At 44.7% G+C, this 53,333-nt stretch carries 42 protein-coding genes, 1 other RNA gene and 1 riboswitch (1 of these 44 only partly in view); of the genes, 27 read left to right on the forward strand and 16 right to left on the reverse strand.

What is annotated here, in order from left to right:
- Both OW495_RS17100 and OW495_RS17105 read left to right on the forward strand, forming a co-directional pair.
- Window positions 1-402, forward strand: the end of a protein-coding gene (locus OW495_RS17100) for a M15 family metallopeptidase (RefSeq protein WP_102514123.1). The gene continues 408 nt to the left of window position 1, outside the view; only the last 402 of its 810 coding nucleotides appear in the window; its start codon lies beyond the left edge, outside the window; the stop codon is at window positions 400-402.
- 305 nt (window positions 403-707) lie between these two features.
- Complete coding sequence (locus OW495_RS17105) at window positions 708-2,588, forward strand: RimK/LysX family protein (protein ID WP_289887557.1); 1,881 nt, start codon at window positions 708-710, stop codon at window positions 2,586-2,588.
- Between the two features lie 209 nt (window positions 2,589-2,797).
- On the opposite strand, the gene ssrA is transcribed toward OW495_RS17105, so the two are convergent.
- Window positions 2,798-3,164, reverse strand: a transfer-messenger RNA (tmRNA) gene (gene ssrA, locus OW495_RS17110).
- Window positions 3,165-3,230: 66 nt separating this feature from the next.
- A complete protein-coding gene (smpB, locus tag OW495_RS17115; RefSeq protein ID WP_004735156.1) occupies window positions 3,231-3,716 on the reverse strand; it encodes an SsrA-binding protein SmpB in 486 nt (161 codons plus the stop codon).
- A 119-nt stretch (window positions 3,717-3,835) separates the two neighbouring features.
- Between smpB and OW495_RS17120 the strand changes: the two genes are divergently transcribed.
- Together OW495_RS17120 and OW495_RS17125 are read left to right on the forward strand one after the other, a co-directional pair.
- The gene (locus tag OW495_RS17120) at window positions 3,836-4,264 is read left to right on the forward strand and encodes an SRPBCC family protein (protein WP_004735157.1); all 429 of its coding nucleotides are present in this window, start codon (window positions 3,836-3,838) and stop codon (window positions 4,262-4,264) included.
- A gap of 3 nt (window positions 4,265-4,267) precedes the next feature.
- Window positions 4,268-4,579, forward strand: a complete 312-nt coding sequence (locus OW495_RS17125; protein ID WP_004735158.1) for an RnfH family protein — start codon at window positions 4,268-4,270, stop codon at window positions 4,577-4,579.
- Window positions 4,580-4,759: 180 nt separating this feature from the next.
- Here OW495_RS17125 and bamE read toward each other — a convergent pair whose 3' ends face one another.
- The 3 genes from bamE to nadK form a co-directional block, all read right to left on the reverse strand.
- Entirely contained in the window at window positions 4,760-5,119 is a 360-nt protein-coding gene (bamE, locus tag OW495_RS17130) for an outer membrane protein assembly factor BamE (protein WP_009848326.1), read from the reverse strand.
- A 167-nt stretch (window positions 5,120-5,286) separates the two neighbouring features.
- On the reverse strand, window positions 5,287-6,951 hold the full coding sequence (gene recN / locus OW495_RS17135; protein ID WP_289887560.1) for a DNA repair protein RecN: 1,665 nt from the start codon (window positions 6,949-6,951) through the stop codon (window positions 5,287-5,289).
- 294 nt (window positions 6,952-7,245) lie between these two features.
- On the reverse strand, window positions 7,246-8,130 hold the full coding sequence (gene nadK, locus OW495_RS17140) for an NAD(+) kinase (protein WP_017106601.1): 885 nt from the start codon (window positions 8,128-8,130) through the stop codon (window positions 7,246-7,248).
- Between the two features lie 143 nt (window positions 8,131-8,273).
- Between nadK and grpE the strand changes: the two genes are divergently transcribed.
- The 4 genes from grpE (at window position 8,274) to dnaJ (ending at window position 14,207) form a co-directional block, all read left to right on the forward strand.
- On the forward strand, window positions 8,274-8,855 hold the full coding sequence (grpE, locus tag OW495_RS17145) for a nucleotide exchange factor GrpE (RefSeq protein WP_065104990.1): 582 nt from the start codon (window positions 8,274-8,276) through the stop codon (window positions 8,853-8,855).
- Between the two features lie 392 nt (window positions 8,856-9,247).
- A complete protein-coding gene (locus OW495_RS17150; protein ID WP_017106603.1) occupies window positions 9,248-10,522 on the forward strand; it encodes a dicarboxylate/amino acid:cation symporter in 1,275 nt (424 codons plus the stop codon).
- Between the two features lie 339 nt (window positions 10,523-10,861).
- Entirely contained in the window at window positions 10,862-12,775 is a 1,914-nt protein-coding gene (dnaK, locus tag OW495_RS17155) for a molecular chaperone DnaK (protein ID WP_017110244.1), read from the forward strand.
- A 286-nt stretch (window positions 12,776-13,061) separates the two neighbouring features.
- Window positions 13,062-14,207: a molecular chaperone DnaJ gene (gene dnaJ, locus OW495_RS17160; protein WP_102514120.1), complete on the forward strand. Its 1,146-nt coding sequence runs from the start codon at window positions 13,062-13,064 to the stop codon at window positions 14,205-14,207.
- A gap of 157 nt (window positions 14,208-14,364) precedes the next feature.
- Here dnaJ and OW495_RS17165 read toward each other — a convergent pair whose 3' ends face one another.
- A complete protein-coding gene (locus tag OW495_RS17165; RefSeq protein ID WP_102514119.1) occupies window positions 14,365-14,796 on the reverse strand; it encodes a type IV pilin protein in 432 nt (143 codons plus the stop codon).
- Between the two features lie 102 nt (window positions 14,797-14,898).
- Between OW495_RS17165 and OW495_RS17170 the strand changes: the two genes are divergently transcribed.
- From OW495_RS17170 to tadA, 7 genes are all read left to right on the forward strand, one after another.
- On the forward strand, window positions 14,899-15,405 hold the full coding sequence (locus OW495_RS17170) for a GspH/FimT family pseudopilin (RefSeq protein WP_102277133.1): 507 nt from the start codon (window positions 14,899-14,901) through the stop codon (window positions 15,403-15,405).
- Window positions 15,386-16,018: a pilus assembly protein PilW gene (locus tag OW495_RS17175; RefSeq protein WP_289887564.1), complete on the forward strand. Its 633-nt coding sequence runs from the start codon at window positions 15,386-15,388 to the stop codon at window positions 16,016-16,018. The genes OW495_RS17170 and OW495_RS17175 overlap by 20 nt, the downstream gene beginning before the upstream one ends.
- Window positions 16,015-17,355: a hypothetical protein gene (locus OW495_RS17180; protein ID WP_289887565.1), complete on the forward strand. Its 1,341-nt coding sequence runs from the start codon at window positions 16,015-16,017 to the stop codon at window positions 17,353-17,355. The genes OW495_RS17175 and OW495_RS17180 overlap by 4 nt, the downstream gene beginning before the upstream one ends.
- On the forward strand, window positions 17,345-17,794 hold the full coding sequence (locus OW495_RS17185; RefSeq protein WP_289887567.1) for a prepilin-type N-terminal cleavage/methylation domain-containing protein: 450 nt from the start codon (window positions 17,345-17,347) through the stop codon (window positions 17,792-17,794). Before OW495_RS17180 ends, OW495_RS17185 begins: the two co-directional genes overlap by 11 nt.
- A gap of 297 nt (window positions 17,795-18,091) precedes the next feature.
- Complete coding sequence (locus OW495_RS17190) at window positions 18,092-19,654, forward strand: AbgT family transporter (protein WP_050052903.1); 1,563 nt, start codon at window positions 18,092-18,094, stop codon at window positions 19,652-19,654.
- 231 nt (window positions 19,655-19,885) lie between these two features.
- Window positions 19,886-21,175 carry a hemolysin family protein gene (locus OW495_RS17195; protein WP_289887568.1) on the forward strand — a complete coding sequence of 430 codons (1,290 nt, stop codon included), beginning with the start codon at window positions 19,886-19,888 and terminating at the stop codon, window positions 21,173-21,175.
- Between the two features lie 81 nt (window positions 21,176-21,256).
- Complete coding sequence (gene tadA, locus OW495_RS17200; RefSeq protein WP_289887569.1) at window positions 21,257-21,877, forward strand: tRNA adenosine(34) deaminase TadA; 621 nt, start codon at window positions 21,257-21,259, stop codon at window positions 21,875-21,877.
- Between the two features lie 58 nt (window positions 21,878-21,935).
- Here the strand turns inward: tadA and OW495_RS17205 are convergent, their stop codons facing one another.
- Together OW495_RS17205 and mltF are read right to left on the reverse strand one after the other, a co-directional pair.
- Entirely contained in the window at window positions 21,936-22,070 is a 135-nt protein-coding gene (locus OW495_RS17205; protein WP_017106613.1) for a hypothetical protein, read from the reverse strand.
- Window positions 22,071-22,373: 303 nt separating this feature from the next.
- Window positions 22,374-23,942: a membrane-bound lytic murein transglycosylase MltF gene (gene mltF / locus OW495_RS17210; RefSeq protein WP_289887571.1), complete on the reverse strand. Its 1,569-nt coding sequence runs from the start codon at window positions 23,940-23,942 to the stop codon at window positions 22,374-22,376.
- A 329-nt stretch (window positions 23,943-24,271) separates the two neighbouring features.
- Between mltF and purL the strand changes: the two genes are divergently transcribed.
- On the forward strand, window positions 24,272-28,186 hold the full coding sequence (purL, locus tag OW495_RS17215) for a phosphoribosylformylglycinamidine synthase (protein ID WP_289887572.1): 3,915 nt from the start codon (window positions 24,272-24,274) through the stop codon (window positions 28,184-28,186).
- Between the two features lie 272 nt (window positions 28,187-28,458).
- Window positions 28,459-28,992 (forward strand): DUF3332 domain-containing protein, encoded by a 534-nt coding sequence (locus tag OW495_RS17220; protein WP_289887573.1) that lies wholly within the window; start codon window positions 28,459-28,461, stop codon window positions 28,990-28,992.
- Between the two features lie 98 nt (window positions 28,993-29,090).
- On the opposite strand, the gene dapD is transcribed toward OW495_RS17220, so the two are convergent.
- Entirely contained in the window at window positions 29,091-30,122 is a 1,032-nt protein-coding gene (dapD, locus tag OW495_RS17225) for a 2,3,4,5-tetrahydropyridine-2,6-dicarboxylate N-succinyltransferase (RefSeq protein WP_017106617.1), read from the reverse strand.
- A gap of 505 nt (window positions 30,123-30,627) precedes the next feature.
- Here dapD and OW495_RS17230 point away from each other — a divergent pair.
- Window positions 30,628-32,622 carry a bifunctional metallophosphatase/5'-nucleotidase gene (locus tag OW495_RS17230; protein WP_289887574.1) on the forward strand — a complete coding sequence of 665 codons (1,995 nt, stop codon included), beginning with the start codon at window positions 30,628-30,630 and terminating at the stop codon, window positions 32,620-32,622.
- A 135-nt stretch (window positions 32,623-32,757) separates the two neighbouring features.
- Here the strand turns inward: OW495_RS17230 and OW495_RS17235 are convergent, their stop codons facing one another.
- The 5 genes from OW495_RS17235 to OW495_RS17255 all read right to left on the reverse strand — a co-directional run bounded on the left by OW495_RS17235 (window position 32,758) and on the right by OW495_RS17255 (window position 37,018).
- A complete protein-coding gene (locus tag OW495_RS17235; RefSeq protein WP_017110229.1) occupies window positions 32,758-33,399 on the reverse strand; it encodes a MarC family protein in 642 nt (213 codons plus the stop codon).
- Window positions 33,400-33,598: 199 nt separating this feature from the next.
- Window positions 33,599-34,588 carry a GGGtGRT protein gene (locus OW495_RS17240; RefSeq protein WP_017110228.1) on the reverse strand — a complete coding sequence of 330 codons (990 nt, stop codon included), beginning with the start codon at window positions 34,586-34,588 and terminating at the stop codon, window positions 33,599-33,601.
- A 24-nt stretch (window positions 34,589-34,612) separates the two neighbouring features.
- The gene (locus tag OW495_RS17245; protein ID WP_065206889.1) at window positions 34,613-35,305 is read right to left on the reverse strand and encodes an iron-sulfur cluster assembly scaffold protein; all 693 of its coding nucleotides are present in this window, start codon (window positions 35,303-35,305) and stop codon (window positions 34,613-34,615) included.
- 194 nt (window positions 35,306-35,499) lie between these two features.
- A riboswitch (Fluoride riboswitch) is annotated at window positions 35,500-35,584 on the reverse strand.
- 155 nt (window positions 35,585-35,739) lie between these two features.
- On the reverse strand, window positions 35,740-36,033 hold the full coding sequence (locus OW495_RS17250) for a YebG family protein (protein WP_004735185.1): 294 nt from the start codon (window positions 36,031-36,033) through the stop codon (window positions 35,740-35,742).
- A gap of 88 nt (window positions 36,034-36,121) precedes the next feature.
- Complete coding sequence (locus OW495_RS17255; RefSeq protein ID WP_017110226.1) at window positions 36,122-37,018, reverse strand: LysR family transcriptional regulator; 897 nt, start codon at window positions 37,016-37,018, stop codon at window positions 36,122-36,124.
- Between the two features lie 161 nt (window positions 37,019-37,179).
- Here OW495_RS17255 and OW495_RS17260 point away from each other — a divergent pair, with 161 nt between their 5' ends.
- From OW495_RS17260 to recD, 5 genes are all read left to right on the forward strand, one after another.
- Window positions 37,180-38,175 carry a TDT family transporter gene (locus OW495_RS17260; protein WP_065104980.1) on the forward strand — a complete coding sequence of 332 codons (996 nt, stop codon included), beginning with the start codon at window positions 37,180-37,182 and terminating at the stop codon, window positions 38,173-38,175.
- A gap of 127 nt (window positions 38,176-38,302) precedes the next feature.
- Complete coding sequence (gene recC / locus OW495_RS17265; RefSeq protein WP_289887575.1) at window positions 38,303-41,776, forward strand: exodeoxyribonuclease V subunit gamma; 3,474 nt, start codon at window positions 38,303-38,305, stop codon at window positions 41,774-41,776.
- Window positions 41,777-41,782: 6 nt separating this feature from the next.
- The gene (locus OW495_RS17270; protein ID WP_289887576.1) at window positions 41,783-41,944 is read left to right on the forward strand and encodes a hypothetical protein; all 162 of its coding nucleotides are present in this window, start codon (window positions 41,783-41,785) and stop codon (window positions 41,942-41,944) included.
- A gap of 241 nt (window positions 41,945-42,185) precedes the next feature.
- Window positions 42,186-45,860 (forward strand): exodeoxyribonuclease V subunit beta, encoded by a 3,675-nt coding sequence (gene recB / locus OW495_RS17275; protein WP_289887577.1) that lies wholly within the window; start codon window positions 42,186-42,188, stop codon window positions 45,858-45,860.
- Complete coding sequence (gene recD / locus OW495_RS17280; RefSeq protein WP_289887578.1) at window positions 45,860-48,085, forward strand: exodeoxyribonuclease V subunit alpha; 2,226 nt, start codon at window positions 45,860-45,862, stop codon at window positions 48,083-48,085. The genes recB and recD overlap by 1 nt, the downstream gene beginning before the upstream one ends.
- A 101-nt stretch (window positions 48,086-48,186) precedes the next feature.
- Here recD and OW495_RS17285 read toward each other — a convergent pair whose 3' ends face one another.
- Window positions 48,187-48,378 carry a hypothetical protein gene (locus OW495_RS17285; RefSeq protein ID WP_008223046.1) on the reverse strand — a complete coding sequence of 64 codons (192 nt, stop codon included), beginning with the start codon at window positions 48,376-48,378 and terminating at the stop codon, window positions 48,187-48,189.
- Between the two features lie 283 nt (window positions 48,379-48,661).
- Window positions 48,662-49,999, reverse strand: a complete 1,338-nt coding sequence (gene argA / locus OW495_RS17290; RefSeq protein ID WP_017110219.1) for an amino-acid N-acetyltransferase — start codon at window positions 49,997-49,999, stop codon at window positions 48,662-48,664.
- Between the two features lie 163 nt (window positions 50,000-50,162).
- On the opposite strand from argA, the gene OW495_RS17295 reads away from it, so the two are divergent.
- From OW495_RS17295 to csdE, 4 genes are all read left to right on the forward strand, one after another.
- The gene (locus tag OW495_RS17295; RefSeq protein ID WP_102517859.1) at window positions 50,163-50,636 is read left to right on the forward strand and encodes a DUF2850 domain-containing protein; all 474 of its coding nucleotides are present in this window, start codon (window positions 50,163-50,165) and stop codon (window positions 50,634-50,636) included.
- 81 nt (window positions 50,637-50,717) lie between these two features.
- Window positions 50,718-51,830 carry a murein transglycosylase A gene (gene mltA, locus OW495_RS17300; RefSeq protein WP_017110217.1) on the forward strand — a complete coding sequence of 371 codons (1,113 nt, stop codon included), beginning with the start codon at window positions 50,718-50,720 and terminating at the stop codon, window positions 51,828-51,830.
- Window positions 51,831-51,943: 113 nt separating this feature from the next.
- Window positions 51,944-52,753 (forward strand): tRNA cyclic N6-threonylcarbamoyladenosine(37) synthase TcdA, encoded by an 810-nt coding sequence (gene tcdA / locus OW495_RS17305; protein ID WP_289887579.1) that lies wholly within the window; start codon window positions 51,944-51,946, stop codon window positions 52,751-52,753.
- Between the two features lie 37 nt (window positions 52,754-52,790).
- Entirely contained in the window at window positions 52,791-53,219 is a 429-nt protein-coding gene (gene csdE, locus OW495_RS17310) for a cysteine desulfurase sulfur acceptor subunit CsdE (RefSeq protein ID WP_289887580.1), read from the forward strand.
- The last annotated feature ends 114 nt before the right edge of the window (window positions 53,220-53,333 follow it).

Below are 53,333 nucleotides of genomic sequence, written 5' to 3' on the forward strand. Positions count from 1 at the left end.
ATAGACATCAACCCAGTTCAAAACCCTTTCTTAGAGTTCGATAGCTCCGGAAAAATCACGGTAAAGCCTTCACAATCTGCGACAAGCTATGTGAACCGTACTCGCTTTCGTGCGCGTGATGAAATAGAACGCCGTGGAATGGCAGAGGATGTGGTGGAGCTGTTTGCTCAGCATGGATTTATGATCTGGGGAGGGGATTGGAATAGCCCAATCGATACCCAGCATTTTGAGGTCGGCTCAAGAAAATTCGTTAACCAACTGCTCTCTAAACCACAACCTGCAGCCAAAGTGTTATTTGAGCGCTACGTCGAATCTTATCGACAGTGCTATCTCAAAAACAAAGGTGAGAACGCAGAAAAAGCTCGAGCTATCTGTGCAAAGAAAACAGTCGGGACTTTTTAGTGCTATGTTTATCTAGAACCGTTTGTGTTTTAGCAAGTTAAACTCGCTTCAGGTGTGTTTTGAATCGCTAAGGTCAGCGCTTGTCGTTGGCCTTTTTTGTATTCATTTTTTCAATAGAACACCACGTATTGAACAGGTTATTGGGTATCCATTAGTCAATAATCGATAAGCGAATGCAGCGCAAAGTCATCGGTTTGTCATTGAAAAACTCATAGCGTTAACGTTTTGTGAGAACCATTGCTGGTGGGGGAACTCTTTGCCGAATCGCCAGTATTATTAGTGAACTGATCACAACGGACCAACTAATGAAAAAGATACCTTTGGCTCTAACTCTTTTAAGCACTCTACTTTTTTCACAATATTCTTTGGCTACAGACACTTCACATACCACTCAAAACCCGACCTACGAACTCGATGGTAAGGCGGTATTAGGCCGTACAGAGAATGTGTACCTATCTAGCGTTCAAGGGCTTAAGGACGTTCCTTTCATTGGTAAAATTGATACCGGTGCAGAAACCACTTCTATGCATGCGGAAGACATTCATGTGAAGAGCACGAATGCCGACTACAAATACCTCAAAGACAAAGAGTTGATGGCGGCAATAACCGAAGGCCTGTTGAACAATTCCGATGTTGATTACGATGATTGGGATGGCAGTACCTTTGCAAAATATGAAGCGGTGGTCTCTTTCAAGGTTCAAAACCCACGTACGGGTGACATGGTATTAATTAAAGCACCTTTAGAGCGTGTCAGCATGATACGAAGCCGTACCAGCAGCACGCCTTTACTTCGTCCTACGGTTAAGATGTCGCTGACCATTGCTGACCAAGAATTAAAAACAGACGTTAACCTGACGGACAGAAGTCACTTCTCTGCGCCAGTGTTGATCGGCAAAACCTTTCTTGCTGACAACGCCTTAGTGTTTGCGGGCTATGACTATTTGCAAGAGCAGGAAAACGCGACGGTTGTTGGCCGTAAAGAGGTGGTGTCTATCTCCGGAATGGCGATGAACGCGACCTTCTCATTAAAGAATCGATACAGCATTCTTCATGCAAAAGACATCGATGTAGATAAGAATAACAGTGAAGTGACGTTTGATATGTTTGATAACGATGGTAAGCAGAAAGAGATGACACTGCCATTAGTTCGTATGTTAAGCGTGAGTGGTAAAAAGAGACCTCTGGTATATGTACCAGTCCAACTCGACGAAAACACTACTAAAGACGTTCTGGTGTACCTACGTGACCGCTCGAGTAGCGAGTCACAGTTGAGATTTGGTACAAGCACCGCTAGCGAACTTTTCATGATTGATACCAACGCTGAAAATATTCTTTCTGAGGGACCTGAGAACTTCAGCGAGGTCGCGAAGAAGACTGAGCCACTGATTATCTCACCGGAAGAAGATATCACATTAGATGGTTTCCCTATGAAGGCTGTTGCTTCATTTACTGTCAACACGCCTTTGTTGAAGGTCGACAGTTTTGAAATGACAGGTAAAGGCAAAGAGGCTTCTGTTGAATTTTATCTTACAGATGTAAATGGTGAGAAGCAGAAGATAACAAAGCCAATTATTAAGAAGCTTAAGGTCGGTGATGATACTCGTCCGGTGGTAAGTGGTGAGTTTTTGGGCGCTGGTAAAGTTCGGCAACAAGAGTTTGCTATCGATGTGCTTAACAGTAATGAGAAAGAGGCCTACTTCATTTTAGGTAAGAAGATGGCGAAAGATGGGGTTTATGTGAATACTCGATCTGATTATCTTTTGAAATCGGAGCCTTTGTTTAAAGTAGGGCATATAGAAGTTGTTGAAGTCAACGGCATGAAGTTCCCGGCTAAGTTGGATACTGGCGCAGATGTCAGCTCAATGAACGCAGTCAACATTAAACGATTTAAGAAAGACGGCCAAGACATGGTGAGCTTTACCTACCAAAACAACCAAGGCGATAAGCAAGAGTTCACTAAGCCAGTGATTGATGTGATGCGTATTAAAGCCAAGAAAGGCGAGAAGGTGAACATTCGCCCTGTGGTAGAAATGAAGGTTAAGCTTGGAGACTTAGAGAAAGAGGTGAGGGTAAACCTTCAAGATCGTTCTCGCTTTGAATACAGCATGATCCTAGGTAAGAACTTCCTGAAGCACGGCGCAGTAGTGAGTAGCGATGAAGATTACTTACTGGGCGATATGGAGTAACACCTAAACTTATCTAAGTTCGTAAGAGAACAGCTCTAAACGGCCACACATTTCAACAACGGGATGTGTGGTTTTTTATTGAGTGTCTGGTTTTATTGTTGGTGTGCTAATGGTAACTCATTGTTAGCAATGTGATTTGTCATATTGTGGCAAGTGAAATGAAGATAAAAAAAGGGCCAACTCTTTCGAGTTGGCCCTTTCCAAACGTTTGGTGGAGCTGGCGGGAGTTGAACCCGCGTCCAAAAATCATTCATCATTGGTACTACATGCTTAGTCGATCTTTAATTTCACCAGCAACCTGCGAACCGACACGCTAGTTAAAGGCTAACCTGAATTGTTATTCGCGCTTTTCCTCTCAGGTGGGAGAATCCGCGCTAGCTAGTTTGGGTTTGATCTCTTATTGGTCCCCGTCTTACGAGCGGAAGCTAGGGTAAGAGAGCTCTGAGCAGGTTATTAAGCTGCTAGTGCGTAGTTTTCGTCGTTTGCGACTATTTTTTTGCGGCTTTTAACGTGGCCAACCGCCCCACGGCATGCACCTCAGACTTCAAAATTCCTGTCGAATCCTAAATCAGCCCCAAGTGTTATTTGCATAGTACCAGAAAAGCTTTGCCTGTCTAGCACTGTGCGTTTAAGTGCTTAAAATTAACGCAAATTACTCTTCATAATTCGTGCTTTATCTCTCGCCCAATCTTTTTCTTTCATATCAGTACGTTTATCGTGCAGCTTTTTACCTTTCGCTACGCCAACTTTAATCTTCGCCCAAGAGCGAGACCAGTAAAGTGCGGTTGCGACAAGTGTCATGCCTTCACGGTTAATACGACCGATAAGGTTGTCGAGTTCTTTTCTCGACATTAGTAGTTTACGGATGCGTGTTGGGTTCGCCACGATATGAGTACTCGCTTGAGTTAGCGGAGTAATCGTCATACCACTGATGAATGCTTCGCCGTCTCTGATGTAGACGTAGCTTTCTGCGATATTGGTTTTGCCTTCACGTAGGGATTTTACTTCCCAGCCTTGTAGCTCAAGCCCCGCTTCTATCTCATCATCGATGAAATATTCGTGGCGAGCTTTCTTATTAAGCGCAATGGTATTGCTACCGGCTTTTGATTTTGATTTATTCTTTGCCATAATGGCCTCATTATACGGATTGCACCCTAGTTGGGGAATCCTTTTTATTTGCGCTCTGGCCCAATACAATTAAAATTGCAGTTTGTGTTAATGTAACGCTGTCTTTAACAGGAGTCTATATGCCAAAGGTTACTCGTTCAGCATTAGTGTCGTTTAGTGCCGACCAGATGTTCAGCTTGGTCAATGATGTTGCTCGTTATCACGAGTTTTTGCCAGGGTGTTCTGGTTCACGTGTGATCGAATCTTCAGATTCAACTATGGTGGCTTCGGTTGATGTCTCTAAAGCGGGTATCAGCAAAACATTTACTACCTCTAACCGCTTAGCGGATGGTGCTGAGATCTTGATGGAACTGGTGGATGGCCCGTTCAAAAAGCTGCAGGGTGGTTGGTACTTTACTCCGCTCGATGAGCAAGCGTGCAAGGTTGAGCTTAAGTTAGAGTTTGAATTTTCTAGCCGTATGATTGAAATGGCATTTGGTAAGGTTTTCAATGAGCTGACGAGCAATATGGTCAGTGCTTTTACTCAACGCGCGAAACAGGTTTACTAAGCCATGACTATTGAATCAGATATGATCCACGTAGAGGTTGTGTTTGCACTTCCACACGAACAGCGTGTGTTTACCTTGGTAGTGAACAAGAACGCGACCGTTGAAGAGATCATCGCACAGTCTGGTGTTTTGGAACTGTATCCAGAGATCGACTTAGCGAAAAACAAGGTTGGTGTGTTCAGCCGTAACGTTAAGCTCGATGCGACGGTTCGCGATAAAGATCGTATCGAAATCTACCGAGCACTGTTAGCTGATCCAAAAGAGATTCGCCGTAAGCGTGCTGAACAAGCAAAAGCGGCCGCTGCTAAATCGTAATGCCAAACAAGTTTGACTAAAAAGAGCTCGCTATCTTGGCGAGCTTTTTTGTGCTTGTTGATTAGACAACACACTTAATTTGTTAGCGGATATTAAAAAGCCTGCTCGTGAGCAGGCTTTTGCAATTCTTGCTTTGTCGACTGATAGCTTTATCGGCTGAGAGCTTTGTTGACTGGAAAGCTAGCGAAGGCTTTCGAAGAACTCATCACTGGCTTCAAAGTCACCATTGATCGTTACTAGAGTGCCAGTGGCATCAAAGTTCACAACAAGGTTTTTCTGAATAGGGTCGTTATGGCCTTTTTGGTGGTGGTAAATGTAGTACCACGTATCTGGGTAGCCATTTTCGATAAGCATAGGTGAGCCCATAACGTAACGAACTTGTGTTTTTGTCATGCCAAACTTTAGCTGATCGACAGCTTCTTGTTCAACATAGTTACCCTGATTGATGTCAATTCGATAAACCAACTTCTCTAGTAGAGAGCAACCGGTCAACATTGTTAGTGCAAGTGGAACTGCAACTAACCACTTTTTAATTCGCATAGTTTGAGATCTTTCTTCGCTAAAATACTGCCTGATAATAAACAAGCTCCAGCAAGAAGTAAAAAGCTCCTTGCGCTTTGAGCTTGTTATGACTGGCAATTTTGAATTAAGTTGCAAAATTGCCAAGAATTTTCGGTAAATTATCAGAAAGTTGCTGAATATGTAACCTATGCTGCGATTAATAACTCTTTTGCATTGGCAAGCGTCGATTCGGTAATTTGGCTGCCACCAAGCAGTCGAGCAAGCTCTGAGACGCGTTGTTGCTCATCAAGTGTGTGCATTTGAGTCTCAGTTTTACCTGATTTCGTGTTCTTCGCTACAAACAGCTGTTGATGTCCACAACCTGCCACTTGAGGTAAGTGCGTCACACACATAACCTGTGTCGATTCGCCCAGCTTACGCAGCATTTTTCCGACAACCGCAGCGGTTGGACCACTGATACCCACATCCACTTCATCGAAAATCAGGCTTGGTGTATCCACTTTTTGCGCGGTGATCACCTGAATCGCCAGTGAGATTCGTGATAACTCACCACCAGAGGCCACTTTAGCAATTGGCTGCATTGGTTGGCCTGGGTTGGTCGAAACAATGAAGGTCACGTTATCCATACCCAATGGAGAAGGGTGTGTGTTGGTGTTGTTCACTTCAATGGCAAATTGCGCTTTTTCCATGCTCAGTTCATGCATGCTTTGCGTGATCAGCTTGTTGAGTTCTTTTGCGTAACGAGTTCGAGATTTATGAAGTTTCTCAGATTTAGCCACGAACGACTGGTATTGGTTTTCGACCTCGTTGGCTAATTCTTCCAACTTTTCATCAGAGCAATCCAGCGCTTCAACTTGTTGTAATAAGTCTTGATGGTGCTTATACAGCTCTTCAGGTAATACGTGGTGTTTACGTGACATCGACATCACTTTAGAGAAGCGCTCTTCAACATAAGCCATACGGCCAGGATCAACATCAATGCTATCTAGGTATGTTCTTAACTCGTTGTTGGTTTCTTCAATCTGAATAATGGCTTCAGAAAGTAAATTAGGTAATTCAGCCAATCTTTCATCTAGCTCTGCTAACTGAATTAAGGAGTTATTGGCCGATTGCAGAATACCAAGCGCATTAACTTCTTCGCCTTCATAAATAAGCTCGATAGCTTGTTGGCAGGTTGTGGCCAATTCTCCGCTATTGGAGAGGCGCTTATGCTCTTGTTCGAGGTTTTCATATTCTTCCTCCCCAATAGACAGCTCATTTAACTCTTTGATTTGGTATTCAAGAAGTTGTTTTTGAGCTTGGTTTTGCTGGCTATTTTCACGTAACTCTTTTAAATGGTTATCCGCTTGTCGCCATGATTGGTAGGCATTACGTGTCGATTTCAATAGGTTCAAGTGACCTGCGTATTGATCAAGCATCGCCATTTGATAGTCACTCTTCATCAATTGATGGTGCGCGTGTTGACCATGAATGTTGATCAGCAGTTGGCCTAGAGACTTTAATTGTGAAAGAGGGACTGGGCTGCCGTTGATGAATGCACGAGAACGACCTTCTTTTGAGATGGTTCTGCGCAAGATGCATTCACTGCCATCAAGCAGTTCGTTATCTTCTAACCAGCGGGTAGCGTGCAGATTGTTCTCAAGTAAAAAAGCGGCACTGACTTCGGTTTTTTCTTCACCTTGTCGAACCATTCCTGCATCGGATCTTCCCCCAAGACATAAGCCTAAAGCATCGATAGCGATAGATTTACCCGCCCCCGTTTCACCGGTGATTGTTGTCATGCCTTTAGTGAGTTCTAGCTGTAAAGACTTAACAATAGCGAAATTATTAACACTTAGATGAGCCAGCATTTTTATTTACCTGTATAACTGAACAATACTGTATATAAGCTCAGTATATACTGTTTCTTTATACAGTAAAGTCGACAGGTGAAAATTTTTTGTGACCGATCTCAGAATTGAGGTTGTCTGTAGATCACTGAAACCGCTATAGATTCCCAACTCAGTCGTTCCTCCCTCTTGGGAATGACGGTATAAGGAATTGAAGACAAGCTAGAGTCGACGGGCTTTTTACTGGCAATAAAAAAGGCTGACGAATGTCGTCAGCCTTTCAAATTTTTGATTGCCACTGGAGCGTTTATTCTTTTAGAACAGCTTACTCGACCAACCTAGTTTGTTACGTAGAACATGGTAGTAATTGTAATCTTTAGGGTGGATCAGCTTGAGCACATTCGGGCTTTGGTAAATGTGGATTTCATCGCCAGGGGAAACTGGTAACGAGATTTGACCATCGCAGCTGACTTCCTGAGTCCCGCGGTTATCAGGCGATACGATCAACTTGATACGACGCTTTCCATCCACCACAAGTGGGCGGCTTGAAAGTGTGTGCGGGAACATTGGTACTAATGAAATTGCATTTAAGCTTGATGACAGAATAGGACCACCGCCTGAAAGCGAGTAGGCCGTTGAACCCGTTGGGGTCGATACGATCAAGCCATCAGAACGCTGTGAGAAGGCGAAGCTGTCATCGATATAGACTTCAAACTCGATCATGTGCGCAACTTGACCTGGGTGAAGCACGGCTTCATTGAGTGCAGCATTGTGACTTTTTATTTGGCCGTGACGGTGTATCTCTGTTTCGAGTAGGAATCGCTCTTCTTCCATAAACTCACCTTTAAGTACGTCGGTGAGTGAGGTTTGGAAGTTTTCAGGGTTTAGGTCTGTCAGAAAACCTAAATTACCTCGGTTAACACCGATGACTGAAATATCGAAACGCGACAAAATACGAGCGGCACCCAGCATATTTCCGTCGCCACCGACAACAATCGCGAGATCGGCACGTTTTCCTAGTTCAATTAGGCTAGAAAAATGTTCTTTGGGTATATCGTCTAAAATAGTAGCGAGTCTGTCATCAACAAACACTTGATAACCCTCAGCACTTAACCACTGATAGAGCTCTCTATGAGTCTGAATTGCTTGCTGATCTCGAGGTTTACCAATAATGGCGATGACTTCAAATGGCTTTTTCATAACGTTTCCAAACGAATTAGGCTTGAATCAAAATTCTTCATCCCCATAATAAAGGCAAGTTGAACGTCTATGCGAGTGTTTTATATCAATTTGGGGTGCAAACACACCTGTCACTTGCATTGAAAACGAATTCTGGAGAGATCATGAGCAACGAAGAAAACAAAGTAACGGAAGAAGAGCTAGATCAAATCATTGCTGAAGCTGAGAAAGTTGAAGAAGCTGAGCTAAATGAAGAGTCTGTTGATGAGCAAGAAGCAAAAATCGCTCAACTAGAAGCTGCACTACTTTCTAGCGAATCTAAAGTGAAAGAGCAGCAAGATTCTGTACTACGCGCTAAAGCTGAAGTTGAGAATATGCGTCGTCGTACTGAGCAAGAAGTGGATAAAGCACGTAAATACGCGCTAAACAAATTCGCTGAAGGCCTACTACCTGTTATCGATAACCTAGAGCGTGCAGTACAAGCTGCAGATGCTGAGAACGAAGCGGTTAAGCCGATTCTTGAAGGTGTTGAACTAACTCACAAAACGTTCGTAGACACAGTGGCTAAATTTGGTCTTACAGAGATCAACCCTGAAGGTGAAGCATTCAACCCTGAATACCACCAAGCAATGTCTATTCAAGAAAGCCCAGACCACGAATCAAACACTGTAATGTTTGTTATGCAAAAAGGCTACGAGCTTAACGGCCGTGTTATTCGCCCTGCAATGGTAATGGTTGCTAAGTAATTGAGTGGCCGTTTGCCAAGCAGTTGATTATGGCAATTGTGAAGTAACAAAATAGCGGCGACAAAATAATTCACTGGTTAACGTGAAATGAAAAGAGAGGCATAGGCCTCTCTTTTTTTATGCCTGTAACTTGAGAGTCCACGTAAATAGTCACCAATATGGCATTAAGAATGTCGTTCTTTTTATTTTATCCAGAACAATGATTTAGAGTTTTATATTATGAAACTGGTTGTAATTGAAGAAATGTTTCGATGTCACACTTGTAATGTTTTTGTAAATAAATGCTTTTAATTGTTATCTTTGTATGTAAAATCCACTGCAATATAGCGATTCTGGTCGCATATATAACTATAAAAGTACAAATTTTAAACACAACAAACTGGAGAAGAACGATGGATAAATCGCTCTCAAGTAAGATTTTTGTAGGCTTGTTTGCTGGCCTAATTATTGGTACTGCTATTCAGTACCTATTCAGCGGCATTGCTATTTTTGATACGTACCTACTCGGCGCTGCTGAAGGTGCTGGTGGTATGTTCGTATCACTTATCAAATTGCTTGTAGTACCTCTTGTATACGTATCTATTGTTTGCGGTATCGTTGAGCTAAAAGATATTCGTTCATTTGGTCGCCTTGGTGGTAAAACCTTTGGTCTTTACATTATTAACACCATCATCGCGATTTCAGCTGCTCTAACGATTGGTCTTATTTTCCAACCGGGTGCTGGTGCGAATCTAGCGGGTACAGTTTCTGAGACAATTGCGCTTACAACAACTGAAACGCCAGATATCTTCTCTCTTGTTGTTAATATTGTTCCTAGCAACCCTGTAGAAGCCTTTGCAAGTGGCGACATGCTGCAAATCATCTTCATGGCTATTCTGACTGGTCTTGCTATCCAAGCGCTTGATTCTCGTGGTGGCCCAGCTATCAAGACATTCAAGATGGCTAACGAAATCATGATGAAGCTTATCGGCCTAGTAATGAGCCTTGCACCATACGGTGTATTTGCTCTGATGATTCAACTAGGTGCAACACTTGATGCAAACACGCTAATGTCAGTTGCTGGCTATGTAGCGCTTGTTGTAGCGATGCTTGTGTTCTGGATTTTCTTCTTCTACCCAATGATGGTTGGTTCATTCACTGGTATTTCTCCAAAGCAGTTCCTACGTGCAACTCGTGAGCAAGTTCTATTCTCACTATCGACGGCAAGTTCGAACGCGACGATTCCAGTAACAATGCGCACTCTAACGGACAAACTGAACGTATCTAAGTCAGTAGCAGGTTTCGGCGTACCACTGGGTGCAACAATGAACATGTCTGGTGTATCTATCTACATCGCACTAGCAACTATGTTCGTAGCAAACGCATTTGGTCAGCCAATCAACACTGCTGACATCTTCACTCTAGGTCTAACTATCTTGCTACTGTCTATCGGTGCTGGTGGTGTTCCGGGCGGTGGTGTGGTTATGGTCGGTGTTCTATTACACCAACTAGGTTTGCCACCAGAAGGTCTAGCGATTGTTGCTGCTGTTGACCGTATCTGTGACATGTTCTGTACTTCTTCTAACGTTGTTGGTGATACTGCGGTTAACACTATCGTAGCGAAATCTGAAAACGAAATCGGCGTTGAAGCTAACGAAGAAGCTGAACTAAAGAAAGCAGAAGCATAATCAGAGACTTTTCCTCTATAGATGAAATCTAAGTGGAAAGCCTGAATAGATAAACGGAGCCTAAGTGGCTCCGTTTTTTATTGGGTGATCAACCCAGTTATGGGGCTTATGTTAAGGTAATGAGATGTATTCGTGTCTAATCATTCTTTTTATTAAAATAAATGTGAAAAAATCCAGTATCCCCCTTGAAAAGGCTTCGTGAGCCCTTATCTATGGTGCATACGAAAGCAAAATACATTTGCATTTAAATTTTGTGTATTAGGGTTGAATCCCTGATTACTACCCCCCACATAGTGGGTATAGCAAAAAACTAAATAGAATTTATTCGGAGAAAGCCTGATGGGTCGAATCATTGGTATTGATTTAGGTACTACTAACTCTTGTGTTGCTGTTCTTGACGGTGACAAACCACGCGTATTAGAAAATGCTGAAGGCGAACGCACAACAGCATCGGTAATCGCATACACTGAAGGCGAGACGCTAGTTGGTCAACCTGCGAAACGTCAAGCTGTTACTAACCCTCAAAACACGCTATACGCGATTAAGCGTCTAATCGGTCGTCGTTTTGAAGATGAAGAAGTTCAACGCGATATCGAAATCATGCCTTTTAACATTGTTAAAGCTGATAACGGTGATGCATGGGTTGAAGCGCAAGGCCAAAAAATGGCTGCTCCTCAAGTATCTGCTGAAGTTCTTAAGAAAATGAAGAAAACAGCTGAAGACTTCCTAGGCGAAGAAGTAACTGGCGCAGTAGTAACTGTTCCTGCTTACTTCAACGATGCTCAACGTCAAGCAACTAAAGATGCTGGCCGTATCGCTGGTCTAGATGTTAAACGTATTATCAACGAACCTACTGCTGCTGCTCTGGCTTACGGCCTAGACAAGCAAGGTGGTGATCGCACTATCGCTGTATACGACCTTGGTGGTGGTACATTCGATATCTCTATCATCGAAATCGATGAAGTAGAAGGCGAGAAGACTTTCGAAGTTCTTTCAACTAACGGTGATACTCACCTTGGTGGTGAAGATTTCGATAACCGCATGATCAACTACCTAGTAGATGAGTTCAAGAAAGAGCAAGGTATCGACCTTAAAGCTGATCCACTAGCAATGCAGCGTGTTAAAGAAGCAGCAGAAAAAGCGAAAATCGAGCTTTCTTCTACTACTCAAACTGACGTAAACCTACCTTACGTTACTGCTGATGCGACTGGTCCTAAACACATGAACATCAAAGTGACTCGTGCGAAGCTTGAGTCTCTAGTTGAAGATCTAGTTCAACGTTCTCTTGAGCCACTAAAAGTTGCTCTAGCTGATGCTGACCTATCTGTAGGCGAAATCACTGACGTTATCCTAGTGGGTGGTCAGACTCGTATGCCTATGGTTCAAGCTAAAGTAACTGAATTCTTCGGTAAAGAGCCACGTAAAGACGTGAACCCTGACGAAGCTGTTGCAATGGGTGCTGCTGTTCAAGGTGGTGTACTAGCTGGTGAAGTTAAAGACGTTCTTCTTCTAGACGTTACTCCTCTATCTTTCGGTATCGAAACGATGGGCGGTGTAATGACTAAGCTTATCGAGAAAAACACAACTATCCCTACTAAAGCGGATCAAGTGTTCTCTACAGCTGAAGACAACCAAAGCGCAGTAACTATCCACGTTCTTCAAGGTGAGCGTAAGCAAGCGACTTACAACAAGTCTCTTGGTCAGTTCAACCTAGAAGGTATCCAACCAGCACCACGTGGCATGCCACAAGTTGAAGTAACATTCGACCTAGATGCTGATGGTATCCTGAACGTATCTGCTAAAGATAAAGCGACAGGTAAAGAGCAGAAGATCACTATCCAAGCATCAGGCGGTTTGTCTGAGGAAGAGATCGAAGCAATGGTTCAAGAAGCAGAAGCTAACAAAGAAGCTGACAAGAAGTTCGAAGAGCTAGTAACTGCACGTAACCAAGCTGACCAAATGATTCACGGCACTAAGAAGCAAGTAGAAGAAGCTGGTGAAGCTCTACCTGCAGACGAGAAAGCTAAAATCGAAGCAGCAATCGAAGCTCTAGAATCAGTTAAGTCTGGTGACGACAAAGAAGCTATCGACGCTAAAGTTCAAGAACTTATGCAAGCAGCTCAAAAGCTAATGGAAATTGCTCAACAGAAAGCTCAAGCTGAACAAGCTGGTGCTGACGCTGGTGAACAACCTAAGCAAGATGACGATGTGGTAGACGCAGAGTTTGAAGAAGTTAAAGACGATAAAAAATAATTTCGTCGCAGAGTAGCCTGATTTCGTTGTCGGAAGTGCTCACCTACTAGCGTAGGCTCCGCGCTTCCTCCTAGAACTCAAGCTACTTGCTTAGAAATTCATTGTCTCAAAGACTTATTATTGCGGGCGTCAGAGGTAACTCTCACGCCCGTAAATTTGTATTTAGACTTGTCGATCTAGATAATAGCTTTATTCGGTGCTTCAGCCGGCAGAACTTTTATCTAGATTGATACACAGACTACTGAAGTGATCATTCGGTAGTAGCAATTATTTGGTGACCTAGAACATGTCAAAACGTGATTTTTACGAAGTATTAGGCGTAAGCCGCGATGCATCAGAGCGCGATATTAAAAAAGCGTACAAACGCTTAGCGATGAAATTCCACCCGGACCGTAATCAGGGTGATGACAGCGCAGCAGACAAATTTAAAGAAGTAAAAGTAGCGTACGAGATCCTAACCGATGCTCAAAAGAAAGCAGCTTACGACCAATACGGCCATGCAGCTTTTGAACAAGGTGGCATGGGCGGCGGCGGTTACGGCGGCGGTGGCCAAGGTGACTTCGGCGATATCTTCGGTGATGTGTTTGGCGATATTTTTGGCGGCGGTCGTCGTGGCGGCGGTCAAGCGCGTGCACAACGTGGTTCTGATTTACGTTACAACATGGAGCTTTCTCTAGAAGAAGCCGTTCGTGGTGTATCTAAAGAAATTGAAGTACCAACACTTGTTGAATGTGATATTTGTGATGGTAGCGGCGCTAAAGCGGGTTCTTCTGCACAAACGTGTGGTACTTGTCATGGCCACGGCCAGGTACAAATGCGCCAAGGCTTCTTTGCGGTTCAACAGACTTGTCCTACTTGTAACGGTAAAGGCAAGATCATCAAAGACCCATGTAACTCATGTCATGGTCAAGGTCGCAAACAGAAGACGAAAACGCTTAACGTTAAGATCCCAGCAGGTGTTGATACTGGTGATCGCATTCGTCTATCTGGCGAAGGCGAAGCAGGAGAGCACGGCGCTCCAGCTGGCGACTTGTATGTACAAGTACACGTAAAAGAGCACAACATCTTTGAGCGTGACGGCAACAACCTTTACTGTGAAGTGCCAGTTAGCTTCACAATGGCAGCGCTAGGCGGTGAAGTTGAAGTTCCTACATTAGATGGTCGTGTAAACCTTAAAGTACCTGAAGAGACACAAACGGGCCGTATGTTCCGTATGCGTGGCAAAGGCGTGAAAGGTGTTCGTGGCGGCGGTGTGGGTGACCTAATCGTTAAGCTAGTGGTTGAAACTCCAGTTAAGCTAAGCTCTCGTCAAAAACAACTTCTTCGCGATTTCGAAGAGACATGTTGTGGCGAAGCGGCGAGCAAGCATAAGCCGAAGTCTGAAGGTTTCTTCAGCGGCGTTAAAAACTTCTTCGATGACCTAACTAAGTAATTAGATAGTAATTTGAAAATTTTAAAGCCTGCCAGTGTGCAGGCTTTTTTGTGTCTATAGATCAGAGAAAAAGAAGACTTAACAAGGAAGAAGATTAAAGAAGAAAGAGCTGAGATTTCGGGAGATAAGATTTAGCGTCCTTTGGTATTTTATTTTGTCACTTCCAACACGCTTCTGGTTCCGAAACACCCGAGTGGTGCAATTCCAACTTATCGGTATTCGAGTCTAAACATTCATCATTTACCTGTTGCGAAAGCGGTTCCGCTTGAATTGAATAAGTGGTGCTACTGGCTGAAATCGCTAATGTGTATCGGCTGGTGTCGGTATCGCAAAATAAACATGTCCCTCCGGAAATAATACTATCAGCGGCCGACGCGTAGTTTCCTGTATAGAGGGTCTCCATCTCCAGTTGAATCTTGGTCATGTCGGCCACTGCAGTGACTCGATGCGCTTTAATTACATGGCTCGTATAACTTGGGTACGCAATGGCGCCGAGTATCCCCACGATGGCGACAGCGATCAATAATTCGATCAATGTCATCCCTCTAATGCTTAAGTTGTTGTTGTTGCATATATTTCTTCGAATCATCGCGAGTAGTTTCCTTTCATATCTCTGTCTATTTTTCTCCGGTGGTAGCATCGGCGCAAGATTAAATACGGTTACGCATCAGATTACATAGGAAATTGGGAAATGACTCGCGGGTTTACTTTATTAGAGCTGTTAATAACGGTATCGGTTTTGTCGATACTGATAGCCACGGCTGCCCCGAGTTTTAGTTCAGTAACGCAAACCGTGAAGATGCAGCGATTGGCTGGCGAGTTGAATGGTTTTCTTATTCAGGCTAAGTCAGAGTCAGTAAAAAGGAATCAAGATCTTTGGGTTCATTTCTCGATGGAAAAGAATGAAGTGCAATCAACCGGAGATTGGACTATTTGGTTAAAACCGACCGAAGACTTGTCGGGAGAAACCTTACTGCAGTTGTCGGGCGAACCCTTTCGTGATCTCTCTTTTTCTCATAACTACACCGGAGACAGAATCACCTTTGAGAGTGTTCGTGGAAGACCCTCTCGAGGGACTCTGTATCTGGCGCCTAATACAGTTTCAACCGATCGACTTTTGATCAAATTATCTAGCCCTCCAGGGCGTATTAAGGTATGCGGCGAGTTGAGCGCGCAGTATGGCTATGATGCGTGTTAAGCCGATAGTAGCAGCGCCTAACAAGCAACGAGGAACATCACTGATTGAATTGATGGTGGCCTCTGTGATTGGCGTGTTCGCGATTTCTATTATTGGCAGTGTGTTTATTACGGGGCAGAGAATCGCCAAAGATAAAGGCATCGAGCTATTACTGCTACAGAATTTAACCAGCACCATGCAGGTGATGAAAGAGGATATCCAACGAGCAGGTTACGATGGTTCAAACGGTTACTCAATTAAGTTATCTGGCGCGAGTCACACCATCCAAGTGAGTGGCGGTGTTGCGGTTGGTTTTGTTTATTTCAGACAAGGCTCAAGTGACGATAAAGATCATCGACATATCGTTTACCGCAAGGATGGGACTAGGCTGCAAATATGTGAAAAGGGCACACTTGTATCTGACGACCTCCTTTCATTTAGTGAAGTCACAGGTTGTTATTCTCTGTTTGATGACAGTCTCATTGAAGTGAATGCGTTAAATATTACTTCCCAAGTATTGGAGCAGAATTCTATCGAGAGCACGCTCACTGATATCAGTATTACAGCGTCAATCCCAACCGCAGGTGTTTCCAAATCTGTTTCGGTTTCCGTTAAGCAGAGGAACTGGCAATGATGGTGTTTAGAAAGCAGCGTGGTGTGGTGACGTTATTGATTACGTCAGTGCTTTTAATTGGTGCTTTAGTGGTGACATTAGGCTCGTATCGCAGTGTATTCCATCAAATTAAAGTTGCTCAAAACGAGGTGCAAGGAAGGCAAAGTCACTGGCGCTCAGAAGGTGGTTTAGAGTGTACTTATTCCTATCTACGTGAGCTCGATAAAACCGTTTTAGATATCAAAGATGCCAGTGCACGTCCTGCCGACTTTTCTGATTGGTGTTCTCCTTATGATAATGAACCGCAAATTGAGGTTTCGGATAGTGCGAGTTCCATTGCTTATATTATTGCATCGACAACCGATACACAGTTGCTGTCTAAAACCATTCGTGAGAGCTCTCAGTTAGGAAGTGGGGCGATTCAATCAACAGGGCCGATTGAGATCATTGGTACATTGAGCCTGAAGCCTACAGTAAAAGAAGAACCGATCAGCGGTAATGAATATGAGTGTGTTAGTGTTACTTTTGCTGACCTTTTTACTTACCAATACGATTCAACACATGGTGATTCAGGACAAACATTAGGCTTAGAAGTGCTCGACCCAAGTACGGATGGTCCGTTTTCTGGTTTTGATGGTGTGTGTGATAGCGAATATAAAACGGAGATCCTCAAAGGCAATTCAGGAAGTCGCTACTCAATCTATGCGCCTGATTCCTCTCAAGGAGCGAATCCTCCGCCCTTCCAAAAAGACTTTAATCCCGATCCAAATATGAACCCGTTTTATACTTTCTTTGGTATCGCGAAAACGGATCAAAACATTGTCGACTTATCGCAAGACACTGATCTTTTTAAGCGCGTGCAGATACTGAATGCGACAGAGTGCGGCACCGAAATTATGGACCATTTTACTTTAGGGCAAACCAAAGGATTGTGGGTTGAGGGAAATTGCCATATCAATTCAGCGGTTGCTGCCGCCAACAATCAATCTCAACTTCTGGTGATTCAAGATGGTGTGCTCGCGTTAAATGGTGCCATGACTTACAACGGTGTGATCTATCATTTGGTCGATTATCAAAAGAGTCATGTTAAAACTCGTATAGATGATTTCTGGAAAGCGCTTGTCACTCCCAATGTATTTGCACCTTTTATCAAAGACATCGATGACGCTACCGTCCTGAAAAAAAGTGTTGGGATTCAATTTGCCTCTGGTTTACCTTCAGGTGGCCTTATCTTTGATTCGCCACTTGGTGTGACAACGATTGTGGGTGATATGGATTTGGATTTTCGTTCAGAATCTAATCCAAGTGATCCGCCTTCAATTTACCAATGGAAGCGAGGATCATGGAATGACTTCTAAACACCAAGGTTTCAGTTTGATAGAGGTGCTTATCTCTTTTCTGCTAATCGGTGTTGCTTCATTAGGGTTGGTTAAGCTGCAGGTCTACGCGGAACAAAAATCGGACTTTGCGCTTCACAGTGTTGAAGCTCTGCATTTTGCTGAAAGGCAGATGGAATACTATCGGACTCGTGTCTCGGATGTGAGTGGGGCGGTAGGTTTAATTCCTTTTGAGGAACTCAATCAAGCGAATTACTGTCTGAACACGGCAAGTTCAGTTCCCTTGTCCGGCTTGTCAGGATCTGCCTATGCGATGACATGTGAAGTGACAAATGCCAACGGTGCTTTGTCTGGCGCTTTGAAAAACATTACGGTGACTGTTGCATGGCAAGATCGTATGAACAAATCACAAAGTATTTACCTTGAAACTATGCTCTCCAAATACAGTGAGTTTGACTGATCCCTAAGCAAACGTTTACTGCATGCCAAGGCACACGACACTCCTTTTACCGACACTTTTCATTTCTCGGACATTGTTTGCGTACTAGTTAAATGGCTGTATATGGAATGGTGTTTTTTGTGTTTTTATATTGTTGCAGTTGCATGGCATTTTTGCAAAATATGTCTCCATTTATGGAAAACAAGGTGGAATCTTGTGCTTTTTTATGGCGACTTTAATAGAATATGTGCTGCACCAATAGGCCGTGGTCAAAACTTATATTAGGCCTAAACAAACAACATCACATATGGAGTTACCATGAGTAACCAAGCCGTAAAAAAAGCACCATCGACTGAGAAGATCAGTGGGATGGACCGCTTTCTAAACTTCATTGAACGCGCCGGCAACAAAATTCCAGACCCAGCAATTCTGTTCTTCTGGGCTCTAGTTATCGTATGGGTAGCATCTGCACTTTTGTCGAATCTTTCATTCGACCTAATCAACCCTCAAACGGGTGCTGCTCTAGAAGTTAACAACCTACTAACTGGTGAAGCGCTTGCTAGCTTCCTAGCGAATATGGTTACCACATTCACAGGTTTTGCACCGCTAGGCATCGTACTTGTTGCTATGCTAGGTGTTGGCGTTGCTGACTCTTCAGGCTTCATTACGACTGGCCTTAAGAAGATGCTTAACTTCACGCCAGCTAAGCTATTAACGCCAATGCTAATCTTGGTTGCTATCGTGTCTCACACAGCAGCTGATGCAGGTTACGTTCTAGTAATCCCTCTTGGCGGTATCATCTTCCACGCAGCGGGTCGTCACCCTCTAGCAGGTATTGCAGCTGCGTTTGCTGGTGTATCAGGTGGTTTCTCTGCGAACTTCATTCCTTCAGGTATTGACCCGCTACTAGCAGGTTTCACTCAAACAGCGGCAAACGTTCTTGACCCTGCATATGTGGTTAACCCTCTAGCGAACATCTTCTTTACGGGCCTGTCTTCAGTTCTAATCGTTGCTATCGGTTGGTACGTAACAGAGAAGATCATCGAGCCTCGCCTTGCTAACACTCCTGTTGATGAAGATGCAGAACAAGCACCTGATCTAGGTACCTTTACAGCGATTGAATCTAAAGCATTCAAATTTGCTGGTTGGGCAATGGTTGCAGGTATTGGTCTACTTATCGCAGCTTTGGTGCCTGAAAACTCAGCACTTCGTTCGCCTGAAGGTGAGCTAACAGCGTTCTCTGCACCAGTAATGAAGTCTATCGTTCCTCTGATCTTCATCCTGTTTATTATTCCGGGTATCGTCTACGGCCGTGTAGCGGGTACTTTCAAGAATAGTAATGATGTTATCAAAGCAATGTCTGAGACGATGGCAACGATGGGCGCATACATTGTAATGTCGTTCTTCTGTGCTCAGTTCCTATCTGCATTCGCTCAATCAAACATCGGTACTATGCTGGCACTTTACGGTGCTGAAGGCTTGAAGGCGATGGACCTTCCAGGTGAAGCAACCGTTGTTGGTATGATTCTATTAACGGCTGCAGTTAACCTTCTTGTAGGTTCTGCTTCAGCTAAGTGGGCACTGATTGGCCCTATCCTAGTTCCTATGTTAATGGTTGTGGGTATCTCTCCTGAGCTATCTCAAGCGGCTTACCGTGTAGGCGATTCAGTGTCTAACATCATCTCTCCACTAATGGTGTTCTTCCCACTGGTTGTTGTTTACTGTCAACGTTACGTTAAGTCGACAGGTATCGGTACACTAGCTTCTCTAATGATGCCATTCTCGATTGCTATGCTAATCGGTTGGTCAATCTTCTTGCTAGCTTACTGGGCTCTTGGTATCCCACTAGGTATCCAAGCTCCTTACACTTACACAATGTAAGATAAGTAAAGCTAAGTACTAAAAGCAAAATTCAGTAAGATAAAATCATCGAAGCCCGCACCGAAATGTGCGGGTTTTTTTTCGTTATTTTTTTCGCTATTTTTTTTCTACTTCTGTTTGTGTCTAAGATTTCTTATATCTAAAACTTTTTATATCCCAAATAAAGGCACTCAGCTTATACTCCGGATTACGGCTAATTGTTGGCCGGTAAAATTAGGAAATCCAATCCACATGAAGATTCTGCTTTTAGTAGGGTTAATTGTTTTAAATGGTCTGTTTGCCATGTCAGAGATTGCACTGGTAGCAGCAAAGAATAGTCGGCTGAAACGTTTAGCCGAAAAACACCGCTCCGCTCAGGTTGCGCTTGAGCTCAAAGAAAATCCAACCCGCTTCCTTTCAACCATTCAAATCGGTATTACGGTAATCGGACTGCTCAGCGGTATTGTGGGCGAGGCGACGCTATCTGCGCCATTAGCCGTTCAACTTGAGCTGTGGGGGTTAGACCCAACCCAAGCGAATATATTGTCTACAGCGGTAGTCGTTGTCGGTATTACTTACTTCGCGATTGTTGTGGGTGAGTTGGTGCCAAAGCGTTTTGCTCAATCCCAAGCTGAAAACATCGCCGTGTTAGTGGCGCTGCCAATCTTCTGGTTATCTAAAATCGCGACGCCGTTTGTGTTTGCGTTGTCTGCATCAACCGAAGGTATTCTTAAGTTAATGGGACGTGGTGGCGAAGAAGACAGTGTGACTGAAGACGATATTCATGCACTGGTGAAAGAGGGCTCTGAATCAGGTGTGATAGAGCGTGGCGAGCAAGAGATGATTCGCAATATCTTACAGCTTGATGATCGCCTTGTGAGCTCGTTGATGACGCCACGTCGAGACGTCGACTTTCTGGATATTGACCAACCCGTTGAGCACATATTCAAAAAATTACGTTCGTCAAAGCACAGTGTGTTTCCATTATGCCAAGATCACCTCAATAAAGTGGTCGGTACGGTGTCGGCCAAAGCTTTGTTGAATCAGGCGGGTAATTTAAGTATTCAAGTGATCATGGGGCTGTCTAAGTCTCCGATATATGTTCCGGAGTCTATGAAGGCGTTGCGTTTACTTAGCTACTTTAAAGAGTCGGGTACCGAGATGGCGTTCATCGTTGATGAATATGGCGATGTGCAAGGCCTTGTGACTCATTACGATATTCTTGAAGCGATTGCAGGTGAGCTATCCAATAACCCCAATGACCTATGGACTGAGCAAGTTGAAGACGGGTTGCTGGTGGATGGATTAATCCCTCTCAGTGAGCTCAAGAACCGCTTAGAGCTGTCAGAGTTAGAAGGGGAAAGCGAAGGCTTCCAAACATTGAATGGCCTTATCACTTGGCTGATTGGGCGTTTACCCGATACTGGAGAAGTCGTTGATTGTCAGCAATGGCAGTTTGAAATCATCTCGGTTGAGAACAACCGCATCGTGAGTGTTAAAGCGACAAAAATAGCCAATGAGTTGGGCGATGCTGTTAGTTAGATAAGCCGCTAGATATTTAACGAAAAAGCCCTCGCTTGTTGTTCGTTATCTCTTTATTGTTCATAATCACTAAGATTAGGTATGCTTCTCCGCATACCTTTTTTTGTTCCTATCCTTTGTTTTCTGGAGTTCCCTTTGTCAGACCATCAATTCACCCCTCAAGATGAAATCTTCATGCGACGTGCCATTGAGGTGGCCAAGCAAGCTGAGAATGAGGGAGAGGTTCCCGTGGGTGCTGTGTTGGTAAAAGAGGGTGAGATTATTTCTGAAGGTTGGAACCGTTCGATTGGCAGCCACGATGCCACAGCACACGCTGAAATCGAAACCTTGCGCAAAGCGGGGCAAGCTTTGGAAAACTATCGCTTACTCGATACTACCTTATACGTCACGCTTGAACCGTGTCCTATGTGCGCGGGTGCCTTGTTACACAGCCGAGTAAAACGGATTGTGTTTGGTGCGCCTGACTTGAAAGCGGGTGCGGCGGGTACGGTATTGAACCTCTTTGAAAGCCAAGCCTCATACCACTATGCCGATGTTGAGCATGGTCTGTTAGAAGAAGAGTGCCGTGAACAGCTACAGGCGTTTTTTAAACGTCGTAGAAAAGAGATAAAAGAGAAGCGAAAGCTTGAGCGTTTGCAGGAAGAGCAGCGTTTAGAAGCTGAGAAGGCAAGTAACAAGAAGAAGCCAGCTAACAAGAGATAGAAGTAAGTTCTAGGCACCCTCTATCGCAAGAGTGCCGCAGAAAACTTACTCGGTGTATTTACTCAGAAAGTATCTGCATGAAAGCACGGTTGCGCCAAATGATCTTTTTCTTATTATTTGAAAGCATACGCTTACGACGGTTTGCAGCAACGGTCTTATCAAGGCGCTTCGATTTCAGTTTGTTCTTCATCATTTCAACGATTTCCTATTTGTCGTCTGGCTTTGTAATTATGACTTCAGTTTTAATTATAGTGGTTATTTGTTTATGAGCTCTGTCGCGAACTTAGCGATACTTTTTGAGTAACCATTCGCAATGGCCAATGTCTGAATACAACAGAACATCATGGCGCTTATGGTGTGTCGTTATAAAGTTCGATTGTTACTGCAATATGACACCTCAAGTTTAACGGTCACTTTGTTTGTTTAGCCTCTCAATACGAACCAGTGATTCATGTATAAAAAAAGAGCAACGCTATATAGCATTGCTCTTTTTTATTTAGTTGGAAGACTCAGCTTCGTCGACAGCGGATTCAGCCGCACTGATTGTCGATTCAGCGCCCGAGATCTCTAAAGGTGGGATAACCACCAACCCTTCAAGGCTCGCTTCTTCTTCTTTATTTCGCTTGTTCACATGGCCAATAATACTTTGGTAATAACGGCGAATGTTCTCAACGTAATTCCTTGCTTCATCACCACGAGCATAACCGTAACGAGTTTTACTGTAGTACTTCTTCTGCTTTAGAAGAGGTAGCCTATCTTTCACATCACCCCAAGCGTCAGGATCACCGCCTTGTGCTTTGGTTAGGCGACGTGCATCCATCATGTGACCGTAACCTACGTTATATGATGCGAGGGCAAACCAGATCTTTTCATGTTGAGTGATAGAGTCGGGAACTCGATTCACGATACGACGTAAGTATTCAACCCCACCTTGTACCGACTGTTTCGGGTCAAGACGATTAGTAACACCGACGCTTTTCGCGGTTGGCAGCGTCAACATCATCATGCCTCGAACACCAGTAGGAGAACGTGCTACTGGGTTCCAGTGTGACTCTTGGTATGCCAAAGCAGCAATCAAGCGCCAATCAAATTCTTGTGAGTATTTCTGAAACAGTGGCGACCATTTTGGTAGCTTGCTATCCAAGGCGCGGATAAAGGCACGAGTATCAACGTAGTCAAAGGTGCCAATGTGACCGATGTATTTCTCTTCCAGTGAAGCCAGTTCACCAGATTGTTTTAGGTTACCGAAGAACTCAATCAGCAATGCATATAGGCTTTCATCTTCTGAACGCTCTAAGTACCAAGAAATAGGTTGGTCTTCTGTAAGCTCAAATGCCAAAGCGACGTCTGGGTATAAACGCTGTGCGAGTGACAGCTCAATCGAGTCTGCTACCGTAAACAAGCGTTCACCAGTCGACACTTCTTTTAGCAGGTCATTGATGTCTGCATTACCGACTGCATCGTAGATAAAGTCATCGTGTGTGTTTTGTAGCTGTTTTAGTGTTGGTTCAAAGTGTGAGTCTTTCACCACAACCAAAGACGGCGTTAGTGTTTCATTTGATGCCGTTTCTTCTGATTCAGATTGTGCTTTTACAAATTCGGCCTGACGCTCGTTTTCAAACTTGATCAGTTGACCGAGGTTTCTTGGTCGCCACTGGCCTTTTTTGTACACGACTTGTTGGCTTACATAGTAATAAGCGGGCGCGGCGCGATACGCACGTGTCAGGTTATTGTTTTGCGTTAACCCAGTCGCGATAAGATCGATTTCGCCTTTCTTTAGGGCTGGAAAGAGACCGGATAAACGGTATGCAGGTTTAACCTCAAGCTTTACACCAAGCTCCTGCGCAAACTCACGAGCTAACTCGTAATCTAAGCCAGCAGGGCCATCGGGACCAATGTAATAAGAGAGTTGGTTATTCAGGGTGCCGACACGAAGAACGCCGCGATCTCGTATCTGCTCAAGGACACTTTTAGGTTCAGATTCAATCTGGCATCCCGTTAGCCCTAACAGAGCGATAACGAGCAGAAGGAATTTAGACGAAAAGATGAGCGTAAATTTAGGCATCAAAATGAAATCTCGAAAAGTGGAAGCCCCTTTATACCAAACCCCGCAAGGCTGGCAAAGCAGGTTTATTTAAACAGTTGTAAAAGTGCTGATAAATGCAGCAAAACTGTCATTTATATCGTTAGATGAAAAAAATAACGCAAACGGTTGCTTTTGGTGTTACGTCACAAAAAGAAATGCTTTATAATGCGCTCGCATTGAAGAGGTGGAATCGGCATAGGTTTGTTAACCTTCGGGAATAGCTTCGAAGAAAACAGTTAGGTTGTTCCTATAACCCACTGAATTTATTCCAATATCACCTTAATCAACTGCATAAGAGACCTAAGCACATGAGAATTTTGCGTGGCTCCCCAGCTCTATCTGAGTTTCGTGTTAACAAGCTTTTAGAGCTTTGTCGTGAATTAAGCTTACCTGTAACAGGTATTTACGCTGAGTTTGCCCACTTTGCTGATTTAACGGCAGACCTAGATGCGTCTGAAGTTGAGAAGCTAGAAAAGCTACTGACTTACGGTCCAACGATTGAAGAGCATGAACCTGAAGGTTTACTGCTGCTTGCAACGCCACGTCCAGGCACTATCTCGCCTTGGTCTTCAAAATCAACTGATATCGCACACAACTGTGGACTGGCTAAAGTGTCACGTCTAGAGCGCGGTACCGCTTTCTACATTGAAACTTCTTCTGAACTTTCTGAGCTTCAACTTGTTGAGCTGAAAGCAATCCTGCACGACCGTATGATGGAAGTGGTTTTTACTGACTTCGAATCGGCAGCTGCACTCTTCACAGTTGCTGAGCCTGCTCCTTATGCGGAAGTTGACCTATTAACTGGCGGACGTAAAGCGCTTGAAAAAGCAAACGTTACCTTAGGTCTTGCGCTAGCAGAAGATGAAATTGATTACCTTCTTGAAAGCTTCACTGAAAAGCTAGGTCGTAACCCGACTGACATCGAGCTAATGATGTTTGCACAAGCGAACTCAGAGCACTGTCGTCATAAGATCTTTAACGCTGATTGGACTATCGATGGCGTTAAGCAAGAAAAATCATTGTTCAAGATGATTAAGAACACCTTTGAAACGACACCAGAACATGTTCTGTCTGCTTATAAAGACAACGCAGCGGTAATGACAGGTTCTGAAGTCGGTCGTTTCTTCCCAGATCCAGAAACTCGTCAGTACAACTACCACCAAGAGAAAACACACATCTTGATGAAAGTTGAAACGCACAACCACCCAACGGCAATCTCTCCATGGCCGGGCGCATCAACAGGTTCAGGCGGTGAAATCCGTGATGAAGGCGCGACAGGTATTGGTGGTAAGCCAAAAGCGGGTTTGGTTGCTTTCTCTGTATCTAACCTTAAGATCCCGAACTTTGTTCAACCTTGGGAAACTGACTTTGGTAAGCCAAGCCGTATCGTTACTGCTTTGGATATCATGCTTGAAGGACCTCTTGGTGGCGCAGCATTCAACAACGAATTTGGTCGTCCAAACCTATTAGGTTACTTCCGTACTTACGAAGAGAAAGTAAACTCTCACGCAGGTGAAGAAGTTCGTGGTTACCACAAGCCAATCATGCTGGCTGGTGGTCTAGGTAACATTCGTGATGATCATGTTCAGAAGAAAGAGATCCCAGTAGGTGCAAGCCTAATCGTTCTTGGTGGTCCTGCGATGAACATCGGCCTTGGTGGCGGTGCAGCATCTTCAATGGATTCTGGTTCTTCTTCTGAAGACTTAGATTTTGCTTCTGTACAACGTGAAAACCCAGAAATGGAACGTCGTTGTCAGGAAGTTATCGACCGTTGTTGGCAGCTTGGTGACGCGAACCCAATCGCATTTATCCACGATGTGGGCGCAGGCGGCATCTCGAATGCTCTTCCTGAGCTAGTCGACGATGGCGAGCGTGGCGGTATCTTTAATCTACGTGACGTGCCAAACGATGAGCCGGGCATGAGCCCACTTGAGATCTGGTGTAACGAATCTCAAGAGCGTTACGTAATGGCGGTTGCTGATAAAGACATGGCAACATTCGACGCGATTTGTAAACGTGAACGCGCACCTTACGCAGTGGTTGGTAAAGCAACGGAAGAACGTGATTTGAAACTAGAAGATTCACACTTCGACAATACGCCAATCGACATGCCAATGGACATCCTATTAGGTAAAACACCTAAGATGCACCGTGACGCGAAGACGCTAAAAGCAAACAACCCTGCGATTGACCGTTCTGGTATCGAACTAAACGAAGCGGTTGACCGTATTCTTCGCCTACCAACAGTGGCAGAGAAAACATTCCTTATCACTATCGGTGACCGCTCGGTTACAGGCCTTGTAGCTCGTGACCAAATGGTTGGCCCATGGCAGGTTCCAGTTGCTAACTGCGCAGTAACTGCAGCAAGTTACGACTCTTACCACGGTGAGGCAATGTCTCTTGGTGAGCGTACGCCAGTTGCACTTCTAGACTTTGGCGCGTCAGCTCGTCTAGCGGTTGGTGAAGCAATCACTAACATCGCAGCGACGAACATCGGCGATATCAAACACATTAAATTGTCAGCTAACTGGATGTCTCCAGCAGGTCACCCTGGTGAAGATGCAGGCCTTTACGAAGCGGTTAAAGCCGTAGGTGAAGAACTATGTCCAGCACTGGGTCTAACTATCCCTGTGGGTAAAGACTCAATGTCGATGAAGACTAAATGGGAAGAGAATGGCGAGCAGAAAGAAGTAACGTCTCCGCTGTCTCTTGTTATCACTGCGTTTGCACGTATTGAAGATGTTCGTAAGACGATTACTCCTCAATTGCGTACAGACAAAGGCAACACGTCATTGGTACTTATCGACCTAGGTAACGGCAAAAACCGTATGGGTGCAACGGCACTAGCGCAAGTTTACAAGCAGCTTGGTGATAAACCAGCAGACGTAGACAACGCAGCGCAACTAAAAGGCTTCTACGAAGGCGTTCAAACGCTTGTAGCGAACGACCAAGTTGTGGCTTACCACGATAAAGGCGATGGCGGTCTATTCGTAACGCTAGCTGAAATGGCGTTCGCAGGTCACTGTGGTGTTAACGCGAACATTGAAGCGCTTTTATCTGCATCAGAGAACAGCGAAGATACACTAGCAGCACTCTTCAACGAAGAGCTAGGTGCGGTAATCCAAGTTCGTAACGACGATCTAGACGCAGTTCTTTCTACTCTTGCAGCAAATGGCCTAGAAGCGTGTTCACACGTAATTGGCTCTGTTGAAGCATCAGACGAAGTAGTGATTAAGTCAGGCGCAGACGTTGTAATCCAACGTAACCGTACTGAACTACGTACTATCTGGGCTGAAACCACGCACAAGATGCAAGGTTTACGTGATAACCCAATCTGTGCAGACCAAGAGCACGAAGCGAAGAAAGACAACTCGGACCCAGGTCTGAACGTGAAACTAAGCTTTGACGTAAACGAAGACATTGCTGCTCCTTACATCAACAAGGGCGCTAAGCCTAAGATGGCGATTCTACGTGAGCAGGGTGTTAACTCTCACGTTGAAATGGCAGCAGCATTCGACCGCGCAGGTTTCGAAGCAACTGATATTCACATGAGCGACATCCTAACGGGTCAAGCGGTACTAGAAGAATACAACGGCCTTGTTGCTTGTGGTGGCTTCTCTTACGGTGATGTACTGGGCGCTGGTGAAGGTTGGGCTAAATCGGTTCTGTTTAACGACTCTACGCGTGACCAATTTGAAAACTTCTTCAAGCGTGAAGATACTTTCTCTCTAGGTGTGTGTAACGGTTGTCAGATGTTATCTAACCTGCGTGAACTTATCCCTGGAGCTGAGTACTGGCCACGTTTCGTTCGTAACGAATCTGAGCGTTTTGAAGCTCGTTTCAGCCTAGTTGAAGTTCAGAAGTCTGATTCTGTATTCTTCAACGGCATGGAAGGTTCTCGTATGCCAATCGCTGTTTCTCATGGTGAAGGCCGCGTAGAAGTGCGTGACAACGACCACCTAAACGCGATTGAAAACTCAGGTACGGTTGCTCTACGTTACGTTGATAACAACGGTAACCAAACGCAGCAATACCCGAATAACCCGAACGGTTCGCCAAACGCTATCACTGGTTTAACAACGACGGATGGCCGTGTGACTATCATGATGCCTCACCCAGAGCGTGTATTCCGTACGGTTGCTAACTCTTGGTCTCCAGAAGGTTGGGGCGAGAATGGTGCTTGGATGCGTATGTTCCAAAACGCACGTAAGAATGTGGGTTAATCACTTACCTACATGCTGCGTTAATCTAGATTGGATTAACTAAAAGCTAAAAATTTAAAAGCGCAGATCGAAAGGTCTGCGCTTTTTTATTACAAAAATTTTAGGAACCAACGCGAAACAAATTAGGTTTGCAGTTTGCTGTTCTAAAAATCTCCACTACGCTAAATGTTATGGAATCAATTTGTTAGGCCATCATTTCTTGTATTCATACAAGAACAATTCAATTTGGCCGTTCAAAAACTGAATCAATCATCGTGGCATAAGAGGGATCTATGAAAACAACAATCACAAAAGCAGTTGCAGTGGCAGCGATTGTCATGTCGTTAGCTGGGTGTGTCGGTAGTAACGCCGTTACTGGGAAATTAATGAAGTTCAACGTAGAGGTTGTCGATAACCGTTACGCTCGTGCTGGGGTCAACTTCTTGCTTGCGCCAGTTTACGCGCTAACAACAGCAGCCGATTACATTGTATTTAACTCAATCGAATTCTGGGCGGGTAAAAACCCACTTACAGGTGCACCTCATATCTTTGATAGTAAAGTCGACACTATGATTGATGTTAACGATAGCCTAGATGACTCATTGAAAGATGCACCACTTGGTTTCAACAATCGTCAGATTGAATGGGGTGAGATGCAACAGATCGATGAGAACACTATTCAAATGGATATCACCTATAACGATGGCCAGAAAGCTGTTCTGACGGGGGTTCGTGATGGCGACAAAGTCAGCTACTACATGGATGGCACGTTAGTTTCAGAAACCTCTATTCAGGCTCTTGAACAGCTAGCCGCAGAAAAAGTATAACCTTCTCTGGTTTACCGCTATAAAAGAAAAGCCGCTGGATTTAACCCCAGCGGCTTCGTATTTTTTAGTATCTAGTAATTTAGCATCTAGCGCGTAGATTAGTTGTTGCTGTGTAGCTCGCTGTTCAGTTCAACAGCTGATTTGTTCGCTAGACATTCAATTTGGCCAGTAATCGAGTTACGACGGAACAGAAGGTCAGAAACGCCAGCAAGGTCGCGAGCTTTAATGATTTCTACTTCGTTGCCTTCTTTATCTAGCATGCGAACTTTAGTACCCGCAGTCACGTAAAGACCAGACTCAACCGTACAACGGTCGCCCATTGGGAAACCAAGACCAGCGTTTGCGCCTAGTAGGCAGTTTTCGCCGATAGAGATAACCATAGTACCGCCACCAGACAGAGTACCCATGATAGAAGCGCCGCCGCCGATGTCTGAACCGTTACCCACAACAACACCCGCAGAGATACGACCTTCAACCATGCTTACGCCAGTTGTACCTGCATTGAAGTTGATGAAACCTTCGTGCATTACTGTTGTGCCTTCGCCTACGTGTGCGCCAAGACGAACACGAGAAGTATCAGCAATACGAATACCTGTTGGTACCACGTAATCCACCATTTTAGGGAACTTGTCTACGCAATCTACAGACAGAGCGCGACCAGCAAGGCGAGCTTCGATTTGACGCTCAGCTAGCTCTGGAAGATCGATTGGGCCTTCGTTTGTCCATGCGATGTTGTGCAGTAGACCGAAGATGCCGTCCAGTACCGTGCCGTGTGGCTGAACTAGGCGGTTAGAGATAAGTTGTAGCTTTAGGAAGCCTTCAGCAACTGATGCTGGCTTCTCGTCAGCCGCAAGAAGAACAAGAACAAGTGGCTGCTCAGATGCTGCTGCTTTTTCTGCGAAAGATGCGTTAGCTGCATCGTCGTTTGCTGCGAATGCTTTTGCTAGTTCTGCGCTTTGTGCAGCAGAGATTTCGATAGCTTGGTTGCCTTCAGTGTAACCTGCAACTTCAGCCACAGCAGCTACAAGAGCATCGCTTGGGTTTAGAAGTGGGTTAGGGAAGAACGCTTCAATGATTTTATTGTCGCGGTTTTTGGTTGCCGTACCGAAGGCTAGTGAAAAGTAAGCCATGTTGAATCTCCATGTGTTGAGTCTTGATTTTGCTATTCAATAACAGCGGCTCGAATAACAAGCGCTGCCGTTAGCAAAGTTAATTTAATTGCGTTCATCATAAAGAGAGCGCCCCCGTTATGAAAGGGCGTATCGGGATAAAGTCTGTAAAATGATATTGCTTGTCTTTTTAGCGATAGTTTTCATTATCCGGATATTACTGTTAGCGCTTAATGTTTTGCTGATCGGTTGAGTTGCACCGCGCAGCCTCGTTTCCATCCCCCGATACTGGTCTATAACTACCCCTCTTGTTATCCGTATCAATAGAGTCAGTCACATTTTCTTTATAAATGCATGTTTATTATCACAATTCATCGAGTTCTGTTGATTTATCGTTTGTGCTTACAGTCCGAGTAAATACTCAAGTTTTCAGCTGTGTAATTAAGAGAATGATCACTAAAACCCTTCGATATATAAGTATATTTCCAGCCATAACGACATTAAAACGATTAATAAAGGATCTTCTATGAATTTTACTAAGTCTTTACTGGTGCTCTCTATCGGCGTAGCGATGGTTGGCTGTGGCTCGGACAATGACGACAATATTATTGCCCCCGATATGACATTGCGCATAGCACATGTGAATGACACCCACTCAAATTTTGACCCTGTAAAATCAAGTTTTACTATGGGTGCTGATGGCAAGAAGGTTTATAACGAATTTGGTGGTTATCCTCGCCTATTGAAAGCCGCTGATGATATCAAAGCGGATGCTAAAGCTGACAAAGAACCTTTGTTATTCTTGCATGGCGGTGACGCATGGCAAGGTACCGCTTACTTTAAGTTAAATGAAGGTGCTGCAAACGCAGATTTGTTGTCACAGATGGGGTTAGATGCAATGGTGCTTGGGAACCATGAATTCGATTTAGATACCGACAAGCTCGCATCGTTCATCAATACGGTTAGTTTTCCCGTGTTAGCTAATAACATGGATGCATCAAAAGATCAGTCTTTAAGTAATGTCGATAATTTATATCCGTATCAACTGTTTGCATTTGAAGGCTCAGAAAAAAGAGCAATTACCTCTGTTTCTGATGCAAGTGACGATGAGAAAGTTGTTGCGGTAATCGGTGTTGTTTTGGGGGATATGCCAACGATAGCTACCGGAACTGGTGATGTGACATTTAGTGACCAAATTACAGCAACTCAAGCCACTATAAATGATTTAAAAACCAAGGGTGTGAATAAAATCATCGTTTTATCACACATAGGAAATGCTGCCGATAAGGATCTTGCTGCCAATACAACGGGTATCGATATCATTGTTGGTGGTCATTCACATACTTTACTTGGTGATTTTACCGACCTTGATCAAGGCAATAATGGTATTTACGCCGAAATGATCCCGCAAAAAGACAAAGCACAAAATACTTGTGTGGTTCAAGCTGGCCAATATGCGGAAGCTATTGGAGACGTTGATGTATCATTTGACATAGACGGCAATCTCATCTCATGTGTTGGGAACAATACTTTATTATCAAATGATGAGTTTTATCACGATTCTCATCGAGAACATCAAATGATTAGTACTGATAAAGATGATGTAACGTCGTTTATTGATAATAATGAAAAAATCACGATAAAAGATGAAGATATTGATTTAAGAACCCGTATCGACGCAACTTATAAGCCAGCTCTCGATGCTGCGTATGGTGATGTTGTTGCAGCTGCACCGACTGAAATCAGTCATGAGCGCCGTCCTGGTGATGCTGGAACTGATAAGCATGGTTCAGATGTTGCTCCTATGATTGCTCAAGGTATGATTTATTGGGCAAATCAACCGTCGGTAACAACGGTTACCGGTAAAAATGTTCAGATTGGTTTGGTGGGAGCTGGTGGTGTTCGAACGGATATTGCGTCTGGTGATTTCAGGGAAGGCAATGCTACGTTGGAACTATTACCATTCTCGAACTACTTGTCGATTTTAACCGTTAAAGGCGAAGTGATTCGAAATCTTATTGACAGCACAATTGAGCCGACGCTTGCGGAAGGTGCTCATGCTGGCAAGTTCCCTTACGTATCAGGCATGCGTTACACGTTTACAGAAGATGTGAAAGGTGTATCAGGCACAGTGACAACTCTTGAGGTCAATACTGGAACAGAAGACAACCCAGTGTGGGCGACAATGAACGATGTTGATAACTACACTGTTATCGTTAATAACTATAATGCAAGTGGTAGTGATGGTTGGAATGTATTAGGCGATGCTCAATTAACATCTACAGATCGTCAAGACATTGTCATTTCAGGCAATGGTTTTAAAACTTATAAAGTTAATAACCTGACATACGATGGAAGTACCGAGAAATATAGCGTCAACTATGACGGTGGTATTAAACCATGCGCGGAAGGTTCAGGTGACGTATGTAATACTGATGCCGAATCATTTATTTCTTGGGCTGAGCATAAGAAAGTATTAGAACCACTAGGCTTTGAAACAACAACGATGGAATACAAATAATACTGATGTCGCTCTTATCGGAGCGTTATGTATTGTTAATTAAAGTCTTAAAATGCAAGGCTATAGATTAACCTTGAAAGAAAATAGCCAGCAGATCGCTGGCTATTTTTGTATCAGGATATCGTCGTTCTGAGCTTAAACAAACAGCGCCTTGTAAGCCTGTTCAATCCCTTCAATCAACATCTGCATACCGATAACTGCGAGTATTAGACCCATCATTCGAGTAATCACGTTCAGTGCACTTGGTCCAACCGCTTTAACGAAGCGTTCACCGAATACAAACAAGACGTAGGTTAGGGTGCAGAGGAGGCCAAATGCCACAATGGTTATGATGGTCTCGTAAATCCCTTCAGTACTGGCAAAGTTCATCGCAGTGGCAATAGTGCCCGGGCCAGCCAGTATTGGCATGGCTAAAGGTGATACTGCGATACTTAGCGCTGCGTCTCGCTGGGCGTCTGAGTTTACTTTCTCTTTTGCTTTTGAGTGTGTTGAATCACCTTGCAGCATGTGGAAGCCGATCAAAAAGACCAGAATGCCGCCTGTGATGCGCAGTGCGTACAGCGTGATACCAAAGAGGTCAAAGATCAGTTTGCCAGAAATCGCAAAAGTACTAACGATAACGAAGGCAATGAGTACCGATCGGAATGCGATAGATTTTACCGTTTCTCTGTCATTGTCACCGGTTAATCCAAGAAAGATTGGCGTATTAGCGATAGGGTTCATAATGGCAAAAAAGCCCATGAACACGGTAATGGTATGAATGATGAGCTCTTTCATATTATTCCTTTGAAAAGATGCAGTTAAATACAAATAATTATTAGAAATAGATAGTAGAGCAAGTGTGAATAAAAAACAGCCAGCATAAGGCTGGCTGTTTGGTTTTAGTGATAGGTATAGAGTTTTGGTCGTCTGTTATTGCTTGTTTCTCAGTTAACGGACTCTATTCTATGGATAGATCGTGGCGCCAACGTTGTCGTTATGCGTTTTGAGATTCGCTTACTGCTACAGCCAATGCAACCGTCGCGCCGACCATTGGGTTGTTACCCATGCCGATGAAGCCCATCATTGCCACGTGAGCCGGAACAGAAGAGCTACCTGCGAACTGAGCGTCAGCGTGCATTCTGCCCATGGTATCTGTCATGCCGTAAGATGCTGGGCCTGCTGCCACGTTATCTGGGTGCAATGTTCGACCTGTACCGCCGCCTGAAGCAACTGAGAAGTAAGGTAAACCTTGGCGAGTACGTTCTGCTTTGTAGATACCTGCAACAGGGTGTTGGAAGCGCGTTGGGTTAGTTGAGTTACCCGTAATACTTACATCCACTTCTTCTCTGTGCATGATTGCCACGCCTTCACGTACATCATCAGCGCCGTAACATAAGATCTCTCCGCGAGGGCCTTGTGAGAAGCGGCGACGTTCTGTTTCAACAAGCTCGCCTGTTTGGTAATCGTATTGAGTGCGAACATAGGTAAAACCATTGATGCGAGAAATTAAGTAAGCTGCATCTTTACCTAGACCATTGAGTATTACCTTTAATGGGTTGTGACGTGATTTGTTGACGTTGAGTGCGATTTTAATCGCACCTTCTGCAGCAGCAAAAGATTCATGGCCCGCAAGGAAAGCAAAGCAGTGGCTTTCTTCATTTAGAAGACGTGCAGCCAATGCACCGTGGCCGATCCCCACTTGGCGTTGCTCAGCAACACTGCCAGGTTTGGTGAATGCTTGAAGGCCTTCACCAATGATATTTGCTGCTTGTTCTGCGCTGGTGGCTTTGCGAAATAGCGCCAGTGCTGAGCCAAGGATATAAGCATCGGCAGCGCTTTCAAAAGCAATAGGTTGGGTATCCATCACTAACGCTTTTGGGTCGACATTGTGTGATAGACAGTATTGGTTCGCTTGCTCTAAAGAGTCGAAGTTCATTTCTGCCAATACGCGAGTTACTGATTCATTAAATTGAGTGTTCATCATATCTTTCCTCTAAATTGGCAAAAATTATTGTTGGCGTGGGTTAATGGTGGTTACGGCTTCATCGAAGCGACCGTAAGTTCCCATAGCAAGGTCTGCTGCTTCATTAGCTGACATACCTTGATTAATCGCCTTCATCATTTTGCCGAGGTTGAGATATTCGTAGCCAATTACTTCGCTATGGTCATCAAGTGCAAGCTTGGTCACGTAACCCTCTGCAAGCTCTAGGTAACGAACGCCTTTCGCTGAGGTTGAATAGCTAGTACCTACTTGGCTACGTTGTGTTTGACCTAGGTCTTCTAATGCAGCGCCAATTTCTAGGCCGCCTTCAGAGAATGCGGATTGAGTTCGACCGTAAACAAATTGCAGAAAGATTTCGCGCATGGCTACGTTAATAGCGTCACACACCAAGTCAGTATTCAGGGCTTCAAGAATGGTTCTTCCTGTGAGGATTTCGGCTGCCATCGCGGCTGATTGAGTCATGCCTGAACAACCAATCGTTTCGATTAGTGCTTCTTCGATGATGCCGTTTTTTACGTTTAGCGTTAGTTTTGCCGCACCTTGTTGTGGTGCACAAGTGCCTACGCCATGGCTTAAGCCAGAAATAGCGATGACATCTTTTGGGCTAACCATAGCGCCTTCAACTGGAATTGGCGCTGAAGTGTGCAGATCACCCCTTTGAATAGGGCACATTGATTGAATTTCTGAAGAGTAGTGCATAATGTTTTCTCACTGTTAGAGCCATTTAAGACCTAGGGCGTTGAGAAAACAGGACGTGTTGGAAGAGGTGCGGCTAATTCACTACAGATCTTGAGTATCGGTAATCCAAAGGTGGCATGAAGCTTGGTCTTAATAGACTAAGTCCATTTCAAAATGGAGGAATAGCGATACATCCAACAGTATTACCTGTTTTCGATTCTGTAGGAGTCATTAGCACTGTTCGAAAAGAACGGGCGGTTGAAGCAAAAGCTTAGGTGGAACCCCATCACCTGATGACTATAGATTAGATCTTTATCACACTTTTGTGCAAGCGAATGTTTAGAGCGATTTCGACTATAAACAAGCTTCATTATATTTCAATAAGTATAAAAAAACGCCAATAACGGACTCTTATTAGAGGCATTATTGACGTTTTTTAGAAAGGTATCAGCTAGTTATGCTGCATCTTCTTCTGCGTCTTCAACAGCTTCAAGTTTCTTTTCTTTTTTCGGAGCTGGTTTGCGCTTAGCACCTAGTGCGTAAAGAACTTCTTCTTTATTCTTCGCTAGGTACATTGCAAGTTCTTCTTGCTTGCCTTCATCTTCAACTAAATCGCTTTTGCTTAACAGTTCAAAAAGCTCATCAGCCATATCCAGCATTTTGTCGTATGCGTCAGCTTCGGCTTTAGAGGTAAAAGTCATTTTCTCTTCTCCGTTGCGTTCGACCACGTACTTGACGATAACAGCCATGGTTAATCCTCTAAGTTTGATAAATTTTACTGGCTTTTTATACAGTTTCTAATGCAAAAAGTCCAGTTGATGACCAAACTATGCGGCTTCAATCTTGATGTGTAGCCCAGTCTTCACAATAACCCATGAAAGATTTCAGCAGCGGGCTTTGATATTTGTCTTTGTGCACCAGCATCCAGAATCGGCGTTTCATGTCGAGCGGGACATCGAGTGCTTTTACTCGGCCGGAATCAATCGCTCGTTGTGCGGCTAACCGTGATAAACAGGCGAGCCCAAGCCCTGCAGAAACCGAATTGATGATGGCCTCGGTGGTGTTGAGTTCAAAGGACTCATACCAATGCTCAATACGAGGTGCGACAGCACGCAGGAAAAACTCGCGAGTTCCTGAGCCTGACTCTCTCAGTATCCAATGGCTGCCTTCTAAATCTTGCAATGCAACTTTGTCTTGAGAAAGGAGAGGGTGTTGATTACTAACGATAATACACATTTCATCGCTACTGAACTGGCTAGAGATCAACTCCGGATGGAGTGTTTTTCCTTCAATTAACGCGATATCCAGTTCATAATCCACCAACTTTTGGCAGATCAGCGCACTGTTTGAAATGAACAAGCTCTGATCTTGATGCTGAGTTAGCTCGCGAAAGCCAGACAGAATAAACGGTGCGACCTGATTACCAATCGTGTCACTCGCGCCAACCTTTAAATTGCCACTTAATGGTTGGTCATCTCGGAACAAGACATCGATACCTGCGGCTCTGTGAAGAATCTCGTCAGCCAAAGGAAGTAGCTTTTGTCCTTCTTGATTGAGAATTAATCGGTTGTTGACCCGGTCAAATAGAGAGTGGCCCAATTGCTTCTCCATTTCGCCCAGCGCCATGCTGACAGCAGCCTTAGACAAAAACAGTGCTTCCGATGCGGCGGTAAGCGTCGAGTGTTGGGTAATGGTGACAAACACTTTGAGTTGTTTGATTGAAATATTAGCCATCAGGTTCCTAGTTTTACGCTGCTGGTGGAAAAGTGTTGTTCAGTATTAGTGAACACTTGTTATATATAATTGGATATTGTTTAACGAAGCGCAAGCGTATTATGGCTTCAACAAGCTGATGAGTTCACAAGTTTAGTGAATTAAGTTTAAGAGAGGCTGACATGATTCAACGTATTAAATATAGATTAACAGGAGCTCCAACACCCATGGCAGGGTTAGCACTCGCAATTGCAAGCTTAGGCTGGTGTTGGGATGGTGTTTTAGTCGCACAAGGTACTTTACACACACCGGGTTTGGTGCAGTGGATCAGTGCAGGCATTGCGGCGGTATTACTTCTTGTTTTAGCTGTGAAATTTTTGATTCATGGCCACTTATTACGTGAAGACCTTGCTCACCCTGTTGTCGGCAGTGTTGTACCCACATTCGCGATGGGTTGTATGGTGGTGTCTGCTTCGTTGGCTCCGATCTCTCAATTCTTACAAGAAGCAGTGTGGCTCGCTTCGGTAGCGTTACATGTCGTGTTCTTGGTGAGCTTCTTATACCACAGAGCTAAAAACTTTGAGATTCACCACATGGTGCCAAGTTGGTTTGTGCCACCAATCGGTATTATCGTGGCAGACGTTTCTTTTTCAGGTAACCCGATCTTAGAACCCGTTGCTCACGCGACTTTAGTTTTTGGCTTATTGGTTTATGCCGTAATGCTACCGCTCATGATCTACCGTTTGATCTTCTCTCATGAAGTGCCTGACGCAGCAAAACCAACCATTGCGATTATGGCGGCACCAGCAAGTCTATCTTTAGCTGGCTACCTAACGGTGACGGCAAATCCTTCGCCAGTGATCATTGGGTTACTCTTTGGCATTGCAGTGTTGATGACGTTTATTATCTACATCGCGTTTTTCAAACTACTTCGTCTGCCATTCAGCCCAGGTTATGCGGCGTTTACATTCCCAATCGTGATTGGTGCAACGGCGCTATTCAAATTGGCTGCTTGGATGCAAACTGTTGGTGTGGAAACTCACTATGTGGATCAAGTCTTCAACCTAGCGTATCTAGAATTGATTGTGGCAACGTTTGTAGTGGGTTATGTGGCGGTTCGTTATTACATGAATTACAAACCTCACCGTGTTCTAAGTGCGGTAGGCAGTAGATTGTAAGAAGCAATAGTTCAAAAGATAAACGGACCTTAAGTTTTCAGTATTTCATAAGCTTATATTCCTAATCCAAACTCGGCACTTATGCTAATCTGGCTTTATATTGTGGCAAGATTAGCGTGAGTGCACTTTGTTTACTGTTTACCATTCCAATAACGTCGATACTTTAAAAATCCTTCTCGTTCACTTAATCAAAAGTGATCCTTTAGCCAACCCTTTCGAAAAAGAGCAGATCTTGGTTCAGAGCCCAGGTATGTCTCAATGGCTTAAGATGGAACTCGCCAAAGAGTTTGGTGTAGCAGCAAATATAGACTTTCCTCTTCCAGCAACCTTCATTTGGGATATGTTTACCCAAGTGCTTCCTGATGTACCTAAACGCAGTGCTTTTAACAAAGAAGCGATGACGTGGAAGTTGATGAGTTTGCTACCGGCTAAGCTTGACCACCCTGATTTCTTACCTCTGCAACGTTATCTTGAAAACGACGAAGATGACTCTAAGTTGTATCAATTAGCCGAGAAAATTGCCGATATCTTCGATGGTTACTTGGTGTATCGGCCTGAATGGATGGCGATGTGGGAAGCGGGAGAGCCCGTTGCTGAGTTGGTCGATGATGAAGGGCAGCAAGCTCACCCTTGGCAACCGATTTTGTGGCAAGCACTCTATGAGCAAACCTTGTCTCAAGGCCAATCAAAATACCACCGTGGGAACTTGTATCACGACTTCATTGAAGCGCTAGCCAAGCAACAAGGCCAATTGCAACATCTGCCTAAACGCTTATTTGTGTTTGGTATTTCTTCGTTGCCTCCTCGTTACATGGATGCATTGAAAGCTCTGGGTGAGCAGGTTGATGTGCATCTGATGTTTACTAACCCAAGTAAGCCTTATTGGGGAGACATCAAAAGCCTCAAAGATTTAGCAAGATTTGAGGCTAAGCAACGTAAAAAGCTCGCTTTGTCTAATAATATGCTCTCATCAGCTGGCTCGTCTTCCTTAATGGAAGGTGGGAAATATGAAGTGCATGATGAACTGCATATTGATAATGCCATTGGAAATAATTTATTAGCTTCGATGGGAAAATTAGGACGAGATAACTTACTTTTGCTCTCTGAGGGAGATACTGAGGAGTATCAATTTTTTATTGATGTAGAGCGAGATGGCTTATTGCATCAAATTCAAAGAGATATCCTTGAATTGGAAGAGCATCGCAATGATGAGGTTTTGGATTCCAGCAACCATAAACAGGTGGTTGAGCTTGGCGATCGCTCGTTAACTGTACACGCTTGTCACAGCCCAATGCGCGAGGTGGAAGTTCTTCATGATCAGTTGTTGGCGATGTTTGATACCGACCCGACCCTGAAACCACGCGATATCATCGTGATGGTGTCTGACATTAATGCTTATAGCCCAGCGATTCAGGCGGTATTTGGTAATGCTCCTGGTGAGCGTTATATCCCTTACTCGATCTCTGATAGAACCGCAGACCAAGAAAGCCCAATTCTGACCGCTTTCATGCAGTTAGTCGCGCTACCGAATACGCGCTGTTTAGCCTCTGAGTTGCTAGAGCTGTTAGAAATTCCTGCGATGATGGCACGCTTTGGTATTGACGAGTTTCAATTCGAGCAAGCTAAGCAATGGGTTGAAGAAGCGGGTATCCGTTGGGGTGTCGATGCTTCAACTGCGACAGAATTTGATCTACCTGCGACCGAGCAAAATACTTGGCTATTCGGCATTCAGCGCATGTTATTAGGATATGCGATGTCGGATTCTGCGGGTTTATTTGAAACTGAACACTCTCCGATTGCCGCTTATAACGAAGTTCAAGGCATTAACGCCGAACTTGCAGGTAAGTTAGCTCACTTTATCGATCGTATTGCCCATTACCGTCAACGCCTGACTGAAACACAATCTATCGATATGTGGCGTGAAACCTTGCTGCAAATGATTGATGATTTCTTTGCTGTTGAACTGGAAGGCGAGGTGGTGCTTAAGTCGATACGTGATGCGCTTTCGCAACTGAATGAACAGCTTGATGATGCCTTGTATGAACAAGAGTTGTCGCCAAGTATTATCTACCAGTACCTCAATAATAAGTTATCTGGCGCGCGTATTAGCCAGCGATTCTTAGCTGGCCAAGTTAACTTTTGTACCTTGATGCCGATGCGTTCTATTCCGTTCAAAACCGTCTGTTTGTTAGGTATGAATGATGGTGTTTACCCTCGCTCAATGCCGCCAGAAGGTTTTGATCTAATGAACGGACGCACACGGGCGGGCGATCGTTCTCGTCGTGATGATGACCGCTATCTATTCTTAGAGGCGATGCTGTCGGCGCAAGAATGCTTGTACATCAGCTATGTCGGCCGTTCGATTCAAGATAATACTGAGCGAGTGCCGTCGGTATTGGTTTCAGAGTTGATTGAATACTGCCAACAGAACTATTGTTTGAGTGACGACCAAGCCTTACCAAGTGATGATTCAGGCATCAACCTGACTCAAGCGATCAGCTTTGAACACACCATGACACCGTTTAGCCCAGCAGCCTTTACTCAAGGTGATGCAAGCCATGTGTTGAGTTACGCCAAAGAGTGGCTTCCAGCGGCTAACCGTTCCGGTGAACGCAGTGGTGAATTCAATCGTGCATTGGATGACTATTTGTTGGGTGCGACGTACCCGTTAGAACTCGATTTGGTTGAGTTACAGCGTTTTTGGCGTTTGCCAGTGCAGTACTTCTTTAATCGTCGTCTAAAAGTGGTATTTGAGCCGCCACTTCCTGTGATGGAAGACGATGAGCCATTTGTACTTAATGGTTTAGAGAGTTTCCAACTTAAGGATGCTTTGCTGCAAGTGTTACTGGACCACCCTGAAGGCGCAGACGAAGCGGTTCGATTGTTTGTCTCTGAACAAAAAGCACAGGGCCGATTACCGGTTGGCGCCTTTGGTGATATCGAATTTGAAACCAACCGTGTTCAAGCGGAAGACTTAGCTAAAGAGATTCGATTTGTGAGCGGATCACCGCAACAAGATCTCGAAGTGAATATCGAATTTGATGTGTTAGGCGAAGGCAAACCTGTTCACTTGATGGGTTGGTTAACTCAAAACTATCAATCGGGTCTAGTGCGTTTCCGCAGCGGTAAAATACGCTCTCAAGATTATTTGGCAGCGTGGATTGATCATCTATGTTGTGCAGTCATGGGACACGGAAAAACGACCCATATTATTGGCTACGACAGAAAAGAGGGCGTGGTTCACCAAACGCTACAACCTATCGGCGATGCGCAGCAGGCGAAGAGTTTGCTAGCTGAGTTAGTCCGACTGTTTTACCAAGGCATGACTGCACCATTGCCTTATTTCCCGAAAACCGCATTGGCTGGTGTTGAAGCGGGCTTTAGCCGTGGTAAGTGGGTCGATGACGAAGAAAAGTCGCTCAAGAAAATGGCCGATACTTTTAATGATAGCTTCGCTTTCACGGGCGAGGGCCGAGATACCTATATCTCACGTATTTGGTCTAATTGGGACGATGAACTGGCTACTGAGTCGCGTATGTATTCAACGCTTGTGTTACAGGCGGCAAGGTTGGCTGCAGCCGATCTAGAAGATCAGGAGTAAGTAGTTGTGATCGACAAGATCAATAGCGTGCGCGCTGAATTAATGAAAAACGAAAGAGAGTCGCTGGTCAGCATTTGGGATGCCTGCTTTCCAGGTGAAGGGAATCAAGGTGAAGAAAAGCAAGGTACAGGAAATAAAGTGGCCGCCAGTAAATCATTATTAGTGTAGGGCGTTCGCTGTACGGCCACAGGTCAGAGGGACCATTATTCTGTGGTTCAAAGTAACGCAGTAAAGTACAAAACTCGTACGCGCTCCTGAACTCGTGGGCGCATAGTAGCGAGGCGATCTGAATTGATCCGTGAGAGAGATCGCACTAACTATTAACAAATTAGCGTAGGACGTAAATTGAATGACGTTTTCCACGCTAGGTCACATTTGTAACAACACATTTATCAGAAGGCAGTAAGGCATGACGACCACAAGCAGTGTTCAGGTAATCGCTCCACAGACACTCGATACCATGACGTTTCCACTTCATGGCGCGCGTTTAATTGAAGCATCAGCGGGTACGGGTAAAACATTTACCATCGCTGGCTTGTACTTGCGCCTACTGCTCGGGCACGGCACGGCCGCTCCACAAGGTGATCTGACTGAAGCCACTCGACACCATGAGCCGCTAACCGTAGACCAAATCTTGGTTGTGACCTTTACTGAAGCGGCAACGGCAGAGCTACGTGATCGTATTCGTGCTCGAATCCATGATGCACGCATTGCGTTTGCACGTGGGCAAAGTGACGACCCAGTGATTGCTCCTCTGTTACAAGCCATCGATGATCATACTGGTGCTGCGAAAACCCTACTCAATGCCGAAAGACAAATGGATGAGGCCGCGGTCTACACCATTCACGGTTTCTGTCAGCGAATGTTGACTCAAAATGCCTTCGAGTCTGGAAGCCGCTTTGACAATGAATTTGTGACCGATGAAAGCCATCTGAAAGCACAAGTGGTTGCCGACTATTGGCGTAAACAGTTCTACCCGCTGCCAATTCAATTAGCAGGTGAGGTTCGTAATATTTGGGGCTCTCCCGCTTCATTATTAGCTGATGTCAATCGCTACCTGACAGGGTCTCCATTAAAGCTAACCGTCGAAGCAATGTCGGGTGACTTACAAACACTGCACAATCAAAACCTAGATAAAGTGAAGCAACTTAAAGCGCTGTGGTGTGAATCTGAAGCGGACTTTTTGGCTTTGATTTCAGGTTCAGATGTCAACAAGCGCAGCTACACCAAGAAGTCTTTGCCGACTTGGTTAGAAGCCGTCACAGCATGGGCGCAGAGCGACACTCATGATTACCAGTTTCCAGATAAACTAGAGAAGTTCTCTCAAGCCACGTTAATTGAAAAAACACCGAAAGGCACTGCACCTCAGCACGCCGTTTTCGAAGCGATTGAGGAGTTCTTAAATTCTCCTGCAGACCTGAAAGCCCCCTTGTTGGCACATGCGATTACTCATTGTCGAACCATGTTAGCCAAAGCTAAACAACAAAAGCAGTGGTTATCGTTTGATGATTTGCTGACTCAGTTATCCGCGTCCATTGATGTGGATGAGCAATCACTGCTGGTGGAGAGGATCCGCACCTTATACCCAGTGGCGATGATTGATGAATTCCAAGATACCGATCCGCTGCAATACAGTATTTTTAGTCGAATCTATTTAGACAATCCGCAATGTGGCCTGTTTATGATCGGTGACCCTAAGCAGGCTATCTATGGTTTCCGCGGTGCAGATATCTTTACTTATATCAAGGCAAGAAACCAAGTTAGTGCTCACTACACGTTAGGCACCAACTGGCGTTCGAGTGCTGATATGGTCAGCGCAGTAAACCAAGTGTTTATGAATTCGGATAGCCCGTTTATCTACGACCAAGACATTCCATTTTTGTCCGTAGCAGCCAGCCCATCGGCCGACAAACGCCAATGGGTGATGAATGGTGAAACTCAGCACGCGCTCACCTTTTGGCTGCAAGAGGCGGAAGACAAGCCCTTACCGAAAGGCGAATATCACAAGGCAATGGCCGAGGCGACGGCGAGTCAAATTCAAGCCATTCTGACCGCTTCTCAAAACCAGCAAGCCTATTTTGATAACGGTAACAAACAACATGCCGTGAATGCGGGTGATATTGCTGTCTTGGTTAGAACCGGTAGTGAAGGTCGTCTGATCAAGAACGCGCTGTCTGAGCAAGGCATTGCGAGCGTGTACTTATCTAACCGAGACAGTGTATTCACCAGTTTGGTCGCGCAAGATATTCAACGCCTGTTACAAGCGGTGTTGACGCCTGAAAACGACCGTGCATTGCGCGCTAGTTTGGCGTCGGAATTATTTGCTCTGGATGCCGCATCATTGGATGAACTCAACAACGATGAAGTGGTTTGGGAAAACGTCGTTAACGAATTCCGAGAATATCGTAAGTTGTGGCTACAGCGTGGCGTACTACCAATGCTGCGCAGCGTGATCAGTAAACGACATCTCGCGGAACGCTTACTAGAAGAAGAAAATGGTGAGCGCTCACTCACTGATTTAATGCACATTGGCGAATTGTTACAACAAGCTAGGCAAGAACTCGACAGCGACTATGGCTTGTTACGTTGGCTAGCTGAAGCGATATCAGATGCGCAAAATGGTTTAGGCGGCAGTGAAGACGACATTCAACGCCTTGAATCAGAGAGAAACTTAGTTCAAATCGTTACCATTCATAAATCGAAAGGTTTGGAATATGACCTAGTATTCCTGCCGTTCGTGGCGAGTTATCGTGAAGCGAGTGAAGGTAAGTTCTACGACCATGAATCAGATACCACAGTGCTTGATATTACGGGTAGCGACAGTGCCTTAGCGCAAGCCGACAAAGAGCGATTGGCGGAAGACTTACGTTTGATTTACGTGGCGCTTACTCGTGCCGTTTACGGTTGTTTCATTGGTATGGCACCGCTACGTAAAGGGCGTTCAACCAAAGAGCCGACCGGCGTTCACTTAAGTGCCATGGGCTACTTGGTTCAAAATGGACAAGAGCAAGGCATTGCCGAGTTGAATCTAGCTCTAGCGGCAATTGAAGGCAAAAATTCAAGTGTGTTGTTAGCCGAAACCCCAACCGCTCATGAGCAAGTGTTTGTACAAACAGAACAAGTGAGTGAAGACTTACAGGCCAGTGAACTGAAGGCTTCAATAGACCGAGCTTGGCGAATTACCAGTTACTCGGGACTTGTAAAACAAGGCAGTCACGGCGCAAGTCATGATGCCACGATTGAGGTGTCTGGCTTCGATATTGATTCGGCTGATGAACACGATGAGTCGGAATTGATTGAACCTGAACGTTCTATATTCACGTTCCCTCGCGGCGCTCGCCCGGGTACCTTCTTACACACCTTGTTTGAGGATGTTGAATTTACCGAGCCAGCAACCAGCGAACATAACACGCAAGTAATCACTCACTTATTAGAGTCGGAGCAATACGAACTAGAGTGGTTACCTGTGCTTCAACAACTGGTCGATACGGTGCTGAACACCGCGCTGGATGGTAAGAACTTAAAGCTAAGCGAGAAAGACTCAACGCAACGCTTAGTTGAGATGGAATTCTTACTACCGATCGAAGTGCTTGCCGCATCGGAATTGAATCAAACCATTCAATATCATGACCCGTTGTCGGCTAAAGCGGGCGACCTAGGTTTCCAAACCGTGCAAGGCATGTTGAAAGGCTTCATCGATTTGGTGTTCGAACATCAAGGTAAATACTATGTACTCGATTGGAAATCGAACCATTTAGGTGATGACGTTGCCGTCTACCATGGTGAAGCACTGAAATCGGCGATGGCTGATCACCGCTACGATCTGCAATATCAAATCTATGCGTTGGCATTGCACCGCTTCTTACGCAGCCGCGTTGCGGATTACAGCTATGAGCAGCATTTTGGTGGGGTTTATTACTTGTTTTTAAGAGGAATGGACGGCCAATCTCAACAAGGTATTTTCTCGGCTAAACCTACATTGGCTTTGCTCGATGAAATGGATCAATTGATTGACGGCAAAGTGATAGACAGACGTTCAGCACAATTGAATGACAATGAAACTGGACAGATGGGGCTTCTATAATGACAACGACCACCACTAATACCAGCACAGAGACCGTGAACTCAGTTAAGCCTGTTTCCCTGCTCCCTGATCAGCTTCTGGACGTACTAAAGTTCCTCGCTGATAAGGGCTCAATTCGCCAGCTGGATTATCAGTTTGCCCGTTTTATTGCTCAGCAAGCGACGAGTCATTCTCAAGAGGTAGGGTTTCTAGCTGGCGTTGTAAGCCATGAATTAGGCAAGGGGCATATTTGTACTCAGCTTATACAAGCTCAAACGGCTGGCCCTGAACTAACGACAGATCTTGGCCAGTTGCTTGGTTTGTACGGTGAAACGGCACTGCAATTGAATCAAAAACTGTTGGGTATTGATTGGGTGACTGTTCTGCAATCATCTAACCTAGTTGGAACAACGAATGACTGCGTTAAGCCGCTAATGTTTGATGGACAACGTGTCTACTTACAGCGTTATTGGAACTACGAAGTTGTGTTGGCTGAAACTCTAAACCGTTTAAGTAAGCCAGTAGAGTTCAATATTGAGCAGAAAAAAGCACTGACTGAAACGCTCAATCAGCTTTTTGCACGTAGTCATCACTTCCTGTTTAATGCCTTAGCCAAGGCTGAAGCAAACCAACAAACCTCTCAGGTATTACGTCAGCAGTTAGTGTGTGACCATCTAGATATTGTCGACGAACAGGCTTTGGATTGGGGTTCTATCGATCAAGTGATTGTTCAAGCCAAACAAGTGACTGATTTAGATGTGCTGGATAGTCTAGTGCCACTATCTGTCTGTTTGAACTGGCAAAAAGTAGCGGCAGCGGTGGCGTTAAGTCGTCGCTTTGCGGTTATTTCTGGTGGGCCGGGTACCGGTAAAACAACCACGGTAACCAAATTACTGTCGGCGATGGTCGAGCAATCACTCAGCCAAGATAAAATACCGACGATCAAGCTGGTGGCTCCGACAGGTAAAGCGGCGGCGCGTTTAACTGAGTCGATTGGTAAAGCGATTGAACAACTACCTCTGGTGCCTGAAGTAAAGGCCAACATACCAACAGAATCGAGCACTTTGCACAGACTGCTCGGCGCTATTCCTAATCGAGCTGAGTTTAGACACAACCGACGCAATCCACTTCACCTTGATATCTTGGTGGTGGATGAAGCATCAATGGTCGATCTGTCGATGATGTATAAGCTGGTGGATGCGCTTCCTGAGCATGCAAGGCTTATCTTGCTTGGCGATAAAGATCAACTCGCTTCTGTTGAGGCGGGTGCGGTGTTAGGTGATATCTGTTCATTCAATTCTGCCGGTTACAGCAGCGCGCAAGGTAACTTGATTGCGGAAATGACAGGCTTTGATGCGATAGCTAAACCAAGGCAGGTCAAAGCTGGATCGGTTAACCCTCCTGCGATTGCAGATAGCTTGTGTATGCTGCAGAAGAGTTACCGTTTTGATGCGCGTTCAGGTATCGGCCAACTGGCAAAAGCGATCAATAACGGCTCTGCTAATCAGGTTGATCAAGTGTTTGCGAAAGGGTTTGCGGATATCGAAAATCATCCCCTGTCGAGTGACAGCTATAACTTGATGCTGCGAACTTTGGTTAATGAGTATGGTGCGTATCTCAACAGAATGAATGTGCCGCTAGAAGAATTAGAAACTCAAGAAGCGAGAGCGAAATCGGTTCTCGATTTGTTCAGCCAGTGTCGATTGCTGTGTTCCATTCGTGAAGGTGACTTTGGTGTTAAAGGCCTCAACCACAGAATCGAAAGGGCACTTGCCGCAAGACGCTTGGTGAATCCGCACAATGATGAACTCTGGTATCACGGGCGACCAGTAATGGTAACACGCAATGATCATGGCTTGGGCTTATACAATGGTGATATTGGTATCTGTATGCTTGAGGCTGATGCAAGTCGCTCTTCTGCAACTGACGATAACTCAGCCCCTCGATTGAAGGTGTACTTTGAATTGCCCGATGGCAGTGTAAAAGCCGTACTACCAAGTCGAGTGCCTGATCATGAAACCGCGTATGCGATGACGATACACAAATCTCAGGGCAGCGAATTTGATCTGACCTTGATGATCTTACCGCCAGATTTCAGCCCAATTCTAACGCGAGAACTTATCTATACGGGGATTACACGTGCTAAGAAACGACTGATGATGTTCAGTGATACGAATGTGTTGAAGCGTGGTATTAAGGTCAAAACAGAGCGAGTCAGTGGTTTAGGAAGTCGCTTAACCAGCTAACAGTCAGTAGTTTTAGCGAAGGTGTTTCTGGAAGTAAAACTACGAAATGGCAGGGTAAATCGTATACACAAAGCAACCATCCCTGGTTGCTTTGAACGTTATTAGGAATCCGTGCCTAAAAACGCTCGAGTAAACGATATATGGTTTATCTTGTACTTTGCTTGGCAATTCAAAATAAACTCTTTTAGGTTCTCGCTCACAGGGAACACGCAGTGTACGTCTAGCCCTTCTAAGAATTGGTTATCAGCCATATCCCAAAAACTTTGCAGCGAGTTACAAACAATGGTTCTCATATCAATGTTGCTCTTTTTGCTGTTTATACTAACGAGCAGAGCTACTGCTAGCGTGCTGACCGTTAACGGGTATAGCAATCCGTGCAGTTACCATCTCAATGAGTTCGATACGACTATCGAGATGGCAATTCCTATAAAAACATTTGTTAATATTATTAAAGCGCTTAAATTCTATACAATAATCCGTGTGAGTGAAAGTGCATATTTGATAAAACCTATACAGTAAACGATTACATTTGCAATTAATTTACGATCAAAGTGAGATTTTAGTCCAAAACTTTATTTACACGTTCAACGCTAAGATCTTCGAGTTTCTTTGGTAGTTGTATAGCCCCTGTTTTTCCATTGGCAATTCATCAACACCTATCTCGTAAAACCCCTGTTCGCGGAACCAATGAAGGCTGTGTGTGGTAAGAACAAATATTTGGTCGATGTCACGCGACTTGGATTGATGACGCATGTAATCCAGCAGTAATTGCCCACGGTTTCCATCGCGGTAGTCAGGGTGGATAGCAACACAGGCCATCTCTGCCATGTGATCTTCCGGGTAAGCGTATAGTGCAGCGCAACCAATAATCAGACCGTCTTTTTCGATAATGGTAAAACGATGCACTTCTTGTTCTAGCTGCTCTCTTGAGCGACGAACGAGAATACCTTGTTCTTCAAGAGGGCGAATTAGGTCAAAGATACCACCGATGTCATCGATCTGAGCTTGTCTGACTTGCTCAGCACTCGCCATGACCACTTGGGTTCCAATACCGTCGAAAGAGAACAGCTCTTGGATTAATGCGCCATCCACTTTGTAGCTGATTAAGTGACAGCGAGGTACACCAGCACGACAAGCAGAGATTGCACCTTTCAAGAATCGAAGTGTTCCTGTACTCATGTCTTCAGCTGGGTTTTGAGATTGAGTTAAACGTTCTAGAATTTGTTTTGCGTCTTTAGGGAAAAGTTCGGCGAGTACATTGCCGTTTTGATCCGTTACCCCTTGCTCCGAGCAAAAGCCAATCAACTTATCGGCCTTTAAACGAATGGCCACTTGAGTTGCGACCTCTTCAGAAAGCAGGTTAAAGCTTTCGCCTGTTACCGAGCTGGCAATAGGGCCAAGTAGGACGATGGAGCCTTGGGCGAGTGTACGATTGATCCCTTCAATATCAATTCGACGAATACGCCCGCTGTGACAGTAATCTGTACCATCATCGACACCTAGCGGTTGAGCAGTAATAAAATTGCCACTCATAACATTCAGTTGAGTACCCGCCATTGGGGTGTTGTTCAGGCTCATTGAGAGTCGAGCTGTGATGGCGAGTTGTAATTGGCCTGCAGCCTGCATCGCAACACCCAGAGAATACTCATCGGTGACCCTAATATTCTTGTGATAAGGCGTATGGCAATCTTGCTTTGCTAACAGTTGGTTGATCTGCGGTCTTGCCCCATGAACAAGAACAATCTTGACCCCAAGGCTGTGGAGTAAGGCAATATCACTAATAATGTTACCAAAGTTTCTATCGGCAACGGCTTCGCCTCCCAGCATAATTACCATGGTTTTGCCACGGTGAGCATTTACGTAAGGGGTTGATTGTCTGAAACCTTTTACTAGCGCTGTACTTCTTAATTTCACAGAACAAGTCCATTTATGTTTATTTATTCGTTAATTTAGCATTTAAATTCAAAACTAAACAACACATTTTTTGGAATAAAGCGCAAACTATTCTCATCTAGGGTTCATTATATAAACTGTCTCAGTGTAGAATGCGCATAGCATCTTTATGAGTAGTTACCGAATGCAACAAGCTCCAGCAAGAAAGAACAAGATCGATGAGATAACTAAAGGCCTCTACAGTGAAGCTGAGCAACGCAACCAATCTAAATTGAAGCGTAAGATCATTGAACGCAGCTTAATGGCATTAGCGTTGGTCGGTACGTTTGCGGTGGTGTCTCTTTTTAGTGATGTTATTAATCGAGTGCAAGATGCAGCAACACCCGATCACTTGCTTTATGGCACCTGGGTTGAACAAGATGTTGCTCATTATGCGACAGATGAATTTGTGCTAAATGACAACGGTGTTTCAGTCGGTGGTTCAGTCATTTCGACTAACTTTGAGTTCGATGGCAATTATTTTGAATATAAGGCGGGGGATAAAACGTATCGCTTCCGCATGACCAAAGCTGATCATACAGAAATGGTGCTCGATTCAGATGGGCACTACAACCCAGTATTTCGCCTCAAAGGCTATATCGATAATTCCGTTCGATAGGTTATCTTACTGTAAACTCTTACAATCTAAGATTGTGTTATCTGACCGTTTTTGTCATCCTCGATGCATAGAATTTTTAGGATGACTCTTGTGATTAAAAAATGGCTTCCCCTTGTTGCCGCCTCTTTACTATTTGGCTGTGCTCAACCAACCGATCGTGCTCAACAACACCTTGATGATGAATTTCCCCGCACCTTAAATAAGGTCGATCAGGTTGAATCTAACAAACCAAGAGACTACACCGCATTTTCAGAACAAGCTGAGATGGTGGTTTCTAAATCCCCTTCGATGGCAAAAATCTATGAACCGCTTTATCAGCAACTTAATGAGTGGGCGATGCAAAGTGGTGATCCGAGCGAGCTAGCCAACTTCGGTGTTCAAACCGCTCAACTTGGTGGTGGTGATAAGCAAGGCAATGTTTTGTTCACGGGCTACTTTTCTCCTGTGATGGAACTGCGCCATGAAGCGAATGAAGAATACCGATTCCCTGTTTATGGACTTCCTGATTGTGATAAAGATTGTCCTACTCGCGAAGAGATCTACAACGGTGCATTAGAAGGCCAAGGCTTGGAGTTAGGTTACGCAGCAAACCGTATCGACCCGTTTATGATGGAAGTGCAGGGCAGTGGCTTTGTCCATTTTGGTGACGACGATACACTTAAATATTTCGCGTATGCGGGGAAGAATAACAAAGCTTACGTGAGCATTGGCCGTGTATTGATTGATCGAGGCTTAGTTCCACGCGAAAAAATGTCATTAAAAGCCATTAAAGAGTGGGTGTTGGCTAATGAGCCTTCAGTGGTAAAAGAGCTGCTTGAGCAAAACCCTTCTTTTGTTTTCTTTACTTCTAGGGAAGATTTATCGGTAATGGGCAGCGCAGGCATTCCATTGTTGCCAATGGCGGCGGTTGCAGGTGATCGTTCTATTCTCCCGATGGGCACACCTATCCTTGCTGAGGTTCCCTTACTGAATGCTGATGGTACTTGGAGCGGCGCGCACCAACTAAGACTGCTATTGGTTTTGGATACCGGTGGTGCGGTTAAGCAGAACCACTTAGACCTCTACCACGGTATGGGACCAAGAGCGGGTACTGAAGCGGGTCATTACAAGCATTTTGGTCGAGTGTGGAAGCTGGGTCTAGATGGCAGCGCAACCGAAGCGCCTTGGGCTTTGCCTCCTGAGAAGGTTGAGTAAACGGCAATAAAATAGGGCATTGAAAGCGAATCGCTAATCCCCTAGACTTTTTATTCAAGAGTGCGTATAAAACGCACTCTTTTCTTTTTCTCAGAAATAAATTGGCGGCAACAATGCGTGAATTGACCACTCCAGCTTCAGAAAACTATGACCAACGATTTGGTGGCACTCGTCGCCTGTATGGCAATAGTGAAGTCGATATACTTAGAGCCGCACACGTGTGTGTTATCGGTATTGGTGGCGTGGGTTCATGGGCTGTTGAAGCGCTTGCTCGTACTGGTTTAGGTGAGCTGACGTTGATCGATATGGATGACGTGTGCGTGACTAACATCAACCGTCAAATCCACGCTATGTCGGGTACGGTTGGCAAGAGCAAAATCGAAGTGATGGCAGAGCGCGTTAAGCTGATTAACCCTGAGTGTAAAGTGAGCCTGATTGATGACTTTATTGGTCCTGAGAATCAGGCTGAATACCTATCGAAAGAGTTTGATTTTGTTCTAGATGCGATTGATAGCATGAAAGCTAAGGCTTCGCTGTTGGCGTATTGTCGTAGCAACAAAATCAAAGTGATCACCACGGGTGGTGCGGGTGGGCAAGTCGACCCGACTCAAATCAAAGTGGCTGATCTGACTAAGACGATTCAAGATCCGCTCGCGAAGAAATTGAAAGACACATTACGTCGTCATCATAATTTCCCTAAGAACCCTGCACGTAAGTTTGGCATCGATTGTGTGTTCTCTACTGAGCAACTTAAATACCCTCAAGCTGACGGCAGTGTATGTGCTGCGAAAGCAACAGCAGAAGGTCCAAAGCGTATGGATTGTGCGACGGGTTTTGGTGCGGCAACGGTTGTCACGGCTACGTTTGGTTTTGTGGCGGTTTCACGTATCGTAGAAAAGATCGTTCAAAAGCATACTAAGTAACGTCTTCTATTCAATTAATAATCGACTGGATATTAAAATGACCACACTCCCAAGCTCTCCATTCGGCACTGAAATTACCAGTGATGATATTGTCGCGAAGATGCAGACATTCAGCGGCTGGGAAGACCGTTATCGCCAAGTGATTCAATGGGGTAAGAAACTGCCAACTATGCCTGATGAATTGAAAAGTGATCAGGTTGTGGTTTCTGGTTGCGAAAGCCAAGTGTGGTTGGTTTCTCAAAGTATCGACGGTGTTTGGTACTTTTGTGCTGATTCGGATGCGCGTATCGTGCGCGGTCTGATTGCATTAGTAATGGCTGCGTATGACGGTAAAACATCAGAGCAGATTCAAGCGTTCGATATCGATGGATACTTTGAACAAATCGGTTTAATTACCCATCTAAGCCCATCTCGCGGCAATGGATTAAAGGCGATTGTTGCTCAAATCCAAGAGCTAAGTGCGTAACATTTCTTAGATACACAGAAACAAAAAGGGTTGACGCTAAACGCCAACCCTACATAATTTCGCTACTCGCTACTCGCTACTCGCTACTCGCTACTCGCTACTCGCTACTCGCTA

Origin of the sequence: Vibrio sp. 14N.309.X.WAT.E.F5 (assembly GCF_030397615.1) — a bacterium.
GTDB lineage: Bacteria > Pseudomonadota > Gammaproteobacteria > Enterobacterales > Vibrionaceae > Vibrio > Vibrio lentus.

Coding starts and splice junctions, on each gene's coding strand:
- OW495_RS17245 (WP_065206889.1), bottom strand. CDS start 35,305: ATGCACTACTCTTCAGAAATTCAATCAATGTGCCCTATTCAAAGGGGT.
- OW495_RS17195 (WP_289887568.1), top strand. CDS start 19,886: ATGAAGATTCTGCTTTTAGTAGGGTTAATTGTTTTAAATGGTCTGTTT.
- mltF (WP_289887571.1), bottom strand. CDS start 23,942: ATGCCTAAATTTACGCTCATCTTTTCGTCTAAATTCCTTCTGCTCGTT.
- csdE (WP_289887580.1), top strand. CDS start 52,791: ATGACCACACTCCCAAGCTCTCCATTCGGCACTGAAATTACCAGTGAT.
- OW495_RS17180 (WP_289887565.1), top strand. CDS start 16,015: ATGATGGTGTTTAGAAAGCAGCGTGGTGTGGTGACGTTATTGATTACG.
- recN (WP_289887560.1), bottom strand. CDS start 6,951: ATGCTGGCTCATCTAAGTGTTAATAATTTCGCTATTGTTAAGTCTTTA.
- OW495_RS17170 (WP_102277133.1), top strand. CDS start 14,899: ATGACTCGCGGGTTTACTTTATTAGAGCTGTTAATAACGGTATCGGTT.
- bamE (WP_009848326.1), bottom strand. CDS start 5,119: ATGCGAATTAAAAAGTGGTTAGTTGCAGTTCCACTTGCACTAACAATG.
- nadK (WP_017106601.1), bottom strand. CDS start 8,130: ATGAAAAAGCCATTTGAAGTCATCGCCATTATTGGTAAACCTCGAGAT.
- smpB (WP_004735156.1), bottom strand. CDS start 3,716: ATGGCAAAGAATAAATCAAAATCAAAAGCCGGTAGCAATACCATTGCG.
- dnaK (WP_017110244.1), top strand. CDS start 10,862: ATGGGTCGAATCATTGGTATTGATTTAGGTACTACTAACTCTTGTGTT.
- OW495_RS17185 (WP_289887567.1), top strand. CDS start 17,345: ATGACTTCTAAACACCAAGGTTTCAGTTTGATAGAGGTGCTTATCTCT.
- OW495_RS17285 (WP_008223046.1), bottom strand. CDS start 48,378: ATGAGAACCATTGTTTGTAACTCGCTGCAAAGTTTTTGGGATATGGCT.
- purL (WP_289887572.1), top strand. CDS start 24,272: ATGAGAATTTTGCGTGGCTCCCCAGCTCTATCTGAGTTTCGTGTTAAC.
- tadA (WP_289887569.1), top strand. CDS start 21,257: ATGCTTCTCCGCATACCTTTTTTTGTTCCTATCCTTTGTTTTCTGGAG.
- OW495_RS17230 (WP_289887574.1), top strand. CDS start 30,628: ATGAATTTTACTAAGTCTTTACTGGTGCTCTCTATCGGCGTAGCGATG.
- OW495_RS17255 (WP_017110226.1), bottom strand. CDS start 37,018: ATGGCTAATATTTCAATCAAACAACTCAAAGTGTTTGTCACCATTACC.
- OW495_RS17260 (WP_065104980.1), top strand. CDS start 37,180: ATGATTCAACGTATTAAATATAGATTAACAGGAGCTCCAACACCCATG.
- OW495_RS17235 (WP_017110229.1), bottom strand. CDS start 33,399: ATGAAAGAGCTCATCATTCATACCATTACCGTGTTCATGGGCTTTTTT.
- OW495_RS17120 (WP_004735157.1), top strand. CDS start 3,836: ATGCCAAAGGTTACTCGTTCAGCATTAGTGTCGTTTAGTGCCGACCAG.
- OW495_RS17150 (WP_017106603.1), top strand. CDS start 9,248: ATGGATAAATCGCTCTCAAGTAAGATTTTTGTAGGCTTGTTTGCTGGC.
- OW495_RS17205 (WP_017106613.1), bottom strand. CDS start 22,070: ATGATGAAGAACAAACTGAAATCGAAGCGCCTTGATAAGACCGTTGCT.
- OW495_RS17105 (WP_289887557.1), top strand. CDS start 708: ATGAAAAAGATACCTTTGGCTCTAACTCTTTTAAGCACTCTACTTTTT.
- OW495_RS17220 (WP_289887573.1), top strand. CDS start 28,459: ATGAAAACAACAATCACAAAAGCAGTTGCAGTGGCAGCGATTGTCATG.
- mltA (WP_017110217.1), top strand. CDS start 50,718: ATGACTCTTGTGATTAAAAAATGGCTTCCCCTTGTTGCCGCCTCTTTA.
- OW495_RS17190 (WP_050052903.1), top strand. CDS start 18,092: ATGAGTAACCAAGCCGTAAAAAAAGCACCATCGACTGAGAAGATCAGT.
- OW495_RS17295 (WP_102517859.1), top strand. CDS start 50,163: ATGCAACAAGCTCCAGCAAGAAAGAACAAGATCGATGAGATAACTAAA.
- recB (WP_289887577.1), top strand. CDS start 42,186: ATGACGACCACAAGCAGTGTTCAGGTAATCGCTCCACAGACACTCGAT.
- grpE (WP_065104990.1), top strand. CDS start 8,274: ATGAGCAACGAAGAAAACAAAGTAACGGAAGAAGAGCTAGATCAAATC.
- dapD (WP_017106617.1), bottom strand. CDS start 30,122: ATGGCTTACTTTTCACTAGCCTTCGGTACGGCAACCAAAAACCGCGAC.
- OW495_RS17165 (WP_102514119.1), bottom strand. CDS start 14,796: ATGATTCGAAGAAATATATGCAACAACAACAACTTAAGCATTAGAGGG.
- OW495_RS17175 (WP_289887564.1), top strand. CDS start 15,386: ATGGCTATGATGCGTGTTAAGCCGATAGTAGCAGCGCCTAACAAGCAA.
- dnaJ (WP_102514120.1), top strand. CDS start 13,062: ATGTCAAAACGTGATTTTTACGAAGTATTAGGCGTAAGCCGCGATGCA.
- tcdA (WP_289887579.1), top strand. CDS start 51,944: ATGCGTGAATTGACCACTCCAGCTTCAGAAAACTATGACCAACGATTT.
- OW495_RS17250 (WP_004735185.1), bottom strand. CDS start 36,033: ATGGCTGTTATCGTCAAGTACGTGGTCGAACGCAACGGAGAAGAGAAA.
- OW495_RS17125 (WP_004735158.1), top strand. CDS start 4,268: ATGACTATTGAATCAGATATGATCCACGTAGAGGTTGTGTTTGCACTT.
- OW495_RS17240 (WP_017110228.1), bottom strand. CDS start 34,588: ATGATGAACACTCAATTTAATGAATCAGTAACTCGCGTATTGGCAGAA.
- recD (WP_289887578.1), top strand. CDS start 45,860: ATGACAACGACCACCACTAATACCAGCACAGAGACCGTGAACTCAGTT.